Source organism: Pseudomonas sp. KT_2_4 (assembly GCF_041410225.1).
Lineage (GTDB): Bacteria > Pseudomonadota > Gammaproteobacteria > Pseudomonadales > Pseudomonadaceae > Aquipseudomonas > Aquipseudomonas paracarnis.
Map to the genome: position 1 here is coordinate 5,504,839 of NZ_CP166962.1, position 54,743 is coordinate 5,559,581.

The window sequence follows — 54,743 nt, forward strand, 5'->3', positions numbered from 1 at the left end:
TCAATGGACCTGAAGGGGGGTGATATCATGCGATTTAATGGGGTTGTGCGTCAGTAAATTAGGTAAGGTGCCGGCGTGCAGGGCGGATGTGCCGGTAGCCTTCAAGAGGCTCGTCTATCGACTCGCCAAGTCAGTGGGATGAAGGAATATTTGATGAGAGTTCTGTTATTCGGCGCCACCGGCATGGTGGGCCAGGGTGTGCTGCGCGAGTGCCTGCTGGCGGCCGATGTGCAGGAAGTGGTAGCCGTCGGCCGCACGCCCCTGACTCAGGAGCACGGCAAGCTGCATCAGGTATTGCACAACGACATGCTGGATTTCCAACCCCTGGAAAACCTGCTGCAGGGTTTTGATGCCTGTTTCTTTTGCCTCGGCGTTTCGTCGGCGGGCATGAAGGAAGCGCGCTACACCCACCTCACCTATGACCTGACCCTGGTGGCGGCCAGCACCCTGGCGCGGCTCAATCCGCAGATGACCTTTATCTATGTGTCCGGCGCCGGCACGGACAGTTCCAAAGCCGGCAAGTCGATGTGGGCGCGGGTCAAGGGCAAGACCGAAAATGCCTTGCTGCGCTTGCCGTTCAAGGCGGTGTATCTGTTCCGCCCGGGGATCATCCAGCCGTTGCACGGTGTGCGTTCGAAGACGCCGTTGTACCAATCCTTCTATAGCGTGCTCGGGCCGGTGCTTTCGTTTGTGCGGCGACTGAAACCGGATTGGGTGGTGAGCACCGAGACCGTCGGCCGTGCGATGTTGCAGGCGGCCAGCCAGGGCGCGCCGCAGCCCGTGGTGGAGCAGGCGCAGATCAATCGCCTTGCGGCTGAGCGCCGCTGAACTGAATCAGCGCAACGCCGCTGATCAGCAGTAGCGCGCCCAACACCCGGGAGGTTGTCAACTGACGTTTCACCAAGCCGAACAGGCCGAAATGGTCCAGCAGCAATGACGCGAGAACCTGCCCGGCCATGGCCAGCGCAATGAAGCCCGATGCGCCGAGCTTGGGCAGCAGCATCAACGCCAATGAAATAAAACACACGCCAAAGGCACCGCCGGCCCACATCCACAACGGTGCCTTGCTGATAAAGGCCAGGCTCGGCAGGGGTAAACGCAGCGCCACAATCACCGGCAGCAGCACGATGATGCTCACCAGTAACGAAGCCAGGGTGGCCCACAAGGGATGGCCGAGGCCGCGCCCGAGGTTGGCGTTGATCGCACTCTGAAACGGCACCACCGCGCCGGCGAACACCGCCAGCGCTAACAAACCTACCCCATGCAACACAGTCATCTCGGCGCTCCCAAATGTTTTGCTGGACTCTAGGGTATTCGTCGCGCAAATTTAAATTCCGAATTATTATGCCGAGCATGCAGCTGATGAATGATCTGCGTCGCATCGACCTGAACCTGCTGGTGATCCTCGACGCTTTGCTCAGCGAGCAACACGTCACCCGCGCCGCCGAGCGCCTGCACCTGAGCCAGCCGGCGGTCAGCCATGCGTTGGCGCGGCTGCGCGATATGCTGGGCGACCCGCTGCTGATGCGTCAGGGCGGCACATTGGTGCCAACCGCCCGAGCCATGGAATTGGCGGCGCCATTGACCGAAGCCCTGGCCCAGGTGCAGGCCTTACTGGCGCCGAATCGTTTTGACCCCACTTCTGCCAAGCGCCGCTTTCGTGTGGCGATGTCGGACTACAGCGCGGCGATATTCCTGCCCGGCCTGGTTCGCCTCCTACGCCATGAAGCGCCCGGTATCGACTTGCAGGTCATCCAGGCTAGCCGCGAAGGCATGGTTGAGGGTGTACTCAATGGCGATCTCGACCTGGCTGCGGGCGTATTCCCCGACATGCCCGCCGAAATGCGGACTACGCCGCTGTTCGAGGAGCATTACACCTGCCTGGTCGACCGCGATAGCCTGGCGCCCGCCGGGGTGCTGGACCTGCCGGCCTATCTATCGCGCCCCCATGTACTGTTGGAGATGCGCGGCAGCGGCACGCCGGAAATCGAACGGGCGCTGACGGCCATTCGTGAACGCCGCCATGTAGCCATAAGCCTGCCGCACTGGGGTGTGGCGCCTCAGTTGATCCAGGGTACGGACCTGATTCTGACGGTGTCGTCCCGGGGTTTGATAAATATTGACGCTCGGCAATTGCTGGCCGTGCCTCCGCCGTTTCATATTCCGTCGTTTGCCTTTGAGCTGGCCTGGCATACGCGGCGGGGTGGGGATGTGGGGTTGCAGTGGTTGATTGGCAGGGTGGTGGGTGTATTGTCCGCAGACCCACGATAACGCGAGAACACCTAGATGCTCAGCGGTTTCAACCACCTGACCCTGGCCGTCACCGATGTGCCGCGCAGCGTCAGTTTCTATCACGATCTGCTGCGCCTGCAGCTCGACGCAACCTGGGACAACGGTGCCTACCTCTCACTGCCTGGGCTTTGGCTGTGCCTGTCGCTGGACCCGTTGCGCTCGACTGCTCCGGCGGTGGATTACACCCACTATGCCTTCACTGTCGATGCTGCTGATTTCGCTCCCTTGGTCGAACACCTGCGCGCTGCCGGTGTACAGGAATGGCGAGACAACCGCAGCGAAGGCGCATCGTTTTATTTTCTCGATCCCGACGGCCATAAGCTCGAGGTTCATGTCGGCGATCTGGCCTCGCGGCTGCAAGCCTGTCGCGCCCAGCCCTATGCTGGAATGAAGTTTTACCCACCGCGCTGAAACATGCAGAATCAATCACCTTTTAGCGTCTGTCGGAGCGTCTATCCATGACCCCATCCTTGCTGCTCGCCGTGCTGGCTTCGGGTTTTATCTACGGCATTACCCCAGGCCCCGGTGTCCTGGCCGTATTCGGCATCGGTGCGGCTCGTGGCCGGCGTGCCGGGGCAGGATTCTTGTGCGGTCATTTGCTCGGCGATGTGGTGTGGTGCAGCACGGCGCTGATTGCCATCGTCGGTGCGCGGGAAGTCGGCAGCAGTGCCTTTGATGTGCTCGGCGTACTCAGCGGGGTGTATTTATTCTGGCTCGGCTGGCGTGCGATCCGCACCCAGCGGCGCAATAGCGATGCCCCTCAGGGCGCGGCGCGCCATCCGTTCTGGCACGGTATTCTGTTTGGCTTGACCAACCCCAAGGCCTACCCGGTCGCCGTGGCGACGTTCACCGCGTTACTGTCCAGCCGAGCCGAGTTGTTGACTTGGTCGATGTTGCCGACGTTGATTCTGCTGAGCTTTATCGGTGGCTTGCTGGCCTACGCGATCCTGATCGGCGTGGTGGGTGCCCAACGGGTGCGCACGCTGTATCAACGCCATGAAATCCTGATCACCAAGCTCTGCGGCGTGATGTTTATCGGCTTCGCCCTCAATGCCCTGGCGCACGCATTGCCGGGCCTGTTCGGCAGCAAAGCGGCCTGAGGCGACGACGACCGTTCGTCGCACAGGTAAGTTTTTTCTAAACCTTTACCGCCGTGAAAATTCGAATTCAGGGCGGGTTGTATGCTCCCGCGCCTATTTTTGCCCTGGAGGAACCCATCATGAGCCGCATGGCTATCCGGTTACGCACCGCCAGTTTCGCGATGCTGCTGGGCCTCGGCGCCAGCAGTGCTTTCGCCCAGTCGCCTGCAGAATTCATCGAGCAGGCTTCGGCCAAAGGCATGGCCGATATCGAAACCAGCCGCATGGCCCACGCCAAGACCTCGTCCCAGGAAATCAAGGACTACACCATTGAGGTTATCAACGAGCGCACGCTGGCCAACCAGCACTTGGCGGCGATCGCCAAGAAGCTTGATTTGCCAGTGGCCCCACGGGAGAAGATCGTTGATAAGGCCGAAACCCTGATGCCTGAACTCAAGGACGGCGATTCGTTTGACGCTGCCTATACCGCGCAGCAGGTCAAGGAGAACGAAGACGCCATCGCCCTGTTCCAGAAAGAAGGTGCGGCGTCGGATGTGCCAGAGATAAAGGCACTGGTGGATGAGACGCTACCCAAGCTTGAAGAGCGCTTGCAAAAAGCCAGGGCCCTGGCGTCGACCTACGGTAAGGGCCATCAAGGCGACGGTTGAGGCGACTACTGGAAATGAAAAAAACGGCGGTTGGAGAGGATCCAACCGCCGTTTTCATATCAACAGGACTGTGGGTTTTTCTGCCGTGCTTTTAGGAGCGAGCCTACGGTATCTCAAGGCGGCGAGCGCAAGACTGGGTTTTTACCTGGATAACCCCTATGACCGCATATGCCACCTGCGACCTGCGCACACTTTATCACCTGACCGAAGATCACTATTTTTCTGCCACCTGCGGCCTGCATCGCCGTTATAGCGCGGCTATCAACGCTTATTTCGTTGACGTATGTTCTGGCCTGTATGACTTGTTATTTATTCGCGTGGGCAGCGCTCCATTGGGCGAAGCTTTTGCTGCCCCGTTGGGCTTGATCCATGGTTCCGTCCTTGCAATACGCATTGTGGTTCATGAGGAAAAGGTCGCTGAGCTACGCGAGGCGCTCTGCGCAATCGGTTTCCAGCCTGCTGAACAGACAACCGCGATGGTTCTCGAGCTGTCGCGTTTTATTCCAAGGATGAGCGAGGGGACTCTACAGGTCTGCCTGACGCGGGATTTGAACGAATGGGCGGGTCCAGTTGGCAGCGCATATTCGATGCTTCCCGAGGTCGTTGTGAACTATCAGGCACGGCACCAGAGGGCGCTTGATGCGGGTGAGGCCCTTTACCACTTCACCCTGTCCGCCGAGGGGCGTGTGAGCTGTTCGTTGACGTTGTCACTGTGTGAAGGCGAGGCCCGTCTGAATGATGTCGGCACGCTCAAGGGCTTTCGTGGAAGAGGCTATGCCACTTGCCTGATTCAAGCTGCCCTGCTTCACGCCTCGAGCCTGGGGGCTCACCGATGTTTTCTCGAGGCCTCGGCGGAGGCCATCTCGCTGTATCTACAGTTGGGCTTTGCACGTTTGTTCGAGTATCAGGCTTTCACTCGCGGAGCGCTTGCTGACCGGTTATCAAAAAGCCATTTTTGCCTGGGTGCGATCCTCAAGCGTCAGTAGATACTGCTTGGCCTCAAGCCCTCCGGCAAACCCGGTCAGCCCGCCCGAAGCCCCCACCACTCGGTGGCATGGCGCAATGATCGAGATCGGGTTGCGCCCATTCGCGGCCCCGACTGCGCGCACGGCTTTGGGGTTGCCGATCTGCTCGGCGATCTGGCTGTAGCTGCGGGTTTCGCCGAAGGGAATGGTCAGCAGTGCCTGCCAGACCTGCTTCTGGAAGTCAGTGCCGGCGAAATCCAGCTCCAGTTCGAACTGGTTACGCGTTCCGGCAAAGTATTCCTTCAATTGGCGTTCGGTTTCTCGCAGCACCGGGCTGTCGTTGGCCTCAATCAATTCACCCAGGCGTACGCGATTGGCGCGTTCTACTTCCCAGAGGATGGCGCTGAGTTTGCCATCGCGCGCCACCAGGGTGAGTTCACCGACAGGGGAAGGCATGAGCTTGTACTGGTAGGTCATGAGCTGTTTCCTTGAAGGGCGTTGAGGGGGGACGACGCCACTGTAGTTCCACCAAGGGGTTAGGGAACTACGTTTCTTGCGGTCAAATTCTTCGCCCCATTAGAAATTCCAGTAAACCCAGTTGGAATAATAGGGGTACCCGTAGAGCCAGGCGATAATGTAAAGGGCCTTGAGTACTGACGCGGTACCTAACATGAACATAGAAATGACGTTGAGCAGGGTGACAAACAAAGCGAACACAGCCACGCGTGGGGTTGCGTGACGCCAGGCAAACCTCACGCCATACGCTGACGCGGCAATCACTCCTAACTCCAGCAAAAATCTAAGGGGGAAGGGGAAGGGCAGCCGTACAAACGAGATCAGCAGCGGCAAAACCAACACCCAGCCGACTACTTGGCGCAGGATGATGTTGGGTGTGGTTTTTTGGGTGTCCAGCATTGCCATATTCCGAACTCTGGGCCGATGAGCCTACATTATCGCGCGGTGTTGCCGGCCTTGCCGTAAGACTTTGCTTAGGCGTACCTACCGCTCCTGCTGCAATACCTGGAGCGCTGCGGATGCCAGAAAAGAAATCCCGAGCAGCTTTTTTTCCTGTGGATGATTCAACACAAGGTGCTTCACACCCTCAGGCTCGACTGCCGAGGACCAGATGGGCGCTGCAGAACAAATTTCAGACATAAAAAAACCGGTCACCAAGGACCGGTTTTTTGTGCATCCTGCGTCAGAACCTTCCTGACGCCAGCGCAAATCTGAGTGGAGCGGGTAGAGGGAATCGAGCCCAAACCCATATGTCACGTAAGTCATTGATATTTAGGATGTATGGAGGGAGATTGTAGGAGCTGTTTGTAGGAGAGGGAATAGGGCATTTGTCGCTTACCGCAGCTCATCGCGAAGCCAACAGATTGGAGGTCCTAGGATCGAGTGGGGGAGCAAGAGGCATTGTGGCCATTGTTTTCTTGCTCCCGGCGTCAATCCTTATATTAGCGAGACAGGGGGGGGCTCGGAGAAAGGCAAGGCAGAGCCGATAGATGTTGATTTGAAATGTCTGCTTTGGTATACATATTAAATCACTCAATGTTCTATCGGGCTCCTTACGTTCGGGCATTGTTTTAAAGCCGTGCAGTCACGGCGGACCCCAGAAGCTTGCGACACAGGGGTTATCGGAGGAGATGCCATAAGGCAGCTGAGACCGAGTCGAGCGCAGCATCATGAGAAACCTTAGACGCCTTATCATGATGAATGTGAAAGCTCAGCTACAGACGTCAGAGAGACTCTAAACGGAAGGCATTGCCTCCGGTGGACTTCGAGGTTGGCTCCCTAGCCTGTTCATCTGAAACGGGTTAGGGGAAATACAACCTTTCTCTACCGGAAGGCTCATAAAATCAAAAGCTACACGTCAACATCGTGTGGCTTTTTTTGTTTTTAACGTCTCTGCTACTGCTCTTCGAAGAAACCGGCTGTAGCCACCGGAATACAAGCGCTGTAGCCCTAGCGCGAAGATCGTAACGCAACAAAACGCTACTGTGACGCAACAGAATTTCATGAGTTTTGTTGCGTTAGGCTCCCCCCGATGAAGTTAACGCTTTAGCGCTTCTTTTGGGCTCTTGGTTTCCCCCAACGAACAGCCGACACCAATCCCCAGTTACCCGCATCGTTAGGGCGACGCCATTTGGCGACCGGCATTTGTCGAAGATGTTCTACCGCATCCTCAAATGAGGTGAGCCGAATCTCTCCACCTTTTTCGCCCACCCGGAATGTTCCGTCCCGGGGGCTCGCTAGCTCTCGATGAAAGCATGTCCCATCTGATGCATAGGGCACCTCTGCAACGTCCTGGGGAGTCGCTGGCTCAACGATCTCGAAAAGCTCTCTGGGATCTACCCCGAGGGCTTTCGCAAGCCCCTCAATCGCATCTAGGGAGGGGTTCGCCATACCCCTCTCAAGGCGGCTGAGATATGACCGGGCCATTGAGGCGTGGTCTGCAAATGCCTCCTGGCTAAGCCCGCTCGCAAGCCTAAGCTCTCTGAATCGCTGCCCGAAGCGCTGTCGTAATGAAATTCTCATACGCAGTATTTGGCTGGTATGTGATACTAATTACCCACGCTCTATTCGTGACATTTTAAACCAGTCATCAAGCACTCAGGGAGTGAACCGGAACCATGATCATCAGGGGGAAATGGAAAATGGAAGTCAACAGGATGAACTCTGAACGACCGTTGCTACGACACCTACGTTTTTCGTTGATCCTAATATCTATGCTCTGTGTCACCAGCACGCCAGCCGCAACGGAGGAAGAAAGCTGTCGCATGTGGTCTGGAATGGCTCAAAAAATGGCCGTTGAGCGTGATGCTGGCGTATCAAGAAGCGTGTGGAATAAAAGGATTGATAGCCTTGTGGGCGCTAAAGGCGTCACCGACGACAACATCGGGTTTATGAGGGGACTATTGATTGCTGTTTACAAAGACTTTAAAAACAAAACGCCGGATGAGCTGGTGGTGATCACTTATCAAGCGTGTTCGGTGATGTGATATGAAGAAGATTAATGTCACTCTGCTGGTGGCGCTGGCACTTACTGGTGCGGCCAAAGCAAAAGGGATCAGCCAAATCGCTACCGATGATGAGACGTTCTGTCGGAGTATCTCTGCTTTGGCGCGATCAGCAGCTACAGAGAAACTCAAGGGCACTACGTATGAGGCTCTGGCGGTTCGCTCGAAAAGTGCACTCCACCACAAGTCCGATAGGGCCCCTAAGATAATTACATTCAGTTTTGTCGAAGCGATCCTAAAGGGCGTCTGGGCGTTAGATCCAGTTTTCACTCCGGACCGGGTGGGTAAGCTTTATTACCTGAACTGCATGTCAGGTTCAGTATCTCCGACCTAAGCAATAAGCGAGTCTGCTATGGGCCCTTGCCTGGGCTTGATTACCTGTTTGCATTCGAATTCACCAGGAAACCTTGTAGCGATGGCTGGACAGAAGCGGACGGTCGTGAGTATCAGCACACTACCGAAAGCGAAGAAACAGGAAGTGGCCTAAAAACTAATGGGGGGATTGTCAATGCCCTAGAAATCCGCTTGCTTTTTATAACAATTAAAGCTCCTTGGGCAGTGGTGCGTTAGTTTGCATATGGTGATGTCATACGGAGATTGCTCAATCTCGCTTTGAGATTTGGCATCAAGGTTAGGCCCTATTAACTTACGCACTATTGCCGCTGCTGAAGGCTCAAAGCAGTGATCATGTAGATTCAGCGAGGAGCCTGTTAGAAATTCTATTCCGATTGTAGTAATGCTGAAAGTCGACCTCTTCAATATCGTCGGCGACTAAATCCTTGAGGCTGTCATTGAATTCGCAATAATCTCCAAATCCGTATCCACCTATATAAACATCATCATCTTCGTCAGCTTCCCGGACGGGTATATGAAATTCGAATCCATCGAAATTGAATGGAATTAAAGTTCTCAGTAGATGAATTTTTTGATGGAAAGGTATAGCAGGATTGAGTGCAATAACCCATTTTTTTGGCAGGCTTGAGTCATCCTCAGTTCCAAATATGCTCGAAACGTGGATGGAGTGAGCCCGAAGTGCCTTGCGAATTTCTTGGTATTGGGGATGTAGGCCGTTGATACCAACGGGCCAACTGTCCCAGTCGAATTGCTCTGGGTTTGGGGTCTGTTGTTGGGCGGAAATGCTTGAGTGAGAACGTTTTAGGATCTTCTCAAGCTCATCTATCCTGCTGTCCTGGATGACATCTTTATCTATGCGCTGAGGAATCGCAGTCTTTTTATTTATATATTCGTGATAAAAAGTATCCTCCTGAAGCTCTGCGCGGAATTTGGTTTGAAGAAGGAATAAGGCAAAAAGAAAGCCAGGGACGTTGAGTATGGACGCGATAACAAGCGCCCCGCGCTCCCAGGTTCCCGGCTCGAAAGATACAGCGCTATACAAAAAGATCGAGTCTGTAAGGATTAGGCCAATTATCCACGCGGCGAGCAACTGAATTGGCTTTGTTATCCTGTGAGGCTCTATTTTATGAGTCGTCATATATTTCTTGTGGTTTAGGGGTGATAAGAGATTCAGGTGTTCAAATCTGCTGCATGTTGCAATTATTACTCGTTTCACCGACTGATGTGCTGACTCTTGTGGTGAAGGAAAGTGGCGTAGTGCGTTTCTATTAGCAGCGTGGCCGTGGTGGCTGTCCGCCATCTCACCTTAACGCAAAAAAAATCGTCAGGCCACCTTGCTCATATCAGATCCATGATGCAGCAGGTTGTATGCCCTAATCCATCTTTGCCTCAGTCTTTGACTCGCGCTTAGCAAGGCTCGAAATGGTCGCTCTTGAGACGCTGTATGAGCGTGCTAGGGCGCTTACGCTTTCTCCCTGCGCCAATTCCAGCAGTATTCTCGAACGTTGTTCAGGCGTGATTTTAGAAGGCCTCCCAAGAGTCGTCCCTTCTGCTTTTGCTCTAGCAAGTCCTGCTTGTGTTCTTTCAATCAGCAAATCTCTTTCCATTTCGGCAACCGCAGCAAGCATAGAAAGTAGAAGCTTTCCTGCCGGTGAGGTCAGGTCCGTTGACCCTAGCTGATGCACGACAACCTTGATGTCCCTTGCCCCTAAGTCGCGGACGGTTTGGAGCACATCGATAGCATCCCGGCCCAATCGGTCCAGTTTAGCTACAAGCAAGGTTTCGCCATCCCGAATCTTCGTCAGCAACTCTTTGAATGCGGGGCGCTGAGTAGAGGCTGATTTGCCGCTGATGGTGTCCGAAAACCAATAGTCGATAGACCAACCGGCATTGGCGAGTTCCATGCGCTGGTTCTCTGCGTCCTGGAGGGCGGTTGATACGCGTCCGTATGCAAAAGTGGCCATCTGCTATTTTCTCCTGTAGGAATACGGTGTCGAAAATAGGATGGCCTGTCAGAAAAGCCAAGGCTATTTTCCTGTCAGGGGCGCAAGGTGATTTTAGGGATGCCAGAAAACGGTCGTATTGTGGCATAGTGCCTTTATCAACGCGTTTCTAGAAACGTCATCAGACAATGGAAGGCCTCAGAAAAAATGGAAATATTGAACGCAACGGTGCACGAGCTGATCAAAATCAGAAATGTGCAGGGGGCCACGGTAAAGCCGCCGGAAGAAGGTGAAATCACCAGAAGCGACTCTCTGAACGGCCTTCTAACGAAGGTGTTACATAGCTATAACAGCCGATGTTCTCGGCACTCCGGCTCATTTGAGCAAGACACAGAGAATTTTCGATTCTGCCCTAACCTGCAAGGATTCATGAATGGAGAGGTTCAGTTTCTAGAGTTTACAAATATCGCAATGGAGCGTCTGAGGAAAATAATCAATGACATCACTTTCGCGTCTGGTGGATTTCTGATGTATGTCAGATATACGCACAATGAACGCGACATGTTTTTGGTTGCGAAGCTAAACAAGGAGAGTGGTTCGTTTTTCTCTGCGAATCTACGAGAAGTAGTGGAGTCAAACTATCTAAATGTCGACCATCTTCAAGTTGCCGCACGGGTGGATTTACAAGCTTGGCAGAATGGTGAGGAACGGTATTTAACATTTGTCATGAAGCAGGATAAGGACAATCCATCCGACTACTTTAAGGAATTTATCGGTTGTAAAATAGATCAAGATTCTAAGATTGAATCGAAAAAGTTGGTTAGGGTTGTGAAGGATTTTGTTATTCATCAAATTGAAGCTAATGCAATTCAGCCGGATTTCGCTCCAGATTTGCAACAGAGAGCTTACGATTATGTTGAAGCTCTTCATCGACAAGATCCCACAGCTACTCTGTCGTTTGACGCGCTTGCAAATACCGTTTGGCCAGAAAACCCTGAAATCTTTTTGACTTTTATCAATGGTCATGCAGAGCAGCCATCTACAGGTTTTATACCTGATAGGACAGCACTTAAGGCTCTGTCAAATATTAACTTTAAAAGCAAGGAGTTGACGTTGAAAACAACCTATCACTTCAAGCAGCAGCATATTCGCATCGAAGGGGATCAGGTCATTATAGATAATGCACCTGAACGACTGATCGCAGAGTTGCGTGAAGGTTAAGTAATGGCTTTTAATTCTATAGTTGAGCTATGTCGTCATGCTAAAAGCAAGCATGTCGCCGGCTCAGATTTAATAATAACTGCGGTTCGGTCTGTGGATACGGTTGCATGGATTGAATCTATTGAATCGGGTCCGTGGGATCATACCCTTCGTGTCTCTGACGTAGATACAACAAAGCCGGTATCTACGCTGCCTGAGCATGCCGAGTTTGTTTTTATAGTTCATGGTATGGTCAGCTCTACCCAGGTAATTGCTAATAATGTTGAAATGCTACTCCGTTACAATCAAGGAGAGTTTCTCGGTAAGGCTCCTGCCGATTATTATTTGATTGAAGAAGATTATGCTTCCTGGGAATTGACTACTAATGAATCTCTGCTTGCGTATCAACGCACGATAAAAGTGATTGCGTTGCTTAAAAGTATTGCAGATGTAACTCAGGCTAAAGCAAATACGGCAGGGGAGGCCATTTTTTTTGCTACGCGAAAAATAATCATGCCTTTACATTATGACGTGAAGTCGCTGGCAAATGTTCCTAGCGATGCTGAAATATCAAAACTTCGAGATGAGTTGTTTCAGGAGCATCATAAGGCGGCGCGTCCAGATATATTTAAAAGAGTTATTACTCGGTTTTTTGATCAAGAGTTAGAGTCTGATAGATTCCCCCAGTTTTTGAGGCGTTTTAGGGAAATCAAGTTGGCTTACGACGCTGACTTTGATCTCTATATTTCTGGTTTTAGTTTTGACAAGGTTAGAGAGGAATTTGAGAAGAAAAAGCTTGATTTCGTTGTTAAGGTCAACGGGGCAAGCTCAGATATAATGAACAAACTTATTGCTATTCCAGTAGGGCAAGGATTGTTGGCTAGTCAAATGAAGAGTGATACTGCTCTGGTTGCAGTCAACTGGGCACTTCTTGCAGGATCAATTATATTTGCAGTGATTGCATTGATGTTGTTGGCGAGTCAAGTGAATACGTTGATGCAAATTAAGCAAGAGCTCGCTCATGAGCGTGAAACCTTAAAGCAACGAGCTAATCCAACCTACCTTCAACTCAAAGGAATGATCGCAGCACTAGATAGGAGGATAAATCTACATTCTTATTGGATTCCCACTACGCTGATTGTTTTGCTGTTGGTAACTACGATTATCACAGTGTCGACATTTAACTATTTTACTCCCGGTGCGTGGGCGCCTCTTGTAACTTGGTTTTCTTCAAAAGTGAATTGGGTGACTTCTTTTTTTGACGCGATTTTTGCACGGTGTTGATGCGATTTTATTTTTTCTGCGGGTTACTTGATCTTTAGCTATAGCGCATATCAAGGTCAAGTTTTGTCTTATGCTTTCACTTACTTTTCTGGTTTTGCATTATATCGGTCTGTTGAAGATTTTATTTTGCGTCTCAATGCATCCTTTACAGCATGGATACCATCCGAGATGACAAATGGCATGATCGGTGGAAGCTCGAATGAGAGTTGCTTCACATAACTTAATAATCTTTCAGCTTCAGCGTCCTTTCTATAGCGAGCGGCGGTAATGTTGTCGCCTCTACTGTGCCCTGCTAGTTGAGATTGGATGTCTGGCGGAACCTCTAGCTCATTCAATGCAGTAATAAATGTGTGCCTGAACGAGTGAAAGGTGCGCATCCCATTTCTTGGCATGCCCAACTGCTTGCCTAAAAAACGACCATTGAACCAGCTACCCGCCGGTTTGCCGTAGCCTTTGACTGCATCGTGCTTGAGCTCAGGGAAAAGTCGAGTGTATCCAGCTTTTGAGAGGGCTTTTACATAGTCTGGCAAACCTAGCTCGACTAGATGCGGATGCAGAGCAACGATGCGTTTAGAGTTAACGGTCTTCAATGTTTTGTCGGAACCGTCAAGGTCTATTTTGTCTTCGCCGTCGAGATTGAAATCTACATAATGCACCCCGGACTCAGTCACTTTTACATCGGTAATATAGAGCTGGGAGAGCTCGTTCAGCCTTGCTCCAGTGTAAAGCCCTAGTAAAGGAAGCCAGTAAAAGTGAGGGCGAAACAGATGGAAGCGGCCTTGTTTGTTCCGTTCACCGGTCCCGGCTATAAACCATTGCACCGAAAAGATTTTATCAAGGTCAGATTTATCGAATAGCGAGCGGTCATCCTGATCTCGTGTGACCTTCTTTCGTTTTTCGATAGCTCTCTTCGCAGGGTTGTGAGTGAGGATCATGTTGTCGACTGCCCATGCGAACATGCTTGAGAGCGAGTCCATATAGCGTTCGACACTTGCAGATGAACGAAGCTCTTCTCCATTTTCCTCAGCCAAGGCGATCAGTCGATTCAATTCATCAGTTCCGTGACGACGAGCAGCGTGATGCTTGTCCGCTGGCATCTTTCGGAGTCTTGCCTCGTAGTCCCAAATCAATTGTCTGTTCAGAGCACCTAATGGAGGGTCGCTCATTAGCTCGACAAATGCTCCGCAGTGGGTTGCCATTTTCTTTTGCTGATCGAGTTTCCAGTTTGCCTGCTTTTTCGTTAGGAACTGTTCTACCAATGCAGAAACGAGCTGCTTGGCGCGATCAGGTCTACAGCACTCGCAGGGCAGTGCTGGGGTAGGTGTTGGAGTTGATGTAATTGCCGTTGGTGCTGAGGTAATTAGCGTTGGTGATGAGGTGACGGCTAGCAAGGCAGCCTTGCCTTTTAGGGCTTTCACCCAAGGAGCCCTGATTCTTTCGGCTTGGACCTTCGTAATGAACACAGAGGCTGTAGTGAGCTGAATACCGGGTAGGTCGCAGAATGCCGCTGCTAGAGTGTTTGTTTTGAAGCGGAATGCAGTTTCATCGGAGAAGCCGAATTCAATCAAATTAGAAATTGTATGAGTGCGATGGAACGGTTTTAGATATCCAGTGAACGTTCTCGGTCTACCCTCTGTAAAGGCACTATTCAAGACGAAACCGTCTGTGTCCCTCTCTCCCTCCCGGTCCACCTTGGTGTAGTCGTCAACCCAATAGACTGGTTGGGCGTTCAGTCTGCATGCGACAAAAATATTGTTGTTTAGAATCTCTTGAAGCACGAACTCGGCTGAAACCTCGAAGGTCTCACAGAAATCTTGAATGCTGATGAATCCGGCTCCAGTTAGTAGCGGACTGCCTTCGATCACTTTTGTCTCGTTCACTAGATTCAGCTCACTCATGCATGAATGCCATCGCGCCAATAGGTGCAATGCTACAGCCTTTGCTTCGCTGTGATCAGTGGTTCGGGTAGACGAGTGAATTTCTCTTTGACCCAATTGAGCGCGATAGCGAGCCGGGACGGTGACGCGAAGGACGTAGATTCCGCTCGAACGGCGGTAGAGGTTGTTGCGTTGCGTCACGTTGTAGGAGCCCTTTGTAGGAGGACTGCGTGACTGTCTCGCTTTCTACCCAGTGGATTTCATACAAATCAATGGGTTAGGAAAGAGGTGGAGCGGGTAGAGGGAATCGAACCCTCGTCGGAAGCTTGGGAAGCTACTGTTCTACCATTAAACTATACCCGCTCAGAGCGGCTGACTTTGTACCAGATGTTCGGCTGGATTTGAAGTTTTTCTTTGAAAAATGTGAGAGTTGCGTGTGGCGAGGGAGCATGCTCGCCACAGTGTCAGGCTTGATCTCAAAGCGCCCACGCATGTTGCGCCTGGCCCTGGCTATACCGCAACGGGCTGGCGGGCCGCTGCCCTTTCAAGAAGCCCACCACGGCCTCACGGCTATCGCGGCACGCGGCTTTATGTTCCATGTCCAGGAAATGCCCCGTTGCCTGGATGGTGCTGAAGCAGCTCTTGGCCACATGCTGGCCAAACAGCTTGGCGTCGTCTGCGCTGGTGTATTCGTCCCACTCGCCGTTCAAGAACAGCACCGGAATGTCGATTTGCCTGGCCGCCTTGAGGTAGCACTGCCGGTCGCTGTTGAGCACGTGGCTGATGTGGAAGTGCATTTGCCCGTATTCGTGTGCGGCCAGGCTGCTGACATGGCGGTAATTGAAGCGTTTGAACAGCGAAGGCAGGTGCTTGCCAATGGTGCTGTTGACCAAGTGGCCGACACGGTCGCGGTCGAGGTTGCCCAGGTAGTCGACGCCTCGTTCGAGGTAGTCGCGCATCGGCGCATTGATTACCGGCGAGAAGGAGCTGATCACGGCTTTTTCTATCCTACGGGGCCGGTGTGCAAGGGCGACCAACGTGGCGGCGCCGCCCCAGGAGAAGGACAGCACATATTCAGCTGCGAAGTGGTCGAGCAGTTCCAGGAGGATCTGGCCTTCGACTTCCTTGGTGAGCATCTGCTCATGACGGTTATGGATTTTGGAACGGCCAGCGTAGGGCTGGTCGTACAACACCACATTGAATTGCGGGTACAGGCTTTTGACGGTTTGAGCGAAGGACGCCGTGGTCGCCATGGAGCCGTTGACCAGGACGATGGTCTTTGCCGCCGCGTCCGCGCGATAGAACTCCGTGTAAACCCGATACTGACCCTGTATATCCAGCACAGCGATTTCTGGCCTCATGTCGTAAGACTCCTGGCAAGCGGGTAGTGCGCGCAAATCACTTTGCACGTGCTTTATGACAGGTAGGCATACGCCTGGAAAATGAAGGCTCACGTCGGTCCGATGACGGCTGGCCGGCGGGTGTTGTTATGGCGGGCGGTTTGCCGGGAGGGCCCGACGATCAAGCACGGGCGCGGCAGGTGTTTCTTGGAGGTTATAGGGCGACTCATCAGTCATCATCTGGCTGAAGCCTTGATTCAAGCAGCACCGAAGGCAGGTCGCAAGGTAAGCGGTTGGTTTTTTGCCATCACCGGCTGAACGGTCGTCAGATTAGTCGGATCTCGTCGTCAGTCAGTGGCCGATACTGACCCGGCGCAAGCGAGGTATCCAGCACCAAGGGGCCCATTCGCTCGCGGTGCAGGCCGATTACCTTGTTATCAAAATGCCCGAACATGCGCTTCACCTGGTGATAGCGGCCTTCGACGATGCTCAACCGGGCCGTTCTTGGGCCCAGCCGTTCAAGTTTGGCAGGTTGGGTAGTGAGATCTTCAAAGGCGAAATACACCCCTGCCGCGAACGTCATCGCATACTGCGGGCCGATGTCCTGTTCGGTTTGCACGTGGTACACCTTGGGCAACTTGGTCTGTGGTTGCGTGAGGCGCCGTGACCATTGGCCATCGTTGGTGATCAGCATCAGGCCCGTGGTGTTGAAATCCAGGCGCCCGGCGATATGCAGGTCGGCTTTGTCCGGTTCGTGCAGCAGGTCCAGGACCGTGGAGTGTTGCGGGTCCGACGTGGCGCTGACGCAGCCCTGGGGTTTGTGCAGCATGAAATAGCGTGCCGGCTTGCCCGCTTGCAGAATTTCACCGTCAACGCAAACCTGGCTGAACTCACGTACGTCATGGTGCGGATCGCTGACTGCAACACCCTCGACGGTCACCCGGCGCTCCACCAGCAACAAGCGCACTTGTTTACGATTGAACTGTGGCAGGTTGCTTAGGAAGCGATCAACGCGCATGGCGGTTACGCAACTGTTCGTCCACTTGGGCGCAGCGTGGGCACAGGCAGGCTTTATTGCGCACCTCATCCGGCAGGGCTTCAAGCACCGCCGGGTCGATGATGACGCTGTAGCACCAGCAGGCTTGATCGGCCGTGCGCGGATCGGCCAGGGAGCAGTCGTTGCGGGCACCGCAGGCGGGGCATAGGGTCGGTGTGGTCATGGGTCGGTTCAGGCAGGCATCGGGTAGGACAGCGGTAGTTGTTGCACGATACAGCGCGGCTGGGCGGCATTCCATCATCATGGGTTTTTGGCAGACCTTCACTTCGTCTGAAACAGATGTTTCCACTTGTGTCGCGAACGCACCAGATTCGGTTTTTGATGTCAGATGTTTCGTCATTCAGTGAAAGCTGAATGCCGCTCGCCAGCGTCGCTGGAGGAGCTCTTCCGCGGTCCAGGAGGCCGCCATGTATCGACGACTGCTGCTCATCGCTTTGCTCGGCCTGACCCTTTCAGCCTGCGTGCCCTATTACGATGGAGGCGCCACCTACTATCGCTCCGAGGTCTACACCGCGCCGGCGCCAGCCTATTACTACGGCGGCCCGCGTTATTACCCTTCTGGGCGCAGCTATTACGCGCCCGCGCCTCGCTACTATGCGCCACAGCCTCGCTACTATTCGGCGCCGCGCTACTACCAACCAGCCCCGCGCTATTACCCTCGCGCCGGGTACCGACCCTACCCCAACCAGGGGTGGGGCGACCGCTGGGGTAATGGCGGGCGTGGACGCGGTTCCGACCACGGAGGTGGTCGCGGCGGTCACCGTTAAATATCTTGAAAAACAAGCGGCGCATCATGCGCCGTTTTTTATAGGTACCGTATGTCCGTACTGTCAGATTTAACAGCTATCTTTGAGGCGCTAGCTGTACTTCACTAACGAGAAGCCTTGTGCTTTTGCGTGGTGAGACTGAGCAGATGGAATCCCTATGTTCAAACAATTGATTTGCGTGCTCCTGCTGATGAGCTGCTTCATTGCATCGGCAAGTGCGGAGCAAGGCTGTCCTTATCCGTCGCAGATCGTGTACGCCGATGGCCATTATCGCGCCCAAGACAACGGCCTGCGCTGGCAAAGTCCGAAGGTCGCGTCGCGTGGTGTTGTCGACGGGTTCATTGGCGCAGTCTTCATGCCGGGCGACGGCGAGGAGAGAGGAAACGGCTACATGGACAAGTGCATCTACCGCACCAACTGGAGCGGGGTAGTAGTAGCGTTGAGGCCAAGCAGGGGCAATGAGATTATCAACATGTCGTTGACCAGCTCCTTGTATTGGAAGCTGCAGCCCGATGCGTTCGAGTTGCCGGTGTATACGTGCGTGGACAGCCAACCGGACAATTGCAAGTTCAAGGTCAACGACAAACGTACAGACCTGTCAGTAGTCAGATAAATCTGCCAGAGGATTTCTACCTTCCCAGGCCTTGTCAAAGTGCGCCTGCACCACCGCTTCCGGGAGTGTGTTGATATCCGGCCAGTGCCAATGAGGCGCCTGGTCTTTGTCGATCAGGCGCGCCCGCACCCCTTCGGCAAATTCCGGATGACGGCAGCAGTTGAGGCTCAGGGTGTATTCCATCTGGAACACCTGGGCCAGGGATAGGTGGCGGGCGCGCTGGAGCTGTTCCCACACCAGATGCGCCGTCAGTGGGCAGCCCTCACTCAGGGTTTTGCCGGCCCGGCTCAATAGCGGGTCGCTGTGGTCGCGCAGCAGGTTCAAGGCGCGCCAGGCACAGCGTACATCTCCTACATCCAGCCATTCGTCGATCTGTATGCGGCGTGGTAGCCATTGCGCGTCGGGTTGATCGCTGATCGCCTCCTGCGCCAGGGCCTTGAGCAAGCTGTTGAGTTGCATCGCGCTCTGTTCCTGCCAGTTCAGCTGCAGCAGGCCATCGAGCAATTCGTCTTGCTGGTCATCACGCAGAAAACGGTCTGCCAGGCCCAAGTCCAGCGCGTCGCGACCGTTGATATGGGCGCCGGTGAGGCCCAGGAACAGGCCGAGCTTACCCGGCAAGCGGGACAAGAACCAACTGGCCCCCACATCCGGGTACAAGCCAATGCTGATCTCGGGCATGGCCAAACGACTGCTTGGCGTAACGATACGCACGGCGGCGCTTTGCAACAGGCCCATGCCACCGCCCAAGACATAACCGTGGCCCCAGCAGATCAACGGCTTTGGGTAGGTGTGCAGGCGGTAGTCAAGGCGATATTCAGCGGCAAAAAACTGCGCGGCCAGAGCCGGAACTTCGCCGGGCTGCTCACGGCAAGCCTGAGCCAGGCTGCGCACTTCGCCACCGGCGCAAAAGGCTTTGGGACCGTTACCGCGTAGCAGCACGCAGACGATCTGCGGGTCTTTGGCCCAGGCCTCCATGCGCTCATCCAGGGCCAGAATCATTGGCAGGGAGAGGGCGTTAAGGGACTTTGGCGCGTCCAGGCTGGCGATACCGATGCGAGCGCCGCCACTGCCGGTCAGTTCTTCGAAATGCAGGTTCATCGTGACCTCAATCGAGAAGGTGAAGGATGAGTATGATCCCTTCGTGGGAAAGTGCCGGTGCTGTGTCAGATCAATTGACAAGCGGGGTCGGCTTTCCTAGGGTTCGCCTCATTCTTTTTTACAAGACAATTCAACTATGACCGATGGCGACCGTATCAAACTCGAACCCAGCTGGAAACACGCTCTGCGTGAAGAGTTCGAGAAGCCTTACATGGCGCAATTGCGCGAGTTTCTGCGCCAGGAACATGCCGCAGGCAAAGAGATCTACCCGCCCGGCCCATTGATTTTCAACGCACTCAATTCAACACCGCTGGACAAGGTCAAGGTCGTGATCCTCGGCCAGGACCCTTATCACGGCCCTGGCCAGGCCCATGGCCTGTGTTTCTCGGTGCAACCGGGCGTGCCGGCGCCGCCGTCGCTGGTCAATATCTATAAAGAGCTCAAGCGCGACCTGAACATCGACATCCCCAACCACGGCTACCTGCAAAGCTGGGCCGACCAGGGCGTGCTGATGCTCAACACCACCATGACCGTGGAGCGCGCCAACGCCAACGCCCATGCGGGCAAGGGTTGGCAGTTCTTTACCGATCGGATTATCGAGGTAGTCAGCGAGCATCAGCCGCACCTGGTGTTCCTGCTGTGGGGCGCCCATGCTCAAAGCAAGCAGAAGCTCATCGACGCCACCAAACATCTGGTGCTGACCTCGGTGCATCCTTCGCCGTTGTCGGCGTATCGCGGGTTTCTGGGCTGCGGGCATTTCAGCCGGGCCAACAAGTTTCTCGAGCAGAATGGCGAGGCCCCCATCGAGTGGCGTTTGCCACCCGTCTGAGGCCTGGCACATTCAACATGTGGGAGGTTTTAGAGGGGGGCGGGCTGACGGTTCCAGTGCCGAAACAAAGGCTCGGCCAAGAACAGCACGAACAACAAGCGCATCACCTGCATCGCCGTCACCAAGGGCACCGACAGCTGCAGGGTTTCAGCTGTCAGGCTCATCTCAGCGATACCGCCTGGCATCATGCCCAGGGTCAGTGATCGCAGGTCGAGGTGAGTGAGGGCGCTCAAGCCCACCGCCGCTAACGTCGCCAGCAGCATGGTCAATGCCGTGCCAATCAAAGTGCGGCCCATGAATGAGGGCGCGCGACGGAAGAACTGCCGATTGAAGTGGCAGCCCAACCCGCTGCCGATCAACCATTGGCCGATCTGGCTGCCGCCGTCGGGCAGGCCAATGTGTAAATCCCAGGTCACACTGGCAATCGCACTCACCAACAATGGCCCGAACAGCCAAGGGTTGGGTTGGCGCAAGCGTTGCCAGCCCCAGGCAACCAGCGCACCCACCGGAAACAGCAGGGCCAGCCACGCCCAGTCCACCGGCGCCGGGTGAAACTGCGGTGCGCCGCCTCCGAGCAAATACTTGAAGATCGCCGGCACACACAACACCACCACCAGCACACGCAAACTCTGCCCGGCCGCAACCCGGCTGAGCACCGCGCCGTTGCGAGCGCCCAGGTTGACCATCTCCCCGGAACCGCCCGGCATGCTGGAGAAAAACGCCGTGGCGCGGTCTTCCCCGCTGCGGCGCATCAACCACACGCCGACCACACTCGACAAGCTGGTGACCAGTGCACCGAAGAAGATCAGGCCGAAGTGGCTCATCACCTGCTCGATCACCAGTGGGGTGAAGTGCAGGCCAATGCCGATGCCCACCACCCATTGGCCGCATTTGCGCCCGCCGGGAATCTCCGCCAACTGCCAGGGCGTGAGGCAACGCACCAGGATAATCGCCAGCAACGAGCCGACCATGTACGGCAACGGCCAGCCCACCAGGCTGGCCAGGTAACCGCCGGCCAGGCCGACCAGCGGTGTTCCCCACCAATGTTTAAAGGTGACCTCAGACATCGGCCAGGGCACGACGCTGTTGCACGCGTTTACGCCAGATACGCAGCAGCGGTACAAGCAGCATGATTGCGGTCAGCACCCAGACGCCAAAGGTGATCGGGCTCGACCACAGGATTTCCAGCGCACCGTTGGAGATCGACAGCGCACGGCGCAGGTTCTGCTCCATCAAACCGCCGAGGATAAAGCCCAGCAGCAGCGGCGACAGCGGGAAGTCCAGCTTGCGCAGGATGTAGCCGAAGATGCCGATGGCGATCATCAGGAACAGATCGAAGGTGGTGGCATGCACGGCGTACACGCCAATCGCGGTGATGATGGCGATCACCGGCACCAGCGCCCAGTTCGGCACGGCGAGGATACGGGTGAAGATGCGGATCATCGGGATGTTGAGCACGACCAGCATGATGTTGGCGATGAACAACGAGGCGATCAGGCCCCAGACAATGTCCGGTTGCTGTTGGAACAGCAGTGGGCCGGGAGTGATGTTGTACAGCGACAGGGCGCCGATCATCACCGCTGTGGTGCCGGAGCCAGGAACGCCGAGGGTCAGCATCGGCACCATGGCGCCGCAGACCGATGCGCCAATGGCGGTTTCAGGGGCGGCCAGGCCGCGCATGTCGCCTTGGCCGAACTTGCCGCTGGCGCCTGCGATGCGTTTCTCGGTCATGTAGGCAACGGCCGAGGCCATGGTCGCACCCGCACCCGGCAATACGCCTATGATAAAACCCGATACGCCGCAACGAAGGTTCACGGTCAGTACCGATAAGGCTTCCTTGACGTTGAACATCATGCGCCCGGTGGCTTTCACTGCTTCCTGGCCACGGTGGGTTTTTTCCAGCAGCAGGAGAATCTCGCTGATGGAGAACAGGCCGAGTACCAACACCACGAACTGGATGCCATCGGTCAGGTGAATATTGTCGCCGGTAAAGCGGTACACACCGCTGTTGGCGTCGATGCCCACGCAGGAAAGGAACAAGCCGATCAGCGCCGCAACAAAAGTCTTCAGTGGTTTGTCACCGGCCATGCCGCCCAGGCAGACAATCGCAAACACCATTAAGACAAAATATTCCGCCGGGCCGAAAGCAATCGCCCACTTGGCCAGCAGCGGAGCGAACAGCACCATGCCGCAGGTAGCGATAAACGCGCCGATGAACGAACTCCACGCCGACAACGACAGTGCCACGCCAGCCAGGCCTTTGCGGGCCATCGGGTAGCCGTCGAGGGTGGTCATCACGGTGGAGGCTTCGCCCGGGATGTTCAGCAGAATCGAGCTGATGCGGCCGCCGTATTCACAACCCAGGTACACGGCTGCCAGCAGGATCAGCGCCGACTCGGGCGGCAAGCCCAGGGCAAAGGCGATGGGGATCAACAGTGCCACGCCGTTGATCGGGCCCAGGCCCGGCAACAGGCCGACCACGGTGCCAATCAGGGTGCCGCACAACGCGGTCACCAGGTTATAGGGGCTCAGCGCAACGCCGAAACCCTGGCCCAAATAGCCAAAAGTATCCATGTCAGTTCTCCAGAACGTCGAGCAGGCCGAGGGGCAACGGTACGTCCATGGTTTTATCGAACAGCAGATAAAGACCGACGCTCATCAAGGTGATGATCACCACGCTGGGCAACCAGCGGCCGCCGTACAGCCGTGCCATCGGAATACCGATCAGCATGCTGCTGAGAATGAAACCCAAGGATTCGAATGTGCCGGCAAACACCAGCAGCAGGGCCACACAGATGCCGATCTTGATCAACGTGGGTTGATCCAGCGCGGGTTCATCGTCGGTGTGTTTGGTCGCCTGCGGGCGAATCATCATGTAGATGAGCGCCAGGCCCATCAGCCCGAGCAGCAGCAGGGGAAAGGCCCTGGGCCCTACAGGTTCGTAGGAAAAGGCCGCCTGATACGGCCAGGCCATGAGCGCCAGGCCGATACAGGCCAGTAACAGCGCGGCAGCGAAAATGCGTTGTAAGAGCATAGAAAACTCCAAGGCCCCTGTAGGAGCGAGCAAGCTCGCTCCTACAGGGGCATTACACAAAAAAAGGAGCGATTACTGGATCAGGCCGAACTCTTTGGCCAGCACTTTGTAGTCAGCCACCTGTTTCTTCACGTAGGTGTCCAGCTCCTGGCCCGTCATGGCGAACGGGAACAGCTCGCGCTGGTCACGCAGCTTGGCGAACTCCTCGGAAGCCAGCAGTTTGTCGAAGGCGTCTTTCCACCAGGCGTAGTCGGCATCGCTGACCTTTGGCCCCAGGTAGAAGCCACGCACCACCGGCCAGACGATGTCGTAGCCTTGCTCTTTGGCGGTCGGGATGTCCTTCATTTCCGGCTCATCCAGGCGTTGCTCGGAGAACACCGCCAGCAGGCGCATATCGCCGCTCTGGATATGCGGCATGGAGTCGGAGATGTCGGTACTGCCCACCTGGATGTGCCCCCCCCAGCAGAGCCGTAGCGATTTCACCGCCACCCTCAAGGGCGACGTAACGCAGTTCGCGCGGGTTGATCCCGGCGGCCTTGGCGATCAGCGCGGTTTGCATCCAGTCCTGGCTGCCGACGGTGCCGCCGGAGCCGATCACCACGCTGCCTGGGTCTTTCTTCAGGGCTTTAACCAGGTCATCGAGGGTCTTGTAGGGCGAGTCGCTTTTCACCGCGATGGCGCCATAGCTGGTGCCCACTGCCGCCAACCAGCGCACGGCGCTTTCATCAAAACGGCCGAACTTGCCCTGGGCCAGGTTCAGCAACGAACCGCTCGACCAGGCGACCAACGTGCCGGCATCTGCAGGGCGCTGGGCGACGACCGCGTTGTAGGCCACCGCGCCCACGCCGCCTGGCATGTAGGTCACACGCATCGGCTTGGTCAGCAGCTTCTGGTTCACCAGCGCGCTTTGCGCCAGTTTGCAGGTCAGGTCAAAACCGCCGCCAGGGGAGGCCGGGGCGATGCATTCCGGACGCTTGGGTTCGTCGGCGGCCAGCAGTTGGCCGGCGAACAGCATGCAGCCGGCGGCGAGGGCAAATTTACGCAGTGAAGGGGTCATGGCGATCTCCATCGTTGTTGTTATGAGGGGTACTACCAAAGTGCGACGCTATAGCTGACCAGCAAGCGCATTTCATCCGCATCACGGGCCGAGTAGTTGGAACGATAGGTGGCGTTACGCAGGCGCACGGCCACATCTTTGAACGTGCCGCTTTGCACCACGTACTTGATCTCGCTGTTGCGTTCCCACTCCTTGCCGGTCTCGCCGTTCTTGAGCTTGATGTTGTCACCCGAGAGGTAACGGCTCATGAAACTCAAGCCAGGAATGCCCAGCTTGGCGAAGTCGTAGTCGTAACGTGCCTGCCAGGAGCGTTCTTCGGCGCCGGCAAAATCGTTGATCTGCACGAAGTTGACCAGGTACGGGTCGCTGCCATCCACATATGGGAAGGCGCTGTCGCCGGACATGTGCTGGTAGCCGGCGCTGAGCTTATGGCCATTGAGGGCATAGCTGAACAGGCCGTTGAGGGACTTGTTGTCGATATTGCCGCCGCGGGCCGAGCCGGTGTCATCGCTGATGGCCAGTCGCAGGTCGGCGGCGAAAGTGCCAGGGCCCATCGGGCGTGATGCGACCATGCCGAAGAAGTGTTGGCGATACACGTCGTCGAGTTGGGCGAAGTGGTAGCTGCCGGTGATCTTGTCGGCGAACTTGTAGTCGACGCCACCGAAGTTGAAGTGCTTGCCGGTGGCACCGCTGAGGAAGCGGCTGTTCTTGTTATTGAGCGCGATGTCTTCGTAGTTGGTGTCGTCGCGGTCCTTGGCTTTATCCAGGCGGCCACCAGTGAATACCAGGTTCTTGAATTCCTTGGAGGTGATCAAGCCACCGTTGAAGGTCTGCGGCAGGATGCGCCCGTCGTTGGGCTTGAGGATCGGCAGTTCGGGGATCAGCGAGCCGATTTTCAGCTCAGTCGCCGAGATTTTCACTTTGCCGGTCAGGCCCAGCTTGGCGTACTCGTTGGCGGCGCGGCCGTCATCGTGGGTCGGCAGCAGGCCGGTGCCGGTGCGGTCGGGGCTGGAGTCGAGCTTGACGCCGAGCATGCCCAGCGCATCCACGCCAAAGCCGACGGTGCCGTCGGTGTAGCCTGATTGCAGGTTGAGCATGAAGCCCTGGGCCCATTCGTCGCGCTTGGATTGCTGCGCACTGGTACCGTCGCGAAAGTCGCGATTGAAGTACATGTTGCGGGTTTCCAGGGTCGCGCTACTGTCTTCGAAGAAGGCAGCCTGGCTGAGCGGCGCAAAGCCGGCAAGGGCAGCGGCACTGGCGAGGGCGGTGTGGGTCAGACGGCAAGAGCGAACAGGCGGGCAAGCCTGTGGCTGGGTCGACAGCATCGTGGTGTACTCCGTTATTGTTCTTATTTTGGCGAAAACGCTTCGAGGCGTTTTTCGGGCGCTACGGGTCAGGCAACTCGGCGGGCATAGACCACCGTGGTTGGATGCTAAAGGGCGAAGCTTTCACTAACCTTTCAATCGCCTTTCAATGTTTTCGGGCTTCACAGGCCAGGTTGCGGCTGTAAACTGCCGGGCAAAGCGTGGCGCCGACCACCCCTGAATGAGGTAGAAATCCATGCGTGTCCTCCTGGTTGAAGACCATCTGCAGCTCGCCGAAAGTGTCGCCCAAGCGCTCAAGAGCATGGGTTTGACCGTTGATGTGTTGCATGACGGCGTGGCGGCGGACCTGGCCTTGAGCAGCGAGGAATACGCCGCGGTGATCCTGGACGTAGGGCTGCCGCGCCTGGATGGTTTCGAGGTGCTCGCGCGTTTGCGGGCACGTGGAAAAAATCTGCCGGTGCTGATGCTGACTGCTCGCAGTGATGTAAAAGACCGCGTGCACGGCCTGAACCTGGGCGCCGATGACTACCTGGCCAAACCGTTTGAACTCACGGAACTCGAAGCACGGGTCAAGGCACTGTTGCGGCGCAGCGTGTTGGGCGGCGAGCGTCAGCAAACCTGCGGTGTGCTTGTGTACGACCTCGACACTCGGCGCTTCACGGTCGCAGGCGAGCTGATGACCTTGACCTCCCGAGAACAAGCGGTGCTCGAAGCCTTGATCGCCCGGCCGGGGCGCGTGATGAGCAAGGAACAATTGGCTTCCCAGGTATTCGGCCTGGACGAGGAGGCCAGCCCCGACGCCATCGAAATCTACGTGCATCGCCTGCGCAAGAAGCTCGATGGCCAACCCATCGCCATCGTCACCTTCCGCGGCCTTGGCTATTTGCTGGAAGCCCGTGATGCATAAGCCCAGCAGCCTGCGCTGGCGCTTGCTGTGCAACCTTGCGTTATTGCTGGTGTTGTTGATGCTCGCCAGCGGCATGAGCGCTTATTGGAACGGTCGCGAAGCCGCCGACACCGCTTATGACCGCACGCTGCTGGCCTCGGCACGCACCATTGCCGCCGGTTTGACCCAGGTGGACGGCACCCTCAGCGCCAATGTGCCCTATGTGGCCCTGGACACCTTTGCCTACGACAGTGCCGGGCGCATTTATTACCAGGTCAATGATATTGATCAGAAACTGATTTCCGGTTACGAAAACCTGCCTGGCCCGCCGCCCGGCACGCCCCGCACCGACGATTATCCAGCCTTGGCGCGGTTCTATAACGCCATGTACCTGGGCCAGCCTGTGCGCGTGGTGAGCCTGCTCAAGGCCGTCTCGGAACCGAACATGAACGGCATGGCCGAAATTCGTGTTGCGGAGACCGACGAAGCCCGGGTGGCCATGGCCCGCAGCCTGATGGCCGACACCTTGTTGCGCCTGGGCATGCTCGCCATCGGTGCGTTATTGCTGGTGTGGTTCGCGGTGAGCGCCGCGCTGCGCCCGCTGGAACGCCTGCGTACAGCGGTGGAAGAGCGCCAGCCTGATGATCTGCGGCCCCTGCCCTTGGTGGAAGTTCAGGACGAGTTCGGCCCACTGGTACGCTCACTCAACCATTTCACCGAACGTCTGCGCGGGCAGTTCGAGCGCCAGGCGCATTTTATTGCCGACGCTGCCCACGAGCTGCGCACCCCCCTGGCGGCGCTTAAGGCCAGGCTGGAACTGGGCTTGCGTGCCGAAGAACCCGCCACCTGGCGCAACACCCTGGAAACGGCCGCCCAGGGCACCGACCGGCTGACGCACCTGGCCAATCAATTGTTGTCCCTGGCCCGCATCGAAAACGGTGCCCGGGCCATTGCCGAAGGCGGTGCGCAACTGCTCGATTTGAGCCAATTGGCCCGTGAACTCGGTATGGCCATGGCGCCGCTGGCCCACGCGCGGGGCGTGGCCCTGGCGCTGGAGGCCGACGAGCCGGTATGGCTGCGCGGCGAACTGACGCTGTTGAATGAGCTGCTGAGTAACCTGGTGGATAACGCCTTGGCCCATACCCCGCCCGGCGGCAATGTGATTCTGCGCGTGACGGCCCCGGCGGTGCTGGAGGTGGAGGATGACGGCCCCGGCATCCCGCTGGATGAGCGGGACCGGGTATTCGAGCGCTTTTATCGACGCAGCCAGCAGGGCATGGGGTCGGGCTTGGGGCTGGCGATTGTCGGGGAGATTTGCCGTGCGCACCTGGCGCAGATCAGCCTGCATGATGGCGAGCTGGCGGGGCTTAAGGTGCGCGTGAGTTTTATCGCGGGTTGATCAGTAAAACATCGAGCGCGCTTCGTCCAGTTCGCTGCGCAGGGCGTCGCTGTGCAGGTCTATGCGTAACTTCGTGATGGCCGGCAATGTGGCAATCGGCGCGGTCCCCAGGGGATGGTCGGTGCCGCGGTGGCAGTACAGAGCGGCGACCTGCACCAGGTCGACGTAGTCCAGGCTTGCAGAGTCGCGTGTCAGGTCCAGGTATTGGCCTGGCACGTTCACCAGCATCTCGGGAAAGTCCCAGACCCGCAGCAGCTTGTCGCCCAGCACCGGGTGGATGCTGTCGATGACGTGGTTGAGGCTGACGGGGTCGGCCAGCAGCTCATAGTGATCCTCGGCATACGTGAGGATCGGCAGCACGCCGATCTGATGCACCAGGCCACCCAGGGCCGCCTGGTCTGGCTTGAGGTGGCTGTGGCGACGGCACAAGGCGTAGCTCACGCCCGCCACCTCCAGGCTGCGGCGCCATACGTCGCGCATTTTCTGTTCGACCACCTCGGAGCGGGCGTGAAAGATCTGCTCCATCACCAGGCCGATGGCCAGGTTGCTGCTGTAGTTGGTACCAAGCCGGGTGATGGCGGTGTGCAGGTCGGTGACTTCCTGGCTGGCCCGTAGCAACGGGCTGTTGACCACTTTGATCAGGCGCGCCGACAGGGCCGTGTCACGACTGATCACTTTGCTCAGGTGGCTGATGCTGATGTCCGGGTCTTCGGCGGCCTGGCGAATTTTCAGGGCCACCTCCGGCAATGTCGGCAGAACCAGGTCATCGTTGTCGATGGCCGTTACCAACGCTTGTTGGACTTTTTCCGCCAGCTTGTTCATTCATGCTCTCTAGGGTGCTGCAAAAAAGTACGGCGATTAACGCTGGATCTCGCGATCACGGTCCAGTTGGTAGGGCAGGTCAAGCAGGTGCAAGCCCGGGCCCTCCAAGGTGCCCAAGCGCACGTCGCCACTGTCGGCAGCTTCGGCTTGCAGCACAGCGAGAAGTTCAATCGACTGGTCAGCTTTTGCCGCGATGACCACTTCGCCGATTGCGCTGTTATGGCTGGGGGAAAACAGCGGCGTGCCTGGCTCGGGAAGTTCGTCGGCCTCCAGGCTCAGGCGATACAGGCGCCGCTTGAGTTTGCCCAGGTACTGCATGCGCGCGACGATTTCCTGGCCGGTGTAGCAGCCTTTCTTGAAGCTGACGCCGCCCACGGCCTGCAGGTTGAGCATCTGCGGAATGAACAGCTCGCGCGTTTGGGGCATCACCTGGCCGATACCGGCACGGATCTGGCCAAGCAGCCAGGCATTCAATTGAGCTTGTTGCAACTGCGCGGCCAATTGGCTGCGCACGGCGTCGGCGTGTTCGGCAGGTACCCAGAGTTCGGCACGGCCCGGGGAAACGCGGACGGCGATCAATGCTTCGTTGCGCGCCACGCTATCGGTCTCGACCGGCAGCGCGAGGCCCAGGGCGCTCAGGGCCGCGTCTGCGTTCGCCAGGCCGAAGCGCGCCCAGGCAGCGCTTTCGTCGGTGAGCTTGGATTTGGAGAACACCGCGTACTTTTTCAAATCTGCCAGCTGCGGTTCAAGCAACTCGGTGGCCATGGCCAGGAGTACGCCATCACCCTGCAGCAGGATGCGGAAGCTCGACTGCATCCGGCCTTTTTGCGTGCAGCGCGCGCCCAGGCTGGCCTGGGTTTCACTCAGGTAATTAAGGTTGCAGGTCAGTTGGCCCTGCAGGAACTTGGCAGCATCAGAGCCGCGGACGGCGAGAACGCCTTCGTGGGACAGGGAGCAGAAAAAAGCGGAGTCAGCCATGGGTCATCGCAGGTCAAAAAGTCATGGGTGCATCATAGAGGGGCGTCCGGCAAATGCATAGTTTCGTCGCGGTCGACCAAAGCCGACTGTTCCGGTGTCGCCTGGGCTGTATACTTGCGCTCTATTTTAGGAGGGCTCCATGGTCGAAGATGTAGAAATCAATCGCCTCTACTGGCACAGCCGTCGCGGCATGCTGGAGCTGGATGTGTTGCTGGTGCCTTTCACCAAAGAGGTGTACGCGACGCTCAATCAGGTGGACCGCGACCTCTACGTCAGGTTGCTTACGTGCGAAGACCAGGACATGTTTGGCTGGTTCATGGAGCGCGCCGAATCCGAAGACCCGGAGCTGCAGCGTATGGTTCGGATGATCCTGGACCGTGTCCAGCCCAAGTAATCGTTTCGAATGCCGCTGGCAGGCCTCGCGGCTGTTGCTGGCGGCCTATGTGCTTGCCCAACTGATCGCGCTGGGCAGCCTGCTGGTTCTAAACCTGCCTTACTCAAGCCTGGGCATCCTGTTATGCCTGGCTCATTGTGCCTGGGTGTTACCGCGGCAAATTCTGCTCACTCACCGTTCGTCGATTCGTGGCCTGCGCCGTGACGACGATGGCTGGCAATTATGGAGCGCCGCACGCGGGTGGCACCCTGTGCAACTGCGGCCCGACAGCCTGGCGTTGCCGCTGATCGTGGTGTTGCGTTACCGGGCGCAGGGTGAACGGCGAGTGCGGTCCATCTGCGTGCCAAGGGATGCACAGGCCGCCGATGTGCACCGGCGCCTGCGGGTACGCCTGAAGTTCAGCCGGCGTAGGTGGTTGGCACCAGGATAGTGTCCCGGGCTTCGGGCAGCATCTGTGGATAGTCGAGGGTGTAATGCAAGCCGCGGCTTTCCTTGCGCTCCATGGCCGACCGGATCATCAGCTCGGCCACTTGGGCCAGGTTGCGCAATTCGATCAGGTCGCGGCTGACCTTGTAGTTGCTGTAGAACTCGACCCTGTGAGGCTAAACCCAATGGATACAGGGGTTTCAGCCGATGACCGTCAACCACCGCTCCCAAAGTGGGACAAACCTGTTACAAACTGCGCTCGCCAAGCCATACCACTATCGCCGGTCTGGTCGCTATTACCTTCGCCTTCGCCCGCAAGGAACCGTTAAGGGCTTCTTCACGCTGTCACTCAGGACCACCGACAAGGCCACCGCAATGACCATCTCAGACGACATCCTTTCGACCCTCAAGGCCTACCACTTGGACAACCCAGAGGCGTCATGGGATGAACTGCGCGCGCGCCTGACTGACTTCGCTGAGTACAACTTGACGATGGCACACGGTGACAGCTCACTGGTCGCTTACGAGATGATCAACGATGAGCATCACTTGGCGTTGCGTAAGGCGTCCGCAACGTTGCCTCTGAGTGTGAATCAGCAGCGGGCAGTCAGTAAGGCCCTTGAGATCCTTGAGGCCTCTCAGGAGCGTATGCGGGGCCGTTCAGGGAAGCTGGTCGAGATCGTTAAGGACCTCAACGATGAACCTTGTGGCACGCCTGAAGCCCTCTTTCTCTCCCAATCTGTAAATGCTTCTCCGGGTCTGACCTTTAAGTCTCTCTCTGCGCTCTACATGGAGGAACGCAAGGACAGCATTCAGGCCAGCACCATGCGGGACGTGAAGTCATCGTGTGAGGCCATCGGTGCGGTCCTTGGTGACTTGGACATGAAGAGCCACACACGGGAGGAGATGAAGGGCCTACGGGACAAGCTCCTTGAGGACCGTAAACCGTCGACGGTTAAGAAGCTGCTGACCCGGCTATCGACGGTCATGGATTGGGCTGTGAATAACGGCTATCTCGACAAGAGTTTCGACAAGGGTCTGAAGCCGACTAAGGGCGCTGACAGTTCGCGTGAGGCGCTCTCTCAGGCTCAGGTAAAGGCTCTGATGACCCATGCTAATTCTCTACCAGTGGACGCATGGCAGCGCTGGGCGTTGTCCCTTGGTGCGATCACTGGGACCCGTATTGAGGAACTGAGGCAATTGACCAAAGCTGACGTTAAGCAGGTCGGGGAAGTGTGGGTCATCGACATTAATAGGAACGATGGCAAGACAGCCAAGACCAAGAATGCTCTGCGTGTCATACCGCTAACTGACGGGGCCTATGGGTTCGACCTTAAGGCGTTCCTTGAGTTTGTCAGGAAGTCCGACTCTCGGTTGTTCATGCTGGGAGCTGGTCAGTTCTCTAACGTGCTCAATGGGGCGCTGCGCGATGTCTTGAGCTTGAACGCTGATCGGACCCAGACCTTCCACTCGTTGCGTCACTCTCTGGCCGGTGCCCTGAAGGCCGCTGAGGTGCCTGTGGGGACCGCTGAGTCTATCTTGGGACACGCCTCGGGGTCGATCAGTTATGACCTGTACGGGGCTGGGAGTGCGGTTGAGGTAAAACGAATGGCCGAAGCTCTGATTGAGGCATTATCAGAAGGCTGATTCGAGGGTCGCTGGCGTTCGATCTGTACGGAGGCAATGCGAGCGCCTCAATGGTGCTTATGGTGTGCGGGCTTCAGGAGATTCGCTGAGCATGTGGTAGCCTTCAGCTATTACGGGTTGAAAGGAATCCATTGCAAATGGGCCTAATGAGATTTTTTAAGAGGCGGAGCGAGCCATCGCCGAAGGTTTACCCTCTGAGTAGTCCAGCGGTGACAGACCTTGTAGCTGATGTGTGCTCGGCGCTCAAGGCGCAGTACCAGTTACTCTGCGGTGGTGAAGATAGAGGAAATCCTCCATTAGTTCACTGGACCAACGACGGAAAACCGATTATTGATCTTTGGCTGATGGGCTATATAAGTGGTTTTTATGATGCAGCCAGTCAAAGTCGAGGCTGTCCATTCGAGCTTAATGCGCTGGAGCTTATTTTTTGCGTGTTCTATGGTGAAGAAGATGCACGCGCGGCGGTGGCGCAATATCACGTAGTGCGCATGGCACTTAAGTCAGATTCGGAAGCGGCGAAGTTTTTCGGCTTTGATGAGTTCGAGGAAGGTATGCTTTCTGGAGGTAATGAGCTATTCGAGTGGCTGAGCAAAAAAATTCAGTGTCCGCTAAAAGTTTACAAACGGTATAGCGGGATGGCTTAGATTTAAAAACCCTCACCTAAAGGGGGAGACCACACCATTGTGGCTTCCCCATCCAAGATGCCGTAAGGTCCCCTCAAAGGCGACCCACTGCGGGCAAGGCGTGAACGTCCAGTGACTGGCGCTACCTCTCATAGGTAGCCCTATATCCAAGACCCCACGACCACCAAGCAGAGCCCTAACGGGACCTCTGGGACCAGCATCAGGTCCACTGTAGCGATTCTGTCTGACCACTCCGTGTGGAATGACCCTTGATAGGTTTGGGCCTCCTATCACTGATCGCACAGTAAAGGGGCCTTTTAACTTAAAGACCTCTATAAGATGACTATAAGTTTAAGTCTTATTAGTTTAATTCTATAAAGAATAAAAACTTAAAGAGAATACTCTTAGAGTTACCTTAAGGTAGCTCATTAAGATCTTGGGTCTACCTTCGGTGTCGTGGTAACCGAACTGTGACCGTAACGGCTCGTTGGGTCTCCAGTATGACCAGATTAAAAATCCTCACAAGAACAGGGCAGACTGCTTAGCTAAGCGGTCGCTCTGAATTCCTCTACGTCCGTCGCTGGGCTTACTTCAACGTCAAGTCTTTCTGAATGCTTCTTGAGCCATGGTCGATGCCCGTAGTGGGGCCTTGACGGTCGGCCTGTGGGAGCGAACTCAGGGAGCATTCAAAAGGAGTCCACTACTATGTTTAACGGTATCAAAGAAATCACCATGACCACCGTCGAGATTGCCGCAATGACTGGCAAGCGTCACGACAACGTACTTCGAGATGCACAAGGGCTTTGCCTCGCTGTCGTTCCGTCATGACCAAGAAGGCGACGTATGGAAGATCCTTGCGAGCCGTAATGCTGGCGTACAGGGCTGGGACTTTGAGGTGAGCGGTGTGGCTGACGTAATGGCTCAGGCCAAGGTCAAGATCAAGCTGGCAAACCCAGCGGACCCTACTGAGAAACTTCAGGTCGAGACCGTAGACTTTCCGCTGATCACCCGTGTGGTCGTCAAGCCGTAACACCCGCTGTATCCATGAGGTCCGTAATGGGCCTCATGGGCGAGCTGTTTAGTTGCTATGCTTGGGCATCGACCATGTTACGGCAAGGCCAGCCATGAGTTTTACTCTCTGTTATACCTACAAGGACAAACGGGTGGTTACGAAGATACAAGTCGATCACCTGACCCCATATGCAGCCGTTTGCTTTGCCCTGCTCCAGTCAGGGGCCACCAACGACTCAAGTGGTGGAGGCTGGCCTAAATCCTATGAGGGCATCCTTGAGATTGCCACTCAATACGGTCTCACAAACCTGACGGTTCACCGATCCCTTAACTCTTAGGACAACTTCATGGACACGTTTAGCGCGGCCTACGGGCCTGCGTTGGTGTTCATGTGGCCTTCTGGCTGTATGGGTGCCTCAAGGGCACCTCATGAGGATCTGGTACAAAAATCTGAGTGACCACCTGTGTAACTACTAACCTGCGCGCTTACCCCCATAGGCCCTCGCATGCTCGCTCAGGCGCACGATAAGGACCCTTGCGGGCAGGTGATAAGGACCTCAGCGTTGGGACAAATGTGCGCCAAAGCTGTTACAAACTGGGGCCCCATGGTGCTACGCTATGGCTCCTAACGTGCCTCATTTGTCGGGTGTAAGGATCGTATCCTTCGCCTCTGGCAGCAGCTCTGGATAGTCCAACGTGTAGTGCAGACCCCGAGATTCCTTACGTTTCATGGCAGACCTGATCATCAGTTCCGCTACTTGAGCAAGGTTCCTCAATTCAATCAGGTCTCTGCTTACGCGATAGTTGCTGTAGAACTCGTCGATCTCATCCAGCAACAAGCGCACCCGATGTTGCGCCCTTTGCAGGCGCTTGTTGGTGCGCACGATGCCCACATAGTCCCACATGAAGCGTCGCAGCTCGTCCCAGTTGTGAGCGATGATCACGTCTTCGTCCGAATCAGTGACCTGGCTCGCATCCCAGCGGGGCAGGGCGGCTGGTACCGGGATGCGCGGCAGTTGCTCAAGAATGTCCGCTGCCGCCGAGCGGGCATACACGAAGCATTCGAGCAATGAATTGCTGGCCATGCGGTTGGCGCCGTGCAGGCCGGTGAAGCTGGTTTCGCCGATGGCATACAGGCCCGGCACGTCGGTGCGGCCATGCTGATCGACCATCACGCCACCGCAGGTGTAGTGCGCGGCCGGCACCACGGGGATCGGGCCCTTGGTAATGTCGATATTGAAGGTCAGGCAGCGTTCGTAGACGGTCGGGAAGTGGGTCTTGATGAAGGCTTCGGGCTTGTGGCTGATGTCCAGGTACACGCAGTCGATACCCAGGCGCTTCATTTCGTGGTCGATGGCGCGGGCGACGATATCGCGTGGTGCCAGCTCGGCGCGTGGGTCGAAGCGCTGCATGAAGCGTTCGCCATTGGGCAGCTTCAAATGTGCGCCTTCGCCGCGCAGGGCTTCGGTTATCAGGAAGCTCTTGGCCTGCGGGTGATACAGGCACGTGGGGTGGAATTGGTTGAACTCCAGGTTGGCGACCCGGCAGCCCGAGCGCCAGGCCATCGCAATGCCGTCGCCGCAGGCACCGTCGGGGTTGCTGGTATAGAGGTAGACCTTGGCGGCGCCGCCCGAGGCGAGAATGGTGAAGCGTGCGCCATAGGTATCGACTTCACCGCTGGTGCGGTTCAGTACGTAGGCGCCCAGGCAGCGTTCGCCCGGCAGGCCCAGGCGTTTTTCGGTGATCAGGTCGACGGCGACGCGCTGCTCTAGCAATTGGATGTTGGGGCGTTGGCGGGCCTGATCGAGCAGGGTCTTGAAAATCGCGGCCCCGGTGGCATCGGCAGCGTGAATGATTCGGCGATGGCTGTGGCCGCCTTCGCGGGTCAGGTGGAACTCAAAGCCACCGTCGTCGCTGCCGGCATGTTCATCGCGGGTGAAGGGCACACCTTGGTCGATCAACCATTGGATGGCTTCCCGGCTGTGCTCGACGGTGAAGCGCACGGCGTCTTCGTTGCACAGGCCACCGCCGGCGTTAAGGGTGTCTTCGACGTGGGATTGCACGGTGTCTGTGTCGTCCAGCACCGCAGCCACGCCGCCCTGGGCCCAGAAGGTCGAGCCGTTGGCCAGGTCGCCTTTGCTCAAAACCGCTATACGCAAATGGCTGGGCAGGGTCAGGGCCAGGCTCAAGCCGGCGGCGCCGCTGCCGATGACGAGGACATCGTGTTGAAACTGTTGGCTCATTTGACGGATTCCGCAAAAAGCGATCCAAAGGGGGGCGCAAACAGGACGCCTGGATCGGCGAATCAAAGGGTCACACGGGCCACTAGTATATAGAGGGGTGGAGCGGCACAATAGCCACGCCTTCGTGGCATTGTGCGATTATGCTGCGCAGCGTTGGGAAACGGCCGGTTGGCGGGACGGGAACTTTTTGCATAAGCCCCGACTCAATAGCAGGTTGCCCGAAAGCTGGGAAAACGTTGAGTTTATTGGCCCGTCGGGAGCATTGGACGCGTCACGAAACCGGCGACAAGATTATTCGCGCAGCCGGCACCGACCGTGCTGCGTTTTTCGTGTGTGCCAAATCAGTGCATGCCGGAAACTTGCTTGAAGGGGGAGAACTTTTGCGAAAAGCCCGAGTCTATGTTTGCAAGCCTGATCGTTTAGTTATGCAAGCCTCCTTCAAGTACAACGAGGAGTGTTCATGCTAACCCAGGAAGAGGATCAGCAGCTGGTCGAGCGCGTACAGCGCGGTGATAAGCGAGCATTTGATCTGCTAGTGCTGAAATACCAGCACAAAATTCTCGGGTTGATCGTGCGGTTTGTGCACGACACCCATGAAGCGCAGGACGTTGCACAGGAAGCCTTTATCAAGGCTTACCGTGCACTTGGAAATTTCCGCGGTGACAGTGCGTTTTATACGTGGCTGTACCGCATCGCCATTAACACGGCGAAAAACTATCTGGTGTCACGCGGTCGCCGCCCACCAGACAGTGATGTCAGTTCAGAAGATGCAGAATTTTACGATGGTGATCACGGCCTCAAAGATCTCGAGTCGCCGGAGCGTGCATTGCTGCGCGACGAGATCGAAGGCACCGTTCATCGCACTATTCAGCAACTGCCAGAAGATTTGCGTACGGCGTTAACTTTACGTGAATTCGATGGTCTGAGTTACGAAGACATTGCGAGCGTCATGCAATGTCCGGTGGGGACTGTGAGGTCACGGATTTTCCGGGCCCGAGAAGCCATCGACAAAGCCTTGCAACCGTTGTTGCAGGAAAACTAAAGACAGCGGCGACAGCCAAGAGAGGAACCGCCATGAGTCGTGATGCCCTGCAGGAATCGCTGTCCGCAGTGATGGATAACGAAGCGGATGAACTGGAACTTCGTCGAGTGCTCAACGCATTTGATGACGCCGAAACCCGTGATACTTGGTCTCGTTACCAAGTCGCTCGGGCGGTGATGCACAAGGATCTCCTAATCCCTCGTCTGGATATTGCTGCGGCCGTTTCTGCTGCACTGGCGGATGAAGCCGTTCCGGCAAAAGCCTCGCGTGGTCCATGGCGTAGCCTGGGTCGTCTGGCAGTGGCCGCCTCGGTGACCGTTGCTGTGTTGGCAGGCGTTCGCCTGTACAACCAGGACGAGATCGCAGGCAACGAGCTGGCCCAGCAGACTCAGCAGCCGGTCATGGCCGGTCCGCAAGTCAAAGGCCCGGCCGTGCTGGCTGGCTACAAGGAAAGCACCGATACCACCGGCCCTATGGCCAATGGTGTACTTCAGGGGCAATCCGGCTGGCAAGATCAGCGCCTTCCAGGCTACCTGCGTCAACATGCGCAGGAATCGGCCGCCAAAGGCACTGAAAGCGCTCTGCCATACGCTCGCGCAGCAAGCCAGGAAAACCGCTGATTCGCTAAGGAGCCCTATGCGCGCCATACCGCTCCTTGCGCTTTTGCTCAGTAGTTGGTTTGCACTATCCGCCCATGCCGATGAAGCCCAAGACTGGCTGACTCGACTTGGGCGTGCAGAGCAGCAGCAAAGCTTCGAAGGTACGTTTGTCTACGAACGTAACGGCAGTTTTTCAACCCATGACATCTGGCACCGCGTCCAGGATGGTCATGTCCGTGAACGATTGTTGCAACTTGACGGCTCCGCCCAAGAAGCGGTCAGGGTTGATGGTCGGGCACAATGTGTCAGTGGCACGTTGGTTGCCGGTCTCGGTCATTCGCCTGAGGCACCCTCGCGTATTCTTGATCCAAAAAAACTCACTTCATTCTATGATCTGGCCGTCATTGGCAAATCCCGTGTGGCCGGTCGTAATGCGGTGATTGTGTCGATCAGCCCGCGTGACCCCTACCGTTATGGGTTTGAATTACACTTGGACCGTGAAACTGCGCTGCCGCTCAAGTCCTTGCTGCTAAATGACCAGGGGCAGTTGCTGGAGCGTTTTCAGTTCACCCGCCTGGATACTTCGGCCACTCCTTCTGACCAGAGCTTGCAGCCCGGCAGCGACTGTTCGCCGGTAACAATGTCCGCCGCTAAATCTCCTGACATGTCTGCCACGCAAAAGTGGCATCTGGACTGGCTACCGCCTGGTTTCCAACAGATCAGCAGCGCTACGCGCAAAGATCCCCAAACAAAATCTACCGTCGACAGCCTGATGTATGACGATGGGCTCGCGCGTTTTTCGGTGTTTCTTGAGTCAGCCAACGGCGCTGATGTAAATGAAACCCGCGCTCAGCTTGGGCCGACCGTGGCAGTATCCCGGCGATTGAATACGGTGGATGGCGAAATGATGGTTACGGTGGTGGGCGAAATTCCCATCGGCACAGCTGAACGTATCGCGTTGTCGGTGCGTGGTGAAAAAGCCGCCGCCAAGCCCTGAGATTGTTAATCTTATGTTCATCCTAGTCTATCAATCTGGGCCCGAATTTCGTTGGGTGCTGGGCGTATGAAATCTCTGGACAGCATTTTCACTTGCAAAAACTTCCCATGTTTTTTATAGGTCAGGGTTTGATGGCTCTGGCCTTGTTTGTTCGCGGAACAAAAATGCCACTCGCAGTATCCGGCGTTTATTGAACCCTGTCGCTTAACCCTGCTCGTCGTAACGGGAGCTGTATGTCGATACCACGTTTGAAGTCTTACTTATCCATAGTCGCCACAGTGCTGGTGCTGGGTCAGGCCTTACCTGCGCAAGCGGTCGAGCTGCCTGATTTCACCCAACTGGTGGAGCAGGCCTCGCCTGCCGTGGTGAACATCAGTACCACGCAGAAGCTGCCGGATCGCAAAGTCTCGAACCAGCAGATGCCCGACCTGGAAGGCTTGCCGCCCATGTTGCGCGAGTTCTTCGAACGCGGGATGCCCCAACCTCGCTCTCCCCGTGGTGGCGGTGGTCAGCGCGAAGCCCAGTCCCTGGGCTCCGGCTTCATCATTTCGCCTGACGGCTACATCCTCACTAACAACCATGTGATTGCCGATGCCGACGAGATTCTCGTGCGCCTGGCCGACCGCAGTGAACTCAAGGCCAAGCTGATTGGCACCGATCCACGTTCCGACGTGGCTTTGCTCAAAATCGATGGCAAGGATTTGCCGGTGCTTAAGCTGGGCAAGTCTCAGGACCTGAAAGCCGGCCAGTGGGTGGTCGCGATCGGTTCACCGTTCGGCTTTGACCACACCGTTACCCAAGGCATCGTCAGTGCCATCGGTCGCAGCCTGCCAAACGAGAACTACGTACCGTTCATCCAGACCGACGTGCCGATCAACCCGGGTAACTCCGGTGGCCCGCTGTTCAACCTGGCCGGCGAAGTGGTGGGGATCAACTCGCAGATCTACACCCGCTCCGGTGGCTTCATGGGCGTGTCCTTCGCGATCCCGATCGATGTGGCCATGGATGTCTCCAATCAGCTCAAAAGCGGCGGCAAGGTCAGCCGCGGCTGGTTGGGCGTGGTAATCCAGGAAGTGAACAAGGACCTGGCTGAGTCCTTCGGTCTCGACAAGCCGGCCGGTGCCCTGGTTGCGCAGATTCAGGACAATGGCCCTGCGGCCAAAGGCGGCCTGAAAGTGGGCGATGTAATCCTGAGCATGAACGGCCAGCCGATCATCATGTCGGCAGACTTGCCTCATTTGGTCGGCGCGCTCAAGGCCGGCGGCAAAGCCAAGCTGGAAGTGATTCGTGACGGCAAGCGCCAGAACGTCGAACTGACCGTTGGGGCAATTCCGGAAGAAGGCGCGACCCTGGACGCCCTGGGCAACGCCAAGCCAGGTGCCGAGCGCAGCAGTAACCGCCTGGGTATCGCCGTGGTTGAACTGACCGCCGAACAGAAGAAAACCTTCGACCTGCAAAGCGGTGTCGTGATCAAGGAAGTTCAGGACGGCCCAGCCGCCTTGATCGGCCTGCAACCGGGTGACGTGATCACCCACTTGAACAACCAGGCAATCGATACCACCAAGGAGTTCGCCGACATCGCCAAGGCGTTGCCGAAGAATCGCTCGGTGTCGATGCGCGTCCTGCGTCAAGGCCGTGCCAGCTTCATCACCTTCAAGCTGGCTGAGTAATCCGCTAGACCTATAAAAAAGCCCCGCTGCCGGTTAACGGCAGCGGGGCTTTTTTGTGGGCGGCGGGTTCAGCTCATCATGCCTTTCACCAGGCGCTCCTGTTCGATCAGCTCACGCTGACGGGCGTCGATGCGCGAGGACAGCGGGAAGTTATTGCCAGCACGCCGCTTGGCAAAGTCCAACTGCTGGATGGCTTGTTGGAAATCCCCCACCAATGCGAAATATTCAGCGCGAGCCTGATGCAGGCCAATAATGTTGCCGGACAAACCGCGTGTTTCAGCAACCTGATACCACACGTCCGGATCGTCCGGCCGCGACTTGAGTAGCCCGTCCAGCGCCTTTTCTGCATCGGCGGTACGGTTCTGTTTAAGCAACAGATCTACCCGCACCTGGTTCAATGGATAGTTGCTGGGGTACTGGGTGAGCATGCGGTCGGTACGTTGCTGCGCATCCGGCATGCGGTTGCTGGTGATGTCCAGTTCGATTTGGGCCAGGTTGTAGGTGATGTCGTTAGGCGCCTTGGCCAGCAACGGCGCCAGGCTTTCCCGCGCTTCCTTGAGTTGAGTACCCTTGATCTGGGCGATGGCCAGGCCATAACGCGCTACATCATTTTTAGGGTTTTCATCCAGCTGTGCCTGGAAGCGCTTGGCGGCCAGACCTGGCGTGTCTTCGTATTTGAGCTGCACCCGTGCGCGAATCAATTGATAGCGCAGGCTGTCTTCCTTGCCGCCAGGTTTGGCTTGTTCGGCGCGGTTGCGGGTGTCGGCGATACGCGATTCGGTTACCGGGTGAGTCAGCAGGAATTCCGGCGGCTTGGCGTCGAAGCGGTATTGGCGCATCAGCCGTTCGAACATGGTGGGCATGGAGCGCGGGTCGTAGCCGGCTTTCTCCAGGTTGAGAATACCGATGCGGTCGGCCTCTTGCTCGTTCTGGCGGGAGAAGCGGCGCTGTTCCTGGATCGCGGCGGCTTGTGAGCCGGCAATCGCGGCGATACCGGCATCACCGGCACCCGCAGCAGCGGCGATAATGCCCCCAAGCAGGGCGGCCATCATCGGCAGTTGCATGCGTGATTGCGCTTCCACGCCTCGGGCGAAGTGGCGCTGGGACAAGTGTGCCAGTTCGTGGGCCAGTACCGACGCGTATTCACCTTCGGTCTGTGCATTGAGAAACAGGCCGCCGTTGACCCCGACGATCCCACCGGGAGCCGCAAAGGCGTTGAGCTGTGGGCTGTTGATCAGGATGAATTCCAGGCGCCGGTCATTGACCTGGCTGGTCTCCACCAGCTTGTACACGCTGGTTTCAACGTAATCCTTGAGTTGCGGGTCGTTGAGTTGCGAAACCTGGCCGCGCAGGTAGGCCAGCCAGGCGCGGCCCAGTTGGTATTCCTGTTGCGGCGAGACAATGGCAGAACTGGCATCACCAAGTGACGGCAGGTCGTCAGCGAAGGCCGGGGAGGCCAGCAGGCAGGCCAGCGTCAGCAGGGTAGGGCGCAAAAAAGTCATGCACAAAGCCTTTCGACAAAGAGCTTACTGTAGCCGGACACTGAGCTTGGGACCAGATATTCTAAGCAGCCCGAATGTTTGCCTGGAGTAACACCATGACCGACGCTGTAGCCTGTGACGCCGAACTCGACGCCAGCGGTCTGAACTGCCCTTTACCATTGCTCAAGGCCAAGCTGGAGCTCAATAAAATGGCCAGTGGTGCCGTGCTCAAGGTGACTGCCACCGACGCCGGCTCCCAGCGTGATTTTCGCACCTTTGCCAAGCTGGCCGGCCACACCCTGGAGCATGAAGACGCCGCCGAGGGTGTGTACCGTTATTGGTTGCGCAAGGCCTGAAGGCCTTATCGAGGCAAGATCAAGCCTTGTTCAGCGCCTGCGCTGCCGCCAGAACCGCATCAACATGCCCCGGCACTTTCACGCCGCGCCATTCCTGACGCAGGACGCCTTGGCTGTCGATCAGGAAGGTGCTGCGATCCACGCCCAGGTATTCCTTGCCATACAGCTTCTTCAACTTGATTACATCAAACAGCTGGCAGACCGCTTCGTCCTTATCGCTGATCAGCTCGAACGGAAATTCCTGTTTGCCCTTGAAGTTCTCGTGGGACTTCACGCTGTCACGCGACACGCCGAACACTTCGGTGTTGGCGGCCTTGAACGCGGCGTACTGGTCACGAAAACCCTGGCCTTCGGTGGTGCAGCCAGGGGTGCTGTCCTTCGGGTAAAAGTAGATCACCACTTGCTTGCCCTTGAAGGCTGCAAGGCTGAAGGTCTGGCCGCTGGTGGCCTGGGCCTCGAAATCGGCCACGGGTGTGTCGATGGCTACCGGCATAGAGAAGTACTTCCTTACATTGGGTTCTGTGGGCGCCATGGCTCGATCAAGGCGTCGAGGTTCAGGGCATCGGCGAAATCCAGGAACTGGTCGCGCAACCAACTGATCTGTACACCGGCCGGCAAGGTCACGGTAAAGGTGGCATTGAGCATGGTGCCGCCGGTTTGTGGCGCCTGGTAGGTGTCACAGGTCAGGTTTTCCAGCTCGACGTTGTGGTCGATAAAGAACTGGCACAACTCGTTGACGATGTCCGAACGGTAGGCCGAGCTGACATAGGCTACGTAAGGCAGGGCCTGGGGACGGTTTTCCAGGGCAGCGCTGCGTACCACGTTGACGGTGAAATCATGCTTCTTGGCCAGGCCTGGCAGGCCGGTTTCCAGACGCGCCAAGGCATCCCAGGAGCCAGAAATCTGCAGGACCAGCGCACTGCACTCGCCATGGCGGGTCAGGCGGGAGGTCACGACGGCGCAGCGGTTCTCATGGCTGGCGCGGCACAGGACGTTGGTCAGCTCCATGGGGTTGGCGCCGAGGGCACTGATAACAAGGAATTGTTCGCGAACTGTGGGGGTGGACATGCAGCCTTCCTAAAGCGATGAGCGGTCGATACCGTGTGGGCGGTATCGATCAAAGGATCAAGGGTAGCGAAAAGCGTCGCCAAGGGCTAGGAGGTGGCGTTTTCATTGCGTGATCAGCCCGCTTCGGGCGGTGCTTTGGCCTAATGATGGCATTGCCCGTCGTTTAGTTGCGCCAGAACGCATCCTCACGCGGTACTTCGCTTGTACAAGCATCTTGGCGCCAGTACCATTACGGCTCTCTTTTTCCGGCAGGAGCGGTTGCATGATTGCGGGCAGTATGGTGGCACTGGTCACACCCATGGATGCACAAGGTCGTCTCGACTGGGACAGCCTGGGCAAACTGGTGGACTTCCACCTGCAAGAGGGCACCAACGCCATTGTGGCGGTCGGCACCACAGGTGAATCGGCCACCCTTGATGTGGAAGAACACATCCAGGTGATCGAATTCGTGGTCAAGCGCGTAGCGGGCCGCATTGCCGTGATTGCCGGTACGGGCGCCAACTCGACGCGTGAAGCGATCGAGCTGACCAAGAACGCCAAGAAGGCCGGCGCCGACGCTTGCCTGCTGGTGACTCCGTACTACAACAAGCCGACCCAGGAAGGCTTGTACCAGCACTTCAAAGCCATCGCCGAAGCCGTGCAGATCCCGCAGATCCTCTACAACGTACCGGGTCGCACCGCGTGCGACATGAAGGCCGAGACCGTGATCCGCCTGTCCACCGTGCCGAACATCATCGGCATCAAGGAAGCCACCGGCGACCTGCAGCGCGCCAAGGACATCCTGGCCGGCGTGAGCAGCGACTTCCTGGTGTATTCCGGTGACGACGCCACCGCTGTCGAGCTGATCCTGCTGGGTGGCAAGGGCAACATCTCCGTGACCGCCAACGTGGCCCCGCGCGCCATGAGCGATATGTGTGCCGCCGCCATCGCGGGCGATGCAGCCACCGCGCGTGCGATCCACGAGAAGCTGATGCCGCTCAACAAGACACTGTTTATCGAATCCAATCCTATTCCCGTGAAGTGGGCGCTGTTTGAGATGGGCCTGATGCCGGACGGTATCCGTCTGCCGCTCACCCGCCTCAGCGAAGCCTGTCACGAACCGCTGCGACAGGCCCTGCGCCAGTCCGGCGTCCTGGTTTAATTGAGGAAGCACTACGCATGAAGCGATTGGCCGGACTTTCCGCACTTGCCTTGATTATCTCCAGCACCAGTGGCTGCGGTTGGGTATGGGGCCCGGAAGGCTACTTCCGTGACCGCGGCAGCGATTACCTGGAAGCGCAAGCAACCAAACCGATGCAACTGCCGCCTGATGTCAATGTCGCCAAGCGCCTTGACCCGCTGCTGCCGATTCCACGCAACGTTGCCGACGACACGGTCAAGGGTGAGTACGTAGTGCCACGCCCACAGCCGATTATGTCCGTGGCCGATGCCAGCGACTACAGCCTGCAAAAAAGCGGCGACAATCGTTGGATCGTGGCTCAGCGTCCGCCTGCCGAAGTCTGGCCGGTGGCGGTGCAGTTCTTCCAGGACAACGGTTTTAGCATCGACCAGCAACGCCCGCAGACCGGTGAGTTCACCACCGCGTGGCAGCAAGGTCGCGAGCTGTCCGCCAACATGGCCCAGCGCCTGCTGGCGGGCGGTGTTGCCGCCGACAGCGAAGCTCGTGTGCGTGTGCGCATCGAGCCAGGCGTGCAGCGCAACACCAGCGAAGTCTATGTGGTCAGCGCCGAGCGTCCTGCAGGCAGCACAGCCAACGTCGATTTCACTCCACGTTCGGTCAACACGGGTGTTGACGCCGCGCTGGTCGACGAAATGCTCGCCAGCATGAGCCGTATTTCCGAGAAGGGCGGTTCCGTATCCTTGCTCGCCGCCCGTGATTACGACACCCCTAGCCGCGTCAGCCTCACCGAAGACGGCAGTGGCAACGTCGTGCTGAACCTGGGTGAAGATCTAGACCGTGCCTGGGCCAGTGTTGGCCGCGCGTTGGAGCAGGGCCCTTGGCGCGTTGAAGACATCAACCGCAGCCTGGGCCTGTACTACATCAACGTGGCTGAAAAGGCTGAGAAGAAGGACGACGAGCCAGGTTTCTTCGGCAAATTGTTCGGCAGCGCGCCGACCAAGGAAGAGATCGAAACCCGTGCCGAGCGTTATCAGGTTCGTTTGAGCAAGGTGGGCGAAAGCGTGCAAGTCACCGTCGAGAAGAACATCAACACCGTCGCGCCAGCTGAAACAGCGCGCAAAGTGTTGGGCGTGATTCAAGACAACCTGGGCTGATCCGATGCGTTTTGCCGTTCTCGGCAGCGGTAGCCAAGGGAACGGTACGCTGGTCGCCCATGATGACACGTACGTGCTGGTCGATTGTGGTTTCTCGTTAAGAGAAACCGAGCGACGCCTGCTGCGCCTCGGTGTTCACCCGGCGCAGTTGAGCGCGATTCTAGTGACCCACGAACATGCCGACCACGTGCATGGCGTGGGTTTACTGTCTCGGCGCTACAATCTGCCGGTGTACATGAGCCGCGGCACGTTGCGCGGGATGCGCAAACCCATCGAGCCGGCAGGTTTTCTGGCTGGTGGCGAGCAACTGCAAATCGGTGCCCTGAGCATCAATGTCGTCGCGGTTGCCCACGATGCCCAGGAGCCGACGCAATACGTATTCAGTGACGGTGAGCGGCGCTTCGGTGTGCTCACCGACCTGGGTTCTTATTGCGCCAAGGTGCTGGAGGGTTACCGGGACCTCGATGCCTTGATGATCGAGTCCAACCACTGCCGAGACCTGCTGGCACGCGGTCATTACCCTTACTTTCTCAAGCAACGGGTGGGCGGCGAGCTGGGACATTTGAACAACCACCAGGCCGCATACCTGGTGTACGAGTTGGGCTGGCAAGACCTGCAACATCTGGTCCTGGCTCACCTCAGCAGCAAGAACAACCTGCCGACGCTTGCCCGGCAATGTTTTGTCGACACCCTAGGGTGCGACCCGGACTGGCTGCAACTGGCCGATCAAGATTCAGGGCTCGACTGGCGACACATCGCCTAGCCCACCTTACTCAAAGCGGAGCCCATCATGGAAAAACGTGAAGAACTCTACCGCGGTAAAGCCAAGTCGGTGTACAAGACCGACGACGCCAACCGCCTGATCCTGCTGTTTCGCAACGACACCTCGGCGTTCGACGGCAAGCGCATCGAACAACTGGATCGCAAAGGCATGGTGAACAACAAGTTCAACGCCTTCATCATGCAGAAGCTCGAAGCGGCCGGTATCCCGACCCAATTCGACAAACTGCTGGGCGACAACGAGTGCCTGGTCAAGAAGCTCGACATGATCCCGGTGGAATGCGTCGTGCGCAACTACGCCGCCGGCAGCCTGGTCAAGCGCTTGGGCGTGGAAGAGGGCCTCAAGCTCAACCCTTACACGTTCGAACTGTTCTTGAAGGACGACGCCAAGGGCGACCCGTTCATCAACGAATCCCACGTCGTGGCGTTCGGCTGGGGCACCGCTGAGCAACTGGCGCGCATGAAGGAGTTGTCCCTCAAGGTCAACGACGTGCTGACCAAGCTGTTCGACGACGCCGGCCTGTTGCTGGTGGACTTCAAGCTCGAATTCGGCGTATTCCACGACGGCTCCATCGTCCTGGGCGACGAATTCAGCCCGGACGGCTGCCGCCTGTGGGACAAAGACACCAAGAAGAAGATGGACAAAGACCGCTTCCGCCAAGGCCTCGGTGACGTGATCGAAGCCTACGAAGAAGTCGCCAATCGTCTCGGCGTACCGCTGTAATCGACGCAAGCATCTGATAGCACGGAAAAAAATCACCTTTGGGGTTTGCTTCCGCGAAACACACTGTTATGATGCGCGCCGTTGGAGAGATGCCAGAGTGGCCGAATGGGACGGATTCGAAATCCGTTGTACCTTCACCGGTACCTAGGGTTCGAATCCCTATCTCTCCGCCATATTAAAAACCCTTATGAATCAATGACTTATAAGGGTTTTGGCGAAGTGCTTTTGTACCAGCGCTTTGTACCAAAAAATAGCCCTGATCTTCGGATTGGGGTTTTTTTTGGTCAGAATTCTATCTGGCCAAAGATGATGAAGCTTGTGGGATTGTGGCCTCCGACCTCAGTACAGGTGCTGTTTCGCATCCGAGATACACCGCGTCGGGCTTCTCACGCTGAGCTAAGGCTTCTTCACGCACTCGATTTCATGCTCTGCGGATTAAGGCAGGCAGATAGCTAGCGGCAGCCAGCTATGTGGTTCCTCAAGACAAGCGTTAGCGGCGGTATGAACGGGTCACTCACAAGATACAGGTGCGCCTGTGTGCTGTGGGCTTGAATAAAAAAGATGATCATGGCATTTTGACATAAATATCTAGGCGCAAAGGATTGTCATGCCAACCTCATTATCTAAATATCTCGGAATTCCCAAAGCGACATTGGACTCCCTTGGAGTGTTTGATCCGATTCTTGATCACGATACCCGCCTATTTATCGACCCTCTCCTGCTGAAACACTGCAAAGCCCCCGAATTCGCCTCCAGTTATTCAGATTTACAAAGCAGGTTTTTAGCAATTGGGAAGTTGCTGCAAACAAGCAAGGAAAAACATGATGTTTTCTGGAGGTCGGCTGCCGCTAAGATGAGTTGGCATGAAGTGCGAGGACTTTGTATTGGTTACTCTGCTGGTGGCACTGCAGGAAGCGGAATTGGTAAGGGGCTTAGGGATCGAATTTTAGAGACTGCTAAAATAATTATAGATGCGGGAAAGACCGATCCTGAACTTTTTGAATTGGTGGGACTATTTGAGGATAATTTTGGGCCAGATCGTATTAGTGATATGACTGCCAATATTATTCAAGCTGATATATTGACTTACTCGAATAATATCTACAAAAAAATATTGCCTAAAGGGTGGGCTGGCGCCATTGATAGACGAAGTGGCCTTCCTACAAATCCATTTACAGCCGAACCTATCTTACTAGTCCCCAAAGAGCTGCTTAGAGATTTACCGGCTGCATTTGAGTGGAGCGGGTCAGATGAAATTGGTGTCAGCAGTGAGGAGCTAAGAGAAACGCTCAATGCTTTGGTAGGTTCAAGTTGGCGTTCGCTAGCCAACATGAAAAAAGAAGATCTCAAGAAGTTGATCTTGAAATATCCTGATCTCATTGATGATTTGGTTGATCAGTATGCGTCTAAAGAAATAAAGCCCTACGATTTTAACGAGGATAAAAAGGGTGAGTATTCGTGGTACCAGAGAACAGTAGATGCTGTCTCTGAGCACCCTGTAGAACTATCGCTGAGCGCCCATCCAAATTTAGATGAGGTCCATAAGCTGGTGCTTAAAATTTGCGAGAAGTTTAAGGATCTTGTGGAGAATAACGGCTTAAATACTTTGTTCTATGACAATAAATCGAAAATAAAAAATGAGACGGCAATCCAGTTGGCATTTTATGGTGTGGCGGAATCTTATTGTGAAGCAAATAAGATAATGATCGCCAGGGAGTCAAATTCTGGTCGTGGGCCAGTAGACTTCAAGTTTGGTTCTAATGGTGAGAATAGTGTGTTGGTTGAGATTAAGAAATCGGACAATTCCCATTTGAAAACCGGCATCACCCGTCAACTCCCTGAGTATATGAAATCTGAAAAATCCCGAAGAGCTATTTATTTAATACTCGATTTGGGTATGAATCAGAGGCAAGTCGATAATATGAACTCTGTTCATCAAGCGATTGCGGGGTCAAATATATCTGTGGTGTATATTGATGGTCAGCTCAAGCCTAGTGCGAGCAAGTACTAAATTTATGCCTTATTCAGAATGCTCACAGGGCAGGTCCGCGGTCGCTTAGCGACCTGCAAGCAGACCAAAGATACGCTGGGTTACTGACTAACGCTCAATGAAAGGCAGATCATTGGTGACGTTCTGCCTTTCGTATGGATTGATCTGGCAAGATTTCTGAGCCTTGTATCGTCGTTGCCTAGCTGTTTGCCTGCGTCTTATGGAATTCTTCAAGACACTCTGTGAAATCGTTCCTGAATTCCGTTGAGCTATGATCGTTTATCCAATAGTAGCTGCGGATTTCACTTGCTTGGATTTCTAGCTCTTTTAGCTTTTCAGAAATTACATCAATTTCGTCAAGTGCATTTTTCTGTGCCATGGAATTCTTACGAAGTTCCACGTATCTCCAAAATTTCCCCGCTTCTATGTTGGTGATTCTTTGACCGTAATTGAAAAGGGTCGTAGTGCCTGCCTTTTGTAATCGTGCGTAGAATTTTAGCTGGTTGATAAAGACGGTAGATACGTTTTCGATTGTTATATGGTTTTGCGTTTCGTTTTTCATGCAGGCGTCGATAAATGGAAAATTATCGTCGTGCTCTATGTTAAACCATGAAAATGAAGTTCTATATGATTGGGTGGTTGTCGCTATTTTTTCATGCTCCTTAAAATACTCGTATGCGTCGAAGAGAATTTTATCTTGCTTCCCAACTAAATCTTCGTATTTTTGATCGAGAGCCTTGAATTTCTTATCTATTTCCGATCTTGGCATCGTTTGCTGCGCGTTACCAAAATTTCTTGAGGATCGATATGCATAATCGGCAAGGAAATCAGAGTATTCGAGTTCGCCCTTATGGGCTAGCTCCTGTGCTAGTTTGTGAAGCTCGGCTTTAGCACCAACAAAGTCGCAATCGTCTATTTTGGCAAAAATTGAATTCAGCTCTTCATGCTTCACGTCGGATCTCCCTATGTGGTGGTAGGCAAGCACATTGCCTGCTTTACCCTGATGCGTGATACGTGGCGTGATCCTCAATAGGAGGAAATCGTGAGCCTGCCACGCTTTGAAACCTTCGTCGAGCACTGGTATGGTCCGATCTAGAGCGTTTCAACGTAAGGGAGCGGCATGAAGATTTGGGCATGTGCGAAAGGGGTAAACGGCTTCATCAATCGGGAGGATGGTCGCTACAAGCTGTTCTTCATCTGGCAAGTCCTCAAGATGCGCCGCCTGAACCCCTCTGAATTCAGCGCTTTGACCTTCTTCAGTACCCACAGCCGAGAGGAAAAGCGCCGTGAGATGGTTGCCGTCAAGAACGGGTATTTCCGGTACAAGAACCTTGATCCGATGACTCGAACTGGTGACAGTGATGGCGAATCCCTTTCCCATGCCTGTCTCATAGCCATCCTTTCCCAGCTCGAAACGATCAATTTCGTCATTGATAATGAGATCGTTCCCTTCACCTTCACGCGCCTCGTAGCTGAGGAAACCCGGTTAAAATTCGGGAACGGCAATGGCTACATTCCTGACCTGTATGGCGAGTTCACAGCCGACAATCCTTACTACAAGAAGTGGGGAGGGAAGGTGGCGATTGAGGTCTACTATTCGAACCCATGCGGCATGCAGAAGGTTGTCGATTTCCGTGACCACGGAATCCCCATCATCGAAATCAAAATTACTGACAGCATCAAGGTTGAGAAGTACATCAACAAAGATGATGTAGAAGGGAGTCTTGAGAGGCGCTACCAGCAGGTTTCTGAAATCGTTTCTCGGCAGTTGTACTGCAAAGTGCTTTCTGACCCGGTGAGCACCAGATTCCATGAAGATTTCGCACGGCAGGCAGAGAGGGATCGGATAGCTCTGGTCGAGAAAAACAAGCGCGAAACCACATTTCTTTTCAATAAGCTTCGTGAAGCCGAATCGCTCGCTGAGGCGGTGGGCAAGGAGCGGGATGGCTTTTCCCATGCGAAAGGTTTGTTGGAAAAGGATAAAGCTGGTCTTGAGGCTTCGACCACTGAGCTGAACCAAAACGTGGAGAATCTGAAGATCGAGCTTGGGAAATACAAGACGGCGTACACGAACAGGGTTAACGAGATCAAAACCTTGAAGGGCGAATTGGAAGATACCAAGGCAGGATTCTTGATGAAGATCTGGCGAGCGATACGTGAGCGCTGAGAGGTTGTTTGATCCGACCTTGATAGGCGTTCCGGTGGTCGCTTTGTCCAACTCAGACGGTTGTGTCGTTTCGCGTTGCCCCATAGCCAAAATCAAAGATCCCCATATTGGTGGGCTCGGCATAAAAATGGGTGCCCCCTTCTTTGAAATTAAGCACCTGTTGAAGTCTCACGGCTTGCGGGTTGTATCCTCAAATTACGCTCTTTACTAAGAAGTCAGCAACCGCGTAATGCGCGTTCTAGAGAGCTTCGCCCCTCGCATCGAGGTTTACTCAATTGATAAGAATAAGTTGCATACTGTGGACGCCCAAAGTTAGATAGGGTTCCCATGGACATTGGCGCTTTTTCTTACAGAGATATCCCTTGGCTACCGTTGAGCACATCCACTTCAGTCCGCATGACCTTTCTGTCAAAGACCGCCTGATTACCTACTCGTCGAATAGCTCCCGGGTAGTAATCGAAGGGCTACCACAAATTTTCTGGGTAAACGGCTTGCCCTGGAGAGAGGCGAACCTCTGGGCTATGGAGCGTGTCACCAATGGGGAAGCAATCCTAAAGACCGTTTCCAGCAACGTTAATGGACTGCTGAACTACGCGAAGTTTTTGGAGAGCCGCAGACTTGAGTGGTTTGAGTTCCCGTCTCGAAAAGCTGATCGGTGTCTCGTTCAGTACCGTGGGGCGCTTATTAAGGCGCGAGATGCTGGTCATATCAGCCCAGCAACGGCCTCCGAGTACATGCGCAACTGCATCAGTTTCTATAGGTGGGTCAGGAAGCGTGGGCTTCTATCTCCGCTGTTGCCACTATGGAAAGACAAGCGCTTTTTCATCAAATACTTTGACCAGGTTGGTTTTGAACGAACCTTCGCTGGCACTACTACCGATCTGGGGATTCCCAACCGGAAACGCATCGGGATCACTTTGGAAGGCGGGTTGCTTCCTGTCACCTCATCTGACCGCGACGTCATTCTCGATTTTGCAAAACGTAATGCCTCGCCTGAGCTGTACCTGATGCTAGCTCTAGGCTTTTTCACGGGTATGCGACTGGGAACAATCTGTGACCTTCGTATCGGCGCGTTGGAACGTGCGATACCTGATCCGTCCGCTAAAGGCCTGCTTAGGATATTTGTGGGGCCAGGTGCGTCCCCGCCCGTGCATACCAAATTTGGAGTAACTGGCCAGGTATGGATTCCCGAAGCTTTGTGTTCAGAAGTTTTGGAATATTCCAAGGGGCTCCGCAGGTTAAGTCGCGAGGCATCTGCTGCCGATGAGAATCGAGACCTAGTTTTCTTGACTCGTTTCGGTAATACCTTCGGACGGCGCAGCAGCGATCAGTCTTCGGCCATAAACGTTGAGATGTCATCGCTTAGAAAAGCAGGCATCACAGCTGGCGTTAAGGTACTCAGGACATTTCGCTTCCATCAGTCCCGGTGCACCTTTGGAACTGAGCTAGCCAAGCTGGCTTTAGCAAATTGCGATGATGTGGCGATAGTGATTGCGACTGTTAGCAATGCATTGCTTCACGGTCGAAATTCGGAGGCTACTACCTTCAAATACATCAAGTTTGTGCAAGCCACACCCGCTAAGCAGGCCATTGCGAACAGCTTCATGGCTGCGTTTACAGGGATTTCTTCCAGGCACGGAGCGAGCAATGAATAATCGGACGTCTTCAGACCTAACGTTTCCAATGCTTGAGTACGCGAAGAACGAGACGCCTTGGGATCTGACCCCATTTTTATACAGCGGTGGTGCAAAGGCAAAAGTGAAGACTGTACGCAATGAAATCACATCAGGTGTTTTAGGGGATCCTTTGCTGGAACGGGTAGAGCTTGTAAAGGAGCTCCACGAGTGTTTGGCCGACGACCTTGTAGGCGGGGGGAGCCGCTTTTCGGCGAATAACAAGATCGGTTCGTTGCGGCAGTTTTTTCGGTGGGCGGATCAATCCGGACGCCAGTTGAGCATTGACAAGGTTGCGCAAGCTTACCTGGGGTGGGCAGAGCATCTTTTACACCGTCACCGTGTGGAAGGATATTTAACTGCCGGATCGTTATACGACACTGCAAGTTTGACAGCGACGATGCTTGATCGAGTGCTAGGCCGAAGCTCGACACTTTTGTACAGCACACGAATTCGCAAACCCAGAGGCAACGGACGGGTTAGAAATGGGAGCGCTGATAAGCAAAGTGTGGAAGAGAGCTTTTCTTTCGGGCAGTTAATTGCCGACCTCTGTACGTCACTCACTTATGAGGCTGTGGCGGGACCACTCCCCATCCAAGTGGCATTGAGATCGGGTACAACGCTACCTATCTGGTGCGGCCTTCGCGATACAGAGAAAGAAGCGTCACGACGGGTTCGACCTCAAACCAAATTCCAGATTGCGGCCATCCTTCGACACCGAGAATTCCGGGACTCTGACGTTTCAATCGAGACTCGATACCCGGCAGTAAATCTGAGAATCGAAGCCGAGATGCTTATGTTCATCGCGCAAACCGGCATGAATTTGTCGCAGGCGCATCAACTTCGGATCGACCAATACCACTATACGAGTCACCTTGATGGTTACCAAGTCAGGTCTTACAAAAAGCGTCGTCAGGGCGAAGTGCTATTTGAAGTTTTCTCAAGCTACAAGGAGTGGTTTGAACGCTACATTGAGTGGCGAAACACGTGGTTTCCGGACGACCTAGAGGGGCTTCTTTTTCCTCTCGTCCGTCTTGGGGGACGTCTCGTTGTAGAAGCTCCTCAGTTCACAGCTCTAGTGCGCCTCTGTACCGATTCCAATATTCGATTCGTTCGACCACGTAAGCTACGGGGTGCTCGTATTAACTGGTTGTTACGTGAATCGCAACGCCCTGAACTGGTCGCGGAAATCGCACAGCACACAGCTGAAACGTTGATCCGTGTGTACGCTGAGCCCAATCCGCAAATTGCGATGATTGAAATTACTCGATTTCACCGGCAATCAGATCCCGTCATTTGCTCACCTGCTCCAGGTGCTTGTGCGACGTCCTTGCCAGAATCGGTCGTAGATGCTCCGACGAATGCACCTGATCCCGATTGTATCAACGCTGCTGGTTGCCTCTTCTGCGTCAATCATCGGGATATTGAAAGCGAAGATCACGTCTGGTCGCTAAGTAGTTTGCGCGTGCTCAAGAGCTTGGAGCTAACTAGATATCGTCCAGCTTCCACGGATAGATCTGAGGAGGCTGACCATCCTGCAATGCTTGCGATTGAGCGTCTGAGTGCGAAGCTGCGGTTCTTTCAAGAAAGTAGCGAGGTGCGTCGGCTTTGGGTTGAGGAGGCACTGGCTCGCATAGCTGAGGAGAGTTATCACCCAGCTTGGGACGGATTTATTCGGCTGGCGGAAGTTA

Annotated in this window: 56 protein-coding genes, 2 tRNA genes and 3 pseudogenes (1 of these 61 running past the window's edge); 35 read left to right on the forward strand and 26 right to left on the reverse strand. The window is 55.8% G+C overall.

Translation table 11 applies throughout. The annotated features are described in order from the left end of the window. Window positions 1–153 precede the first annotated feature (153 nt). A complete protein-coding gene (locus AB9N64_RS25300; protein ID WP_371359759.1) occupies window positions 154–828 on the forward strand; it encodes an NAD(P)H-binding protein in 675 nt (224 codons plus the stop codon). Here AB9N64_RS25300 and AB9N64_RS25305 read toward each other — a convergent pair. Next, window positions 800–1,276, reverse strand: coding sequence for a DMT family transporter (locus AB9N64_RS25305; protein ID WP_371359760.1), 477 nt, complete (start codon window positions 1,274–1,276; stop codon window positions 800–802). The genes AB9N64_RS25300 and AB9N64_RS25305 overlap by 29 nt on opposite strands. A 68-nt stretch (window positions 1,277–1,344) precedes the next feature. On the opposite strand from AB9N64_RS25305, the gene AB9N64_RS25310 reads away from it, so the two are divergent. The 5 genes from AB9N64_RS25310 to AB9N64_RS25330 all read left to right on the forward strand — a co-directional run bounded on the left by AB9N64_RS25310 (window position 1,345) and on the right by AB9N64_RS25330 (window position 5,025). Then, window positions 1,345–2,271 carry a LysR family transcriptional regulator gene (locus AB9N64_RS25310; protein WP_014717342.1) on the forward strand — a complete coding sequence of 309 codons (927 nt, stop codon included), beginning with the start codon at window positions 1,345–1,347 and terminating at the stop codon, window positions 2,269–2,271. Between the two features lie 15 nt (window positions 2,272–2,286). Continuing rightward, complete coding sequence (gene fos, locus AB9N64_RS25315; protein WP_133633366.1) at window positions 2,287–2,703, forward strand: fosfomycin resistance glutathione transferase; 417 nt, start codon at window positions 2,287–2,289, stop codon at window positions 2,701–2,703. A 47-nt stretch (window positions 2,704–2,750) separates the two neighbouring features. Beyond that, window positions 2,751–3,392, forward strand: a complete 642-nt coding sequence (locus tag AB9N64_RS25320; RefSeq protein ID WP_130175144.1) for a LysE family translocator — start codon at window positions 2,751–2,753, stop codon at window positions 3,390–3,392. Between the two features lie 119 nt (window positions 3,393–3,511). After that, window positions 3,512–4,039, forward strand: a complete 528-nt coding sequence (locus tag AB9N64_RS25325) for a DUF4142 domain-containing protein (protein WP_130175145.1) — start codon at window positions 3,512–3,514, stop codon at window positions 4,037–4,039. A 158-nt stretch (window positions 4,040–4,197) separates the two neighbouring features. Beyond that, window positions 4,198–5,025 carry a GNAT family N-acetyltransferase gene (locus AB9N64_RS25330; RefSeq protein ID WP_371359761.1) on the forward strand — a complete coding sequence of 276 codons (828 nt, stop codon included), beginning with the start codon at window positions 4,198–4,200 and terminating at the stop codon, window positions 5,023–5,025. Here AB9N64_RS25330 and AB9N64_RS25335 read toward each other — a convergent pair. From AB9N64_RS25335 to AB9N64_RS25345, 3 genes are all read right to left on the reverse strand, one after another. Continuing rightward, window positions 4,981–5,481 carry a methylated-DNA--[protein]-cysteine S-methyltransferase gene (locus tag AB9N64_RS25335; protein ID WP_032903201.1) on the reverse strand — a complete coding sequence of 167 codons (501 nt, stop codon included), beginning with the start codon at window positions 5,479–5,481 and terminating at the stop codon, window positions 4,981–4,983. The genes AB9N64_RS25330 and AB9N64_RS25335 overlap by 45 nt on opposite strands. A gap of 99 nt (window positions 5,482–5,580) precedes the next feature. Continuing rightward, entirely contained in the window at window positions 5,581–5,919 is a 339-nt protein-coding gene (locus tag AB9N64_RS25340) for a hypothetical protein (RefSeq protein ID WP_014717348.1), read from the reverse strand. A gap of 1,146 nt (window positions 5,920–7,065) precedes the next feature. Continuing rightward, window positions 7,066–7,542 carry a helix-turn-helix domain-containing protein gene (locus AB9N64_RS25345; RefSeq protein ID WP_069557923.1) on the reverse strand — a complete coding sequence of 159 codons (477 nt, stop codon included), beginning with the start codon at window positions 7,540–7,542 and terminating at the stop codon, window positions 7,066–7,068. Between the two features lie 254 nt (window positions 7,543–7,796). On the opposite strand from AB9N64_RS25345, the gene AB9N64_RS25350 reads away from it, so the two are divergent. Then, window positions 7,797–8,006, forward strand: coding sequence for a hypothetical protein (locus tag AB9N64_RS25350; RefSeq protein ID WP_139129506.1), 210 nt, complete (start codon window positions 7,797–7,799; stop codon window positions 8,004–8,006). 1 nt (window position 8,007) lies between these two features. Beyond that, window positions 8,008–8,358, forward strand: a complete 351-nt coding sequence (locus AB9N64_RS25355; protein WP_069557921.1) for a hypothetical protein — start codon at window positions 8,008–8,010, stop codon at window positions 8,356–8,358. Between the two features lie 351 nt (window positions 8,359–8,709). On the opposite strand, the gene AB9N64_RS25360 is transcribed toward AB9N64_RS25355, so the two are convergent. Further along, window positions 8,710–9,516: a hypothetical protein gene (locus tag AB9N64_RS25360; RefSeq protein WP_069557920.1), complete on the reverse strand. Its 807-nt coding sequence runs from the start codon at window positions 9,514–9,516 to the stop codon at window positions 8,710–8,712. A 235-nt stretch (window positions 9,517–9,751) separates the two neighbouring features. Further along, on the reverse strand, window positions 9,752–10,282 hold the full coding sequence (locus AB9N64_RS25365) for a recombinase family protein (RefSeq protein ID WP_371359762.1): 531 nt from the start codon (window positions 10,280–10,282) through the stop codon (window positions 9,752–9,754). A 246-nt stretch (window positions 10,283–10,528) separates the two neighbouring features. On the opposite strand from AB9N64_RS25365, the gene AB9N64_RS25370 reads away from it, so the two are divergent. Further along, window positions 10,529–11,542 (forward strand): nucleoid-associated protein, encoded by a 1,014-nt coding sequence (locus AB9N64_RS25370; RefSeq protein WP_371359764.1) that lies wholly within the window; start codon window positions 10,529–10,531, stop codon window positions 11,540–11,542. A 3-nt stretch (window positions 11,543–11,545) separates the two neighbouring features. Continuing rightward, window positions 11,546–12,805: a hypothetical protein gene (locus tag AB9N64_RS25375; RefSeq protein ID WP_139129505.1), complete on the forward strand. Its 1,260-nt coding sequence runs from the start codon at window positions 11,546–11,548 to the stop codon at window positions 12,803–12,805. Between the two features lie 80 nt (window positions 12,806–12,885). Here AB9N64_RS25375 and AB9N64_RS25380 read toward each other — a convergent pair whose 3' ends face one another. From AB9N64_RS25380 to AB9N64_RS25405, 6 genes and pseudogenes are all read right to left on the reverse strand, one after another. Further along, on the reverse strand, window positions 12,886–14,703 hold the full coding sequence (locus AB9N64_RS25380; protein WP_083263105.1) for a site-specific integrase: 1,818 nt from the start codon (window positions 14,701–14,703) through the stop codon (window positions 12,886–12,888). 63 nt (window positions 14,704–14,766) lie between these two features. Then, a pseudogene (locus AB9N64_RS25385) lies at window positions 14,767–14,883 on the reverse strand (hypothetical protein); the annotation flags it as partial. A gap of 88 nt (window positions 14,884–14,971) precedes the next feature. Continuing rightward, window positions 14,972–15,045, reverse strand: a tRNA-Gly gene (locus tag AB9N64_RS25390). A gap of 113 nt (window positions 15,046–15,158) precedes the next feature. Next, window positions 15,159–16,043: an alpha/beta fold hydrolase gene (locus tag AB9N64_RS25395; protein ID WP_032903200.1), complete on the reverse strand. Its 885-nt coding sequence runs from the start codon at window positions 16,041–16,043 to the stop codon at window positions 15,159–15,161. Window positions 16,044–16,347: 304 nt separating this feature from the next. Next, complete coding sequence (locus tag AB9N64_RS25400; RefSeq protein WP_014717350.1) at window positions 16,348–17,040, reverse strand: pseudouridine synthase; 693 nt, start codon at window positions 17,038–17,040, stop codon at window positions 16,348–16,350. Further along, on the reverse strand, window positions 17,030–17,242 hold the full coding sequence (locus AB9N64_RS25405) for a cysteine-rich CWC family protein (RefSeq protein WP_019818502.1): 213 nt from the start codon (window positions 17,240–17,242) through the stop codon (window positions 17,030–17,032). Before AB9N64_RS25405 ends, AB9N64_RS25400 begins: the two co-directional genes overlap by 11 nt. A gap of 244 nt (window positions 17,243–17,486) precedes the next feature. On the opposite strand from AB9N64_RS25405, the gene AB9N64_RS25410 reads away from it, so the two are divergent. Beyond that, on the forward strand, window positions 17,487–17,846 hold the full coding sequence (locus AB9N64_RS25410; protein WP_019818497.1) for a hypothetical protein: 360 nt from the start codon (window positions 17,487–17,489) through the stop codon (window positions 17,844–17,846). Between the two features lie 157 nt (window positions 17,847–18,003). Further along, entirely contained in the window at window positions 18,004–18,459 is a 456-nt protein-coding gene (locus AB9N64_RS25415; protein WP_019818495.1) for a DUF3757 domain-containing protein, read from the forward strand. Here AB9N64_RS25415 and AB9N64_RS25420 read toward each other — a convergent pair. Continuing rightward, on the reverse strand, window positions 18,445–19,557 hold the full coding sequence (locus AB9N64_RS25420) for an enoyl-CoA hydratase/isomerase family protein (protein ID WP_019818493.1): 1,113 nt from the start codon (window positions 19,555–19,557) through the stop codon (window positions 18,445–18,447). The two genes, AB9N64_RS25415 and AB9N64_RS25420, sit on opposite strands and share 15 nt — an antisense overlap. 136 nt (window positions 19,558–19,693) lie before the next feature. On the opposite strand from AB9N64_RS25420, the gene ung reads away from it, so the two are divergent. After that, on the forward strand, window positions 19,694–20,386 hold the full coding sequence (gene ung, locus AB9N64_RS25425; protein WP_020301023.1) for a uracil-DNA glycosylase: 693 nt from the start codon (window positions 19,694–19,696) through the stop codon (window positions 20,384–20,386). A gap of 29 nt (window positions 20,387–20,415) precedes the next feature. Here ung and AB9N64_RS25430 read toward each other — a convergent pair whose 3' ends face one another. The 5 genes and pseudogenes from AB9N64_RS25430 to AB9N64_RS25450 all read right to left on the reverse strand — a co-directional run bounded on the left by AB9N64_RS25430 (window position 20,416) and on the right by AB9N64_RS25450 (window position 25,802). Next, the gene (locus AB9N64_RS25430) at window positions 20,416–21,453 is read right to left on the reverse strand and encodes an AbrB family transcriptional regulator (protein ID WP_014717354.1); all 1,038 of its coding nucleotides are present in this window, start codon (window positions 21,451–21,453) and stop codon (window positions 20,416–20,418) included. After that, the gene (locus AB9N64_RS25435; protein ID WP_014717355.1) at window positions 21,446–22,960 is read right to left on the reverse strand and encodes a tripartite tricarboxylate transporter permease; all 1,515 of its coding nucleotides are present in this window, start codon (window positions 22,958–22,960) and stop codon (window positions 21,446–21,448) included. The genes AB9N64_RS25430 and AB9N64_RS25435 overlap by 8 nt, the downstream gene beginning before the upstream one ends. A gap of 1 nt (window position 22,961) precedes the next feature. Further along, complete coding sequence (locus tag AB9N64_RS25440) at window positions 22,962–23,420, reverse strand: tripartite tricarboxylate transporter TctB family protein (protein ID WP_019818488.1); 459 nt, start codon at window positions 23,418–23,420, stop codon at window positions 22,962–22,964. 72 nt (window positions 23,421–23,492) lie between these two features. Further along, window positions 23,493–24,477, reverse strand: a pseudogene (locus tag AB9N64_RS25445) (Bug family tripartite tricarboxylate transporter substrate binding protein). Window positions 24,478–24,509: 32 nt separating this feature from the next. Then, window positions 24,510–25,802 (reverse strand): OprD family porin, encoded by a 1,293-nt coding sequence (locus tag AB9N64_RS25450; RefSeq protein WP_014717357.1) that lies wholly within the window; start codon window positions 25,800–25,802, stop codon window positions 24,510–24,512. Between the two features lie 235 nt (window positions 25,803–26,037). Between AB9N64_RS25450 and AB9N64_RS25455 the strand changes: the two genes are divergently transcribed. Together AB9N64_RS25455 and AB9N64_RS25460 are read left to right on the forward strand one after the other, a co-directional pair. Beyond that, on the forward strand, window positions 26,038–26,709 hold the full coding sequence (locus AB9N64_RS25455; protein WP_014717358.1) for a response regulator: 672 nt from the start codon (window positions 26,038–26,040) through the stop codon (window positions 26,707–26,709). Beyond that, on the forward strand, window positions 26,702–28,087 hold the full coding sequence (locus tag AB9N64_RS25460; protein WP_168224209.1) for a sensor histidine kinase: 1,386 nt from the start codon (window positions 26,702–26,704) through the stop codon (window positions 28,085–28,087). The genes AB9N64_RS25455 and AB9N64_RS25460 overlap by 8 nt, the downstream gene beginning before the upstream one ends. Here the strand turns inward: AB9N64_RS25460 and AB9N64_RS25465 are convergent, their stop codons facing one another. Together AB9N64_RS25465 and AB9N64_RS25470 are read right to left on the reverse strand one after the other, a co-directional pair. After that, the gene (locus AB9N64_RS25465; RefSeq protein WP_014717360.1) at window positions 28,088–28,909 is read right to left on the reverse strand and encodes an HDOD domain-containing protein; all 822 of its coding nucleotides are present in this window, start codon (window positions 28,907–28,909) and stop codon (window positions 28,088–28,090) included. 36 nt (window positions 28,910–28,945) lie between these two features. Next, the gene (locus tag AB9N64_RS25470) at window positions 28,946–29,887 is read right to left on the reverse strand and encodes a folate-binding protein YgfZ (RefSeq protein ID WP_014717361.1); all 942 of its coding nucleotides are present in this window, start codon (window positions 29,885–29,887) and stop codon (window positions 28,946–28,948) included. Between the two features lie 139 nt (window positions 29,888–30,026). Here AB9N64_RS25470 and AB9N64_RS25475 point away from each other — a divergent pair, with 139 nt between their 5' ends. Both AB9N64_RS25475 and AB9N64_RS25480 read left to right on the forward strand, forming a co-directional pair. Beyond that, window positions 30,027–30,281, forward strand: coding sequence for a succinate dehydrogenase assembly factor 2 (locus tag AB9N64_RS25475; protein ID WP_014717362.1), 255 nt, complete (start codon window positions 30,027–30,029; stop codon window positions 30,279–30,281). Next, window positions 30,265–30,711 (forward strand): protein YgfX, encoded by a 447-nt coding sequence (locus AB9N64_RS25480; protein ID WP_003189446.1) that lies wholly within the window; start codon window positions 30,265–30,267, stop codon window positions 30,709–30,711. Before AB9N64_RS25475 ends, AB9N64_RS25480 begins: the two co-directional genes overlap by 17 nt. On the opposite strand, the pseudogene AB9N64_RS25485 reads toward AB9N64_RS25480, so the two are convergent. Further along, window positions 30,680–30,871 (reverse strand): annotated as a pseudogene (locus tag AB9N64_RS25485) (L-aspartate oxidase); the annotation flags it as partial. The gene AB9N64_RS25480 and the pseudogene AB9N64_RS25485 sit on opposite strands and share 32 nt — an antisense overlap. A gap of 43 nt (window positions 30,872–30,914) precedes the next feature. On the opposite strand from AB9N64_RS25485, the gene AB9N64_RS25490 reads away from it, so the two are divergent. From AB9N64_RS25490 to AB9N64_RS25500, 3 genes are all read left to right on the forward strand, one after another. Next, window positions 30,915–32,354 (forward strand): tyrosine-type recombinase/integrase, encoded by a 1,440-nt coding sequence (locus AB9N64_RS25490; protein ID WP_048399948.1) that lies wholly within the window; start codon window positions 30,915–30,917, stop codon window positions 32,352–32,354. A gap of 209 nt (window positions 32,355–32,563) precedes the next feature. Continuing rightward, on the forward strand, window positions 32,564–32,998 hold the full coding sequence (locus AB9N64_RS25495) for a hypothetical protein (RefSeq protein ID WP_232859185.1): 435 nt from the start codon (window positions 32,564–32,566) through the stop codon (window positions 32,996–32,998). A 769-nt stretch (window positions 32,999–33,767) separates the two neighbouring features. Further along, the gene (locus AB9N64_RS25500; protein ID WP_232859186.1) at window positions 33,768–34,007 is read left to right on the forward strand and encodes a hypothetical protein; all 240 of its coding nucleotides are present in this window, start codon (window positions 33,768–33,770) and stop codon (window positions 34,005–34,007) included. Between the two features lie 616 nt (window positions 34,008–34,623). Here AB9N64_RS25500 and nadB read toward each other — a convergent pair. Continuing rightward, window positions 34,624–36,231 carry an L-aspartate oxidase gene (nadB, locus tag AB9N64_RS25505; RefSeq protein WP_020301035.1) on the reverse strand — a complete coding sequence of 536 codons (1,608 nt, stop codon included), beginning with the start codon at window positions 36,229–36,231 and terminating at the stop codon, window positions 34,624–34,626. Between the two features lie 460 nt (window positions 36,232–36,691). On the opposite strand from nadB, the gene rpoE reads away from it, so the two are divergent. The 4 genes from rpoE (at window position 36,692) to AB9N64_RS25525 (ending at window position 40,539) form a co-directional block, all read left to right on the forward strand. Beyond that, window positions 36,692–37,273, forward strand: coding sequence for an RNA polymerase sigma factor RpoE (gene rpoE, locus AB9N64_RS25510; RefSeq protein ID WP_003172477.1), 582 nt, complete (start codon window positions 36,692–36,694; stop codon window positions 37,271–37,273). Between the two features lie 32 nt (window positions 37,274–37,305). After that, window positions 37,306–37,893 (forward strand): sigma-E factor negative regulatory protein, encoded by a 588-nt coding sequence (locus AB9N64_RS25515; protein WP_003189451.1) that lies wholly within the window; start codon window positions 37,306–37,308, stop codon window positions 37,891–37,893. Between the two features lie 16 nt (window positions 37,894–37,909). Beyond that, a complete protein-coding gene (locus AB9N64_RS25520) occupies window positions 37,910–38,869 on the forward strand; it encodes a MucB/RseB C-terminal domain-containing protein (RefSeq protein WP_106111522.1) in 960 nt (319 codons plus the stop codon). A gap of 233 nt (window positions 38,870–39,102) precedes the next feature. Beyond that, the gene (locus AB9N64_RS25525; RefSeq protein ID WP_014717365.1) at window positions 39,103–40,539 is read left to right on the forward strand and encodes a DegQ family serine endoprotease; all 1,437 of its coding nucleotides are present in this window, start codon (window positions 39,103–39,105) and stop codon (window positions 40,537–40,539) included. Between the two features lie 68 nt (window positions 40,540–40,607). Here AB9N64_RS25525 and AB9N64_RS25530 read toward each other — a convergent pair whose 3' ends face one another. Next, the gene (locus AB9N64_RS25530) at window positions 40,608–42,041 is read right to left on the reverse strand and encodes a M48 family metalloprotease (protein ID WP_003189458.1); all 1,434 of its coding nucleotides are present in this window, start codon (window positions 42,039–42,041) and stop codon (window positions 40,608–40,610) included. A gap of 95 nt (window positions 42,042–42,136) precedes the next feature. Here AB9N64_RS25530 and AB9N64_RS25535 point away from each other — a divergent pair, with 95 nt between their 5' ends. Next, entirely contained in the window at window positions 42,137–42,376 is a 240-nt protein-coding gene (locus AB9N64_RS25535; RefSeq protein ID WP_014717366.1) for a sulfurtransferase TusA family protein, read from the forward strand. Window positions 42,377–42,395: 19 nt separating this feature from the next. Here the strand turns inward: AB9N64_RS25535 and AB9N64_RS25540 are convergent, their stop codons facing one another. Continuing rightward, window positions 42,396–42,869 carry a peroxiredoxin gene (locus AB9N64_RS25540; RefSeq protein WP_014717367.1) on the reverse strand — a complete coding sequence of 158 codons (474 nt, stop codon included), beginning with the start codon at window positions 42,867–42,869 and terminating at the stop codon, window positions 42,396–42,398. Window positions 42,870–42,883: 14 nt separating this feature from the next. Beyond that, window positions 42,884–43,444: a glycine cleavage system protein R gene (locus AB9N64_RS25545; protein ID WP_003189463.1), complete on the reverse strand. Its 561-nt coding sequence runs from the start codon at window positions 43,442–43,444 to the stop codon at window positions 42,884–42,886. Between the two features lie 262 nt (window positions 43,445–43,706). On the opposite strand from AB9N64_RS25545, the gene dapA reads away from it, so the two are divergent. The 6 genes from dapA to AB9N64_RS25575 all read left to right on the forward strand — a co-directional run bounded on the left by dapA (window position 43,707) and on the right by AB9N64_RS25575 (window position 49,233). Next, window positions 43,707–44,585, forward strand: coding sequence for a 4-hydroxy-tetrahydrodipicolinate synthase (gene dapA, locus AB9N64_RS25550; protein ID WP_014717368.1), 879 nt, complete (start codon window positions 43,707–43,709; stop codon window positions 44,583–44,585). A gap of 17 nt (window positions 44,586–44,602) precedes the next feature. Then, window positions 44,603–45,718, forward strand: coding sequence for an outer membrane protein assembly factor BamC (gene bamC, locus AB9N64_RS25555; protein ID WP_014717369.1), 1,116 nt, complete (start codon window positions 44,603–44,605; stop codon window positions 45,716–45,718). 4 nt (window positions 45,719–45,722) lie between these two features. After that, a complete protein-coding gene (locus AB9N64_RS25560) occupies window positions 45,723–46,481 on the forward strand; it encodes an MBL fold metallo-hydrolase (RefSeq protein WP_014717370.1) in 759 nt (252 codons plus the stop codon). 27 nt (window positions 46,482–46,508) lie between these two features. Beyond that, a complete protein-coding gene (gene purC / locus AB9N64_RS25565) occupies window positions 46,509–47,222 on the forward strand; it encodes a phosphoribosylaminoimidazolesuccinocarboxamide synthase (RefSeq protein ID WP_005786030.1) in 714 nt (237 codons plus the stop codon). Window positions 47,223–47,305: 83 nt separating this feature from the next. Next, a tRNA-Ser gene (locus AB9N64_RS25570) sits at window positions 47,306–47,395 on the forward strand. Window positions 47,396–47,829: 434 nt separating this feature from the next. Continuing rightward, window positions 47,830–49,233, forward strand: a complete 1,404-nt coding sequence (locus AB9N64_RS25575) for a hypothetical protein (protein ID WP_050575618.1) — start codon at window positions 47,830–47,832, stop codon at window positions 49,231–49,233. 178 nt (window positions 49,234–49,411) lie between these two features. On the opposite strand, the gene AB9N64_RS25580 is transcribed toward AB9N64_RS25575, so the two are convergent. Then, entirely contained in the window at window positions 49,412–50,164 is a 753-nt protein-coding gene (locus AB9N64_RS25580; RefSeq protein ID WP_137270978.1) for a hypothetical protein, read from the reverse strand. A gap of 168 nt (window positions 50,165–50,332) precedes the next feature. Here AB9N64_RS25580 and AB9N64_RS25585 point away from each other — a divergent pair, with 168 nt between their 5' ends. The 4 genes from AB9N64_RS25585 to AB9N64_RS25600 form a co-directional block, all read left to right on the forward strand. Then, a complete protein-coding gene (locus AB9N64_RS25585; protein WP_069143926.1) occupies window positions 50,333–51,379 on the forward strand; it encodes a hypothetical protein in 1,047 nt (348 codons plus the stop codon). A 34-nt stretch (window positions 51,380–51,413) separates the two neighbouring features. Continuing rightward, window positions 51,414–51,590, forward strand: a complete 177-nt coding sequence (locus AB9N64_RS25590) for a hypothetical protein (RefSeq protein WP_371360398.1) — start codon at window positions 51,414–51,416, stop codon at window positions 51,588–51,590. A 151-nt stretch (window positions 51,591–51,741) separates the two neighbouring features. Next, window positions 51,742–53,034: a site-specific integrase gene (locus AB9N64_RS25595; RefSeq protein ID WP_032873808.1), complete on the forward strand. Its 1,293-nt coding sequence runs from the start codon at window positions 51,742–51,744 to the stop codon at window positions 53,032–53,034. Then, window positions 53,027–54,743: the 5' portion of a hypothetical protein gene (locus AB9N64_RS25600; RefSeq protein WP_019819593.1), read on the forward strand. It continues 20 nt past the right edge of the window; only the first 1,717 of its 1,737 coding nucleotides appear in the window; its start codon is at window positions 53,027–53,029; the stop codon falls past the right edge of the window. The genes AB9N64_RS25595 and AB9N64_RS25600 overlap by 8 nt, the downstream gene beginning before the upstream one ends.

Bases quoted from the DNA above. Each gene is read 5' to 3' on its own strand.
- AB9N64_RS25540 (WP_014717367.1), bottom strand. From the start codon at position 42,869: ATGCCGGTAGCCATCGACACACCCGTGGCCGATTTCGAGGCCCAGGCC.
- AB9N64_RS25380 (WP_083263105.1), bottom strand. From the start codon at position 14,703: ATGAGTGAGCTGAATCTAGTGAACGAGACAAAAGTGATCGAAGGCAGT.
- AB9N64_RS25435 (WP_014717355.1), bottom strand. From the start codon at position 22,960: ATGGATACTTTTGGCTATTTGGGCCAGGGTTTCGGCGTTGCGCTGAGC.
- AB9N64_RS25350 (WP_139129506.1), top strand. From the start codon at position 7,797: ATGGCTCAAAAAATGGCCGTTGAGCGTGATGCTGGCGTATCAAGAAGC.
- AB9N64_RS25515 (WP_003189451.1), top strand. From the start codon at position 37,306: ATGAGTCGTGATGCCCTGCAGGAATCGCTGTCCGCAGTGATGGATAAC.
- AB9N64_RS25370 (WP_371359764.1), top strand. From the start codon at position 10,529: ATGGAAATATTGAACGCAACGGTGCACGAGCTGATCAAAATCAGAAAT.
- AB9N64_RS25325 (WP_130175145.1), top strand. From the start codon at position 3,512: ATGAGCCGCATGGCTATCCGGTTACGCACCGCCAGTTTCGCGATGCTG.
- AB9N64_RS25305 (WP_371359760.1), bottom strand. From the start codon at position 1,276: ATGACTGTGTTGCATGGGGTAGGTTTGTTAGCGCTGGCGGTGTTCGCC.
- AB9N64_RS25320 (WP_130175144.1), top strand. From the start codon at position 2,751: ATGACCCCATCCTTGCTGCTCGCCGTGCTGGCTTCGGGTTTTATCTAC.
- AB9N64_RS25345 (WP_069557923.1), bottom strand. From the start codon at position 7,542: ATGAGAATTTCATTACGACAGCGCTTCGGGCAGCGATTCAGAGAGCTT.
- AB9N64_RS25535 (WP_014717366.1), top strand. From the start codon at position 42,137: ATGACCGACGCTGTAGCCTGTGACGCCGAACTCGACGCCAGCGGTCTG.
- AB9N64_RS25420 (WP_019818493.1), bottom strand. From the start codon at position 19,557: ATGAACCTGCATTTCGAAGAACTGACCGGCAGTGGCGGCGCTCGCATC.
- AB9N64_RS25520 (WP_106111522.1), top strand. From the start codon at position 37,910: ATGCGCGCCATACCGCTCCTTGCGCTTTTGCTCAGTAGTTGGTTTGCA.
- bamC (WP_014717369.1), top strand. From the start codon at position 44,603: ATGAAGCGATTGGCCGGACTTTCCGCACTTGCCTTGATTATCTCCAGC.
- AB9N64_RS25500 (WP_232859186.1), top strand. From the start codon at position 33,768: ATGCACAAGGGCTTTGCCTCGCTGTCGTTCCGTCATGACCAAGAAGGC.
- AB9N64_RS25395 (WP_032903200.1), bottom strand. From the start codon at position 16,043: ATGAGGCCAGAAATCGCTGTGCTGGATATACAGGGTCAGTATCGGGTT.
- ung (WP_020301023.1), top strand. From the start codon at position 19,694: ATGACCGATGGCGACCGTATCAAACTCGAACCCAGCTGGAAACACGCT.
- rpoE (WP_003172477.1), top strand. From the start codon at position 36,692: ATGCTAACCCAGGAAGAGGATCAGCAGCTGGTCGAGCGCGTACAGCGC.
- purC (WP_005786030.1), top strand. From the start codon at position 46,509: ATGGAAAAACGTGAAGAACTCTACCGCGGTAAAGCCAAGTCGGTGTAC.
- dapA (WP_014717368.1), top strand. From the start codon at position 43,707: ATGATTGCGGGCAGTATGGTGGCACTGGTCACACCCATGGATGCACAA.
- AB9N64_RS25440 (WP_019818488.1), bottom strand. From the start codon at position 23,420: ATGCTCTTACAACGCATTTTCGCTGCCGCGCTGTTACTGGCCTGTATC.
- AB9N64_RS25465 (WP_014717360.1), bottom strand. From the start codon at position 28,909: ATGAACAAGCTGGCGGAAAAAGTCCAACAAGCGTTGGTAACGGCCATC.
- AB9N64_RS25470 (WP_014717361.1), bottom strand. From the start codon at position 29,887: ATGGCTGACTCCGCTTTTTTCTGCTCCCTGTCCCACGAAGGCGTTCTC.
- AB9N64_RS25355 (WP_069557921.1), top strand. From the start codon at position 8,008: ATGAAGAAGATTAATGTCACTCTGCTGGTGGCGCTGGCACTTACTGGT.
- AB9N64_RS25545 (WP_003189463.1), bottom strand. From the start codon at position 43,444: ATGTCCACCCCCACAGTTCGCGAACAATTCCTTGTTATCAGTGCCCTC.
- AB9N64_RS25575 (WP_050575618.1), top strand. From the start codon at position 47,830: ATGCCAACCTCATTATCTAAATATCTCGGAATTCCCAAAGCGACATTG.
- AB9N64_RS25475 (WP_014717362.1), top strand. From the start codon at position 30,027: ATGGTCGAAGATGTAGAAATCAATCGCCTCTACTGGCACAGCCGTCGC.
- AB9N64_RS25460 (WP_168224209.1), top strand. From the start codon at position 26,702: ATGCATAAGCCCAGCAGCCTGCGCTGGCGCTTGCTGTGCAACCTTGCG.
- AB9N64_RS25360 (WP_069557920.1), bottom strand. From the start codon at position 9,516: ATGACGACTCATAAAATAGAGCCTCACAGGATAACAAAGCCAATTCAG.
- nadB (WP_020301035.1), bottom strand. From the start codon at position 36,231: ATGAGCCAACAGTTTCAACACGATGTCCTCGTCATCGGCAGCGGCGCC.
- AB9N64_RS25300 (WP_371359759.1), top strand. From the start codon at position 154: ATGAGAGTTCTGTTATTCGGCGCCACCGGCATGGTGGGCCAGGGTGTG.
- AB9N64_RS25405 (WP_019818502.1), bottom strand. From the start codon at position 17,242: ATGACCACACCGACCCTATGCCCCGCCTGCGGTGCCCGCAACGACTGC.
- AB9N64_RS25340 (WP_014717348.1), bottom strand. From the start codon at position 5,919: ATGCTGGACACCCAAAAAACCACACCCAACATCATCCTGCGCCAAGTA.
- AB9N64_RS25330 (WP_371359761.1), top strand. From the start codon at position 4,198: ATGACCGCATATGCCACCTGCGACCTGCGCACACTTTATCACCTGACC.
- AB9N64_RS25560 (WP_014717370.1), top strand. From the start codon at position 45,723: ATGCGTTTTGCCGTTCTCGGCAGCGGTAGCCAAGGGAACGGTACGCTG.
- AB9N64_RS25400 (WP_014717350.1), bottom strand. From the start codon at position 17,040: ATGCGCGTTGATCGCTTCCTAAGCAACCTGCCACAGTTCAATCGTAAA.
- AB9N64_RS25585 (WP_069143926.1), top strand. From the start codon at position 50,333: ATGAAGATTTGGGCATGTGCGAAAGGGGTAAACGGCTTCATCAATCGG.
- AB9N64_RS25455 (WP_014717358.1), top strand. From the start codon at position 26,038: ATGCGTGTCCTCCTGGTTGAAGACCATCTGCAGCTCGCCGAAAGTGTC.
- AB9N64_RS25450 (WP_014717357.1), bottom strand. From the start codon at position 25,802: ATGCTGTCGACCCAGCCACAGGCTTGCCCGCCTGTTCGCTCTTGCCGT.
- AB9N64_RS25365 (WP_371359762.1), bottom strand. From the start codon at position 10,282: ATGGAACTCGCCAATGCCGGTTGGTCTATCGACTATTGGTTTTCGGAC.
- AB9N64_RS25530 (WP_003189458.1), bottom strand. From the start codon at position 42,041: ATGACTTTTTTGCGCCCTACCCTGCTGACGCTGGCCTGCCTGCTGGCC.
- AB9N64_RS25375 (WP_139129505.1), top strand. From the start codon at position 11,546: ATGGCTTTTAATTCTATAGTTGAGCTATGTCGTCATGCTAAAAGCAAG.
- AB9N64_RS25335 (WP_032903201.1), bottom strand. From the start codon at position 5,481: ATGACCTACCAGTACAAGCTCATGCCTTCCCCTGTCGGTGAACTCACC.
- fos (WP_133633366.1), top strand. From the start codon at position 2,287: ATGCTCAGCGGTTTCAACCACCTGACCCTGGCCGTCACCGATGTGCCG.
- AB9N64_RS25310 (WP_014717342.1), top strand. From the start codon at position 1,345: ATGCCGAGCATGCAGCTGATGAATGATCTGCGTCGCATCGACCTGAAC.
- AB9N64_RS25525 (WP_014717365.1), top strand. From the start codon at position 39,103: ATGTCGATACCACGTTTGAAGTCTTACTTATCCATAGTCGCCACAGTG.
- AB9N64_RS25490 (WP_048399948.1), top strand. From the start codon at position 30,915: ATGACCGTCAACCACCGCTCCCAAAGTGGGACAAACCTGTTACAAACT.
- AB9N64_RS25430 (WP_014717354.1), bottom strand. From the start codon at position 21,453: ATGTCTGAGGTCACCTTTAAACATTGGTGGGGAACACCGCTGGTCGGC.
- AB9N64_RS25410 (WP_019818497.1), top strand. From the start codon at position 17,487: ATGTATCGACGACTGCTGCTCATCGCTTTGCTCGGCCTGACCCTTTCA.
- AB9N64_RS25415 (WP_019818495.1), top strand. From the start codon at position 18,004: ATGTTCAAACAATTGATTTGCGTGCTCCTGCTGATGAGCTGCTTCATT.